Source organism: Rathayibacter rhapontici (genome assembly GCF_001995175.1).
Lineage (GTDB): Bacteria > Actinomycetota > Actinomycetes > Actinomycetales > Microbacteriaceae > Rathayibacter.
On sequence record NZ_MUKN01000017.1, the window covers coordinates 1 to 53524 of the forward strand.

Sequence of the window (53524 nt, forward strand, 5' to 3'; positions counted from 1 at the left end):
CGCCGAGAAAGTGATCGTGATCGGGGCGCCGCCGTCGACGGTGACCGTGAGGGTCTTCGGAGTGGTGGTGCAGTTCCCGAGTCGACGGCCGAGAGTGTTGGCGACGGTGGTGGTGCCGTTCGGACCGACGGTGATGCCGGAGATGTCCCAGCGCCCCCAGAGGTACCCGGCGAGCCCACCGCCACCTCGGCGTGCACGAGTGCCGCCGAGGATCGCTGCCGCCGCGGTGCCGCTCGCGGCAACCGAGGACGTCGCGCCCGTCGAGCTCGAGCGGATGCGCAGTGCACGCCCCCGGCAGGTCGATGAGAAGCCGAGCATGTCGTTGCCGTCGGAGCGGAACACGATCTGCGCGTGGTCGGCGACGAGGTTCTCCGGGTTCGTGCTGATCCACGGAGTGTCGGAGTAGTTGACGTGCAGCGCGTTGGTCTCGGTGCCGTTCATGTTGACGGTCGAGGACTGCCCTGATCCGAGCGACTGGATCTCGATCTTCCCCGTCGGGAGGACCGAGAGGATGCGGCAGTTGATGAAGTCGTGGCGGATGGGGGCTGCGAAGTCAGCGTTGTCGTGCACGTAGAAGGCCTCGAAGTTCGAGAGCATGGTCGTGCTCTCGTACCGCTGGTACATGCCGGACGAGGCGCCGTAGCCCCACGCCCGGTCAGCCGTCCAGACGTTGGCGACGCTGAGGCCGGAGCCAGGGTTAGCCGCCCGCCAGGTGCGCATCCCGTCGTTGCCGAGGTGCTGGATGTGGCAGTTGACGGGGTCGTGGCGCGCGTTGGGCGACTGTCCGGAGTTCTCCGAATGCACGGCGTAGCGGCCATTGCGCATCAGGATCGTCAGGTTGGTCAGCTCCGCGCCGTCCTTGAGCCAAAGCGTCGACGTGTTCTGGTGCCCGTCACCGACAGAGTCCGGCTGCGACCCGTCAAGGATACAGAAGCCCACCTCGGTCCCGAGGAGTTCGACGTTTCCGGGGACGACCCAGTCCGTCTCCGTGTAGACGCCCGGGTGGACGACGACCACGTAGGGGCGGGTCTTCGCTGCCAGACCGAGAGCGTTGATCGCATCAACGGCCAGTTTCGGCGAGGCGTGCTCTCCCGCGCCGGGGATGGGGCGTACTTGCATCACCTTGACGGGCACTCCCGGGAACCGGGCCGCCCACCGCTCGAGGACCCACGCGGGCACGTTGCCGCTGTGGTCGAGCGCGAGCTCTCCCATGCGGCCGTTCTTCCCGCGGATCGCGAACGCCCCAGCGTGCCAGGCCTGGACCTTCGCTCGGCCGCCGAAGCTGATGCCCTTGAGGACGTCAAAGTAGTTGTCTGCGGTCCATCCGGCGATGAGCTGCTTGGCCCGGTTCCAGTACCCGACCCGGTACTTCTGCAGGAGGTAGTTGAAGCTGGGGGCGCCAACGTCAGTCTCGAGGACGATGGCAGTGTTGGACATGATCAGTTCGGCCGCGGCCTCGCTGGCAATCTCGAGAACCTGCGGCGAGTTCGCGACGGTCGCAACCGTGACGGGCTCGATTCGTTCGTCGATGGCCTGCTGCGTCTCGGAGCCGGGCTGCCGGATGTTGGCTGCCATGGTGCCGTCAGCGACGGGCTGCAGTAGCCCGATCTCTACCATGTTGGTCATGTGGTGGCTGCCTTTCCGAGGAGGTAGAGGCGAGCTTGCTCGCCTGCGATGTCGAAGTAGACGAGGTAGTCGCGTTCAGGTGGCCCGAATCCCCAAGAGGTGACTCCGGGGGGTGCGGGTTGCACGAGTAGGTCACCGATTGCTCCGCCGCCTCGTGGGACGCGGAGTTTCGCGGGGATGCGCTGGTAGGCGGGCGCTTGTCCTGCGACGAGCCACACGGCGGTCACGTCGTACCAGGTGGCGGGCGCGAGGAACGTGGTTTCCCACAGGTCGACGCGGAATCCGCCGTACTGGTTGGGGGTGATCTCGACGGGTTCGGTGACGAGGAGGCGCTCGTTTTCGGTTGCGGGTCCGGAGAGCGTGAACCGGAGCCGCAACTGTCGGCCTGCGAGGGGTCGAAGTCCGCAGTCGGTGATGGTGCCGTGTACGGGCGCGAGTGCCATGACGTCCTCCGGTGGGGTGGTTGCGGTTCGCGGGTCGGAGGTCGCTGATCGGAGACCGGCGCTGTCGAGTGCGGCGACGCGGATGGTGACGGTGGTGTCGTTGTCGAGTCCGGCCGCTGTCCATTCCGGGGCGGTGACGGTGATCGTCGCTTTGCCGGTTTGGTAGATCTCGTAGTGACTGATGGGGTTGTCGCCGCGGAGGGCCTTCCACGTGAACGTGATCGACTCGCCTCGGATGACGGGCGCGCCGATCACGGGTGTCCCGGGCGCTCCGGGGAGTGTCGGCACTTCCGGTGCGGCGTCGGTCGTTGCGATGGAGAGCGCGGACTTGGCCGACCTTCGTTCGTCCGTGTCGACGGCAACGACCTGGACGCTCACGGACGACGACGGGGGCACATTGAACGCGGCGTACGTCGGAGCGAGAGACGTGACCGGTTCGGTCGCGCCGTCCACGTGCACGTCGTAGTAGGCGATCGGTGAGCTGCCCGCGGTCGATGTCCACGTGAAGAGGACCGTGCTGCCGTCGACGTTCGGCGGCCCGATGATCGGCTTCGTGGGAAGCGTCGGATCGACCGGCACCTCGGGCTCTTCAGGTGCGCCGATGTACTGCGTGGGCGTGTGCGCGAGGAGGCCTTCGAGTGCGGCGCTGAAGATCCGGTCGTGGCCTGCATGGTTGGGGTGGAGCATGTCCTGCAGGCGCAGGCCGTACACGTTCGGCGGATACCAGCGGTCGATGACCGTCGACTTGATGCCGCCGAAGGTGCCGTCGCGGCCGAACTCGTCGAACACCTCCTCTTGCAGGTCCCGGAATACGTCGAACGCGGACATCTCGGGCCGCGGGGACGGGTACAGCAGGAGCCCGCCGGTGGTGGCCTTCGCGGGTGGCAGCATGAGCGTGAACGGCATCTGCTGGACGGTGTCCTGCCATACGTGCAGCGAGTCCACGATGAGCGGGTCGCCGGCCGCTCCGGTGTGGGTGATGACGACGGTGTGCGTGCCGGGGGTGAGGCCCATGAAGTGGATCGGCTGGACCGAGTTGACGGTCTTGTCGGTTCCGGTGAGCCCCTGCGACTTCGTGGACCGCGCGACAGGCGCGCTGCCGTCGATCGACCACGTGTAGGGCGAACCGTTGAGGTCGCCGCCGTCGTGGTCGGTGTAGCCGAGCATCGCCAGTGTCGCGCCGACGCCGGTGAAGGTGATCGTCTGCGTCGAGCCGGGGACGATCGACTTCCGCGTGGAGCCGGAGTACTGCTTCTCCGACTGGGTCCACGTGCCGGTCTCGCCCGCACCCCCCGGGAGCACTTTGGACTTGGATCGGGTGATGCCGAGGATCATCGACGTGGCGTTCTTGAAGCCCCGCTTGCCGACCTCGGTGTTCCAGAAGTGGCCGACGTCGTTGCCGCCGGCTGCCTGAATGCACAGCTTGTGGACGTTGGGCTTGAACGCGGACGTGCCCGCGGTGAGCATCGCGAGTGCGACGTCGATGCGGGTGCGTCCACCGTTGTGGTGGTTGACGGACGTGGTGTTGAGACGGCGTGCGAGCTGGTTCGTCCACAGGTCGTAGGAGGTGTAGTCGGGCGTGTTGATCGCGTCGTCCGCGACAACGATGCCCTCGGAGGAGCCCTCGTTGAGGATCTCCGTGTCCCCGATGGCGGTCTTCCACCGCAGCTCGGCATCCGCGGGCGTCTCTGGGACGCCGGGGATCTCAGGCTCGCCGGGCTCCTCAGGCTCTTCCGGGATCTCCGGCTCTTCGGGCTCTTCCGGCTCCTCGATGGGCGGCGTCTCACCGGACGCGGGAGTCGTGAACGAGACAGGCTCGGAGAACGTCTCGACGCCATCGACCCGGTTGGCGGACACGGCCACCGTGTACGCGGTCTCCGGGGTGAGCTCGAGCAGTTCCGCGCCCGGCTCCTCCACGGCAGTCGCGATGCCTTCGCCGTTCAGACGCACCCGGTAGCCGAGCGGCGTCGGACCATCCCACGTGAAGACGGCGCCGGTCGACCAAAACTCGGACACCGCCACCGAGACGGGCGCGAGTGGTGGGGTGGGAGGCGGGACTACTTCCCCGCCGAAGGGGCCTTCCCCGAACGGCCCGTCACCGAACCCCATGCGATCAGCTCCACTTCGACGTCGGCAGGCTGGCCGTCAGTACTGTCCCTGAGGTCTTCTTGTAGGTCGGGATCGGGTCGGCGCCGTTGAGGTTCACGACCTGCGCGCCCGCAGCGGACGCGAGGGTCACGTGCCCGCCGACGACGTTGACCATCGCCGCGGGCATGGTTCCCGTGCCCGCCTTCTGCATGACCGCCGCGTCCGCAGCGATCGCGAGACGGGTGACTCCGGACGTGGCGTGTCCCTTGACGCGGATCAGGTCCGTGGTCGTCGAGGTGTTCCGCGAGAAGTCCGCGAAGATGTCGCCGACGAACGCGATCGTGTGCTTCACGGGGCTCGTCGGGGTGGGGCCGTAGTAGCTGCCCGGCTCGATGTTGAACATCGCGAGCTTGTTGCGGCCCGGGCGCGGATCGATGATGTAGGTGTTCACGCCGGTCAGGTCCCAGCCGACCGTGTCGTAGGCGGTCTGCCCGCCGTCGTCCGCGGAGCAGCCGACGTACATGACCGAGTGGTGGATCGACTCGGCGGCGAGCCCCTGCCTGAACCCGGACTGCTCGTAGCCGTTGGCGCTGCAGTTCACGTAGAGGGTGCGCGAGTGCTCGGGTGTGAGTGACCAGGTGGTGCCGTTCGGGTTCGGGTTGCCGGACGGGACGGTGGTGCCGGCGGTGGGGTCGTTGAAGCCGTTGGTCGCGCCGAAGACGTGGCAGTCGATGTAGGTGGTGCTCGAGGATCGGGTTCCCATGCCGGTCTTCCCGGAGTCCTTCTGCCCACCCGCGACGACGCCGTTGACGGTGCAGCCGATGAAGAACACGTCGGCGGCGCCGTGGTGGGTGTCGAAGCCCTGCGCGTACGTGTCGAACGAGTGGCAGTCCTTGATGAAGAGGAACTCTTGGATGCCGTGGCGGAGCGTGTCGGAGATGTCGGTGAGGAACTGGCTGTTGCCGGAGGGGTTGGTCGTGACGCCGTGGCGCAGGTTCGAGAAGTGGCAGCCGTCGAGGAGGCAGTTCTTCGCGGTGCCCTCGTACTCGACGCCGTACCCGTACGCGCCCTCGGACTGGATCGCGTCGTTGGGAAGCGCCAGTACCTGGACGTTCGAGATCTTGCCGCCGTAGGGCGACGCGAGCCGGAACGCGTTGCGGTAGCCGCCCTTGACGACGAGGTTGCTGTACCGGTGGTTCACGGCACCCGACACGGAGACCGCGGCGCCTCGGACCATGCCCGTGCCGTTGGGGTCGCTGATGGTCGAGAGGGTGACGCCGTCGATGCGGGAGTCGACGTTGGAGAAGTAGTCGCCGACGGGGAACTTGCCGCTAGCGGCGGTAGGCGTGTAGCCGTTGACGGACCCGCCGAGCTTGCGGAGGACGCGGGTGGCGGTGACCTTGTCCCAGTCGTAGCGGGTCGCGGTCTTGAACACGACGACACCGTTGGCGGCGATCTTCCCGACGGTCGTCGTTCCGCGGAGGAGGTTCTCGCCGTTCTGGAACGTGCCGAACACCTGGTGGGTGAGGATGCGCTTGTTCGCCGAGCCGTTGTAGTCCGGCTGGGCCGATTCGATCTTCATCGTCGCGCCGGACGTCGCACCCTTGAGGAGGTTGTCCTCCGCGAGGGTCGACGATGCGCCGCTGACGAGGAAGGACACGCCGAGCACTTCGAGCGCATCGGCCATGACGACCTTGCCGCCCGACGGGTCGCCGTTGGGGTACGCGTCGGTCTTCTTCGACAGCAGGTCGTGAACGATCGTCCCCGGGAGACTCCACGTGTAGAAGCCCGACGAGTAGTCCGAAGTTGAGGAGCTGCCCGGCTTGGCGACGATCTGCCACACCATGTCGCCCTTGAACTTCGCGAGCTGGTTCATCGCGACGGCCGCGTACGAGACGGTGTGCTTCTCGTCGGACCCGCCGATGACCATCCGCTTGAACGAGGTCAGCGAGACCTCCGGCGACGGGGAGACCTCCTGCCGGACGATCGTCGACCCCTGGCCGATGAGCTCCCCGCACCCGGAGATGTTCAGGTGCTTGTCGTTCCAGTTCGACTTCGTGCTCGAGTCGCCCACGAGGTAGCGGTGGTCGATGATGATCCGCTTGCGCTGCGTGTGCGCCGCGTTGATCAGCGCCGTGAAGTCGTTCGTGACCGGCGTCGTGGCCGAGGGGTCGTACGGGGTGAGGCCCCAATTCGTGTCGTCGGCGCGCAGGTAGCCGACGAGCGCCGACGGGACACCCGCGGACTGCAGCTCACGGACCACGGAATCGACGGCGCTCGTGTACGCGAAGATCGCGGCGCTATCGGTGGAGCTTCACGGGCATGGGCGGGATGGTGACCACGGCGGGCTCCTGTCGAGAGGTCGGCGCGCGTCAGGGTCAGCCGCCGGGATGGGTGTGGGGGCATGCAAAAACCCCCGCCTGTTTGGGCGAGGGTTTGAGGGGTACTGGCGGGTTGTGGCGGTGTTACTCGGCGCGATCGACCGGAATCGGCGTGCGCATGACCTCGGACTTGAGGTAGCCGGCGACGCTCGAGATGACGACGACGATGGTCGAGGCGAGCGCCTCGGGGATCGTGATGCCGAAGTAGTTGAGGGCGAAGAGGAGCCCCGACGCGGTGAGTCCGGTCGCGAGGAAGGCGATCAGCTTGTGAGACACGTCGTTCCAGGCGCGGGTGAGCGTTGCCTTGAACGGCGTGATCTGGATGTGGGACATGGTTACTCCTTGCGTGAGTGGCGGCGGAAGAACGCTTTGAGGGCGTCGCGGCGAGGGGATGCTTTCTGGACGCGCAGTAGCTCGAGGAGCGTCTTCCAGAAGAACCAGACGAGAAGGCTCAGTACCGCCGCGTTGAGGAGTGCCCTGTACTCGTACTCGGGTCCGAGGACCCGCAGCAGCAGGGACAGCGAGAGGAGCGCGAGCATCGCGAACTTCTGCCCGAGGACCGTCCGGCCAATGGCCGTCTCCCACCACGGCGAGTAACGCATGTACCTGTAGATGAACCAGGCGATCGGGATGATGCCGATGACGAGCAGGACGATCAGGATGTTGGATTCGAGCTCGGTCACTCTGGCGCCTTCCCCGGCTGGGCATATCCGTACGCTGCGGCGATGCGGATCGCGAAGTGGTTGTTGGTTCGGGTTATGTCCAGCGACCGGGTTACTTCTTCGACGTGCGGGACGATCTTCTTGACTTCTTCAAGCGACTCTTCGGATGACTTGCGAGCTGCAGCAGCCTCGTCGACTCCCGTTTCGGCGGTCGCTAGCGTGCGCTTCCACCACCTCATGTGGCCCCCTCCCCGTTCGACTTGTGCGCCTCGGGGAGTGCGGTCAGGACGCGGTCAGCGGTCTTCGCGTACACGAGGAGCTGTTGAACGGAATCCAGGAGGATTGCGTTCTTCTCCCGCTCGGACTCCCACGCGGCCTTGTAGTCCTCCGCGCGGGTGCGTTCGACGCCGAGCAGCAGGTCGACCGTTGACCGCGGCACTACTTGCCCGCGGATGAAGGCGATGCCGAGGACGGCCGCGAACATGAGGGCCAGGCCGGTCGGTGTCGCCGGGGATCTGAGGATTGTCTCGAGGACGACGTCCACAGGCGTTCCTCCTCTCAGAGGCGAGGAGGGGCTACTGGCTGAGGCGGCGGGACTGCTCGTCGGCGACCGCTCGAGCGATCGACGCGAGCGAGTCGTCCGAGAGGGTCGTCGAGATCTGGATGCCGCCAGCGACCGCGTCCTTCACGGCGGACTCGACTGCGGCCTCTACACGGGCGGGGTCGAGCCCAGCGGATGCGGCCAGAGTTGCGACGGCTGCGGTGAGAGCGTCGAGCTTCGCGTTGCCGAGCTGCGCGGTGACGAGGGTGTCCGCGAGGACGACGTCAGTCGGGGCGTCGATGTTGCGGTGCTTCACCCACTTGATGTCGTTGACGCCGTCGCGGGCTTCCTGGGCAGCGCTGTTCGCGTCGCGGAGGACGATGGACGGGGCGTTCTTGCCGAGCGAGGGCTGGGGCTCGTCCCAAACTTGAGCGGTGGTGGGCAATTCGTCCTCCTGGGGATCGGTGGCCTGGGCGGGGGTGGTGTTTGCGCCGCCGCCGGTGGCGACGAGATAGAGAGCCGGGTCGACCTGGCGGCCGTTCTTCCGGAGCTCCTGGTGGCAGTGGACGTACTTCGTGCCCGTGTTGCCCATGACGCCGACCTCTTCGGCTTGCTCGACCCACTCGCCGACCTCCGCGAGGAACTCGGCGAGGTGAGCGATGAGGGTCTCCCAGTGGTCGCCGTTCTCGTCGCGGCCGTGGTCGATGACGATGCGGTTCCCGTAGGTGCCGAACCAGCCGGCGACGGTGACCGTCCCGGCGGCGGGAGCGACGATGCGGAGGTCGTCCTTCGTCGCGTTGCCGTGGCCCCAGTCGGTTCCGCCGTGCGACTTCACGTTCGCGCCCGGGACGTTCTTCGCGCCGAAGGGGCTGGTCATGCGCCCACGGGCCGCCTTGATGATGCGCATGTGGTCTCCTTGAGTTCAGTCAGGCGCGAGTGATGCGGCCGTCTGACTCGCGGACGACGTTGCCCTGCCCGAGTTCGGCCTTGAATAGGTGCCCATCAGTGGCGATGGCAAGGTTGCCGCGGCCTGCGCTGACCAGAACCAGTCGTCCGTCCGGGTGGACGAACAGGTTCCCCGGGAGCGCCGGGTCGTCGGGGTCCGGGTCGTAGGGGTCGCCACCGCCGGGGTCGCCTGCGCCTGGGTCGCCGCCAAGCGCCTCGCGGATGTACGGACGAGGGTCGACGACCGCGGCGAAGGCCGGCGAGAGATCGCCACTCCATGAGGCCGTGACGTGGTCGTGCGTGCCGCGGCTGAACGAGCCCGTATCGCCAATCGGGCCAACGACATCACCCGCTTCGAGGAACGCCCCGACGGGACGGCCCTTCGCATCGAGGTGGGAGTGCCCCATGCGGAGGCCGTCGGCGCGCTGCACGACGACCTGCCAGCCGAGTCCGCCGCCCCATGCGGAGAAGACGACCGTCCCTGCGAAGAGGTTCGGGATTCCCGTGCCGGTCGCCAGCCGTTGATGTCCTGCCCGCGGTGAGCGTTCGGGCGGCCAGCGGTCGCGCCGTAGGCGTCTCCCCAGTGATCCGGCTCTTCGTAGAACTCGCCGATCGTGGGCATCAGCTGGTCGGCAGGTTGTAGATGAAGTAGTTGCCGTCCTTGTACTCGGTCCAGACAGCACTGTCACCATCGGGGCCGATGATCTGAGTCGAGTCCTCTGACATCGTGATGATGCCTCCGCCGCCCTGAATTGACAGACCGTTCTCATTGAGGCTGACGATGCTGTCCCACGCTCGCATCTGCATCGGAATGCCGTAGCTGACTACGTAGCCGATCCCGCCCTCATAGAAGAGCTGCATCGAATGGGAAGTATCACCGGCCTCCGAAGAGATGACACGGCCGCTCCCCTTCAGGTGCAGGCGCCCCAAAAGGTCGATCTTGCCGAGCACGTTGAGGAGGCCGAAGACCTTCGCGGACCCGCCACCCTCAGCGCCGGTCGCTTCATCGCCGACGACCAGACCCTCGGGTGAACGGATGGTGAGCGCGCCACGGTCAACGCTGCCGTTGTTCAGCGGGTTCGCGGACGCGAGACGCTTCACGAGCCGCCAGAGCGCGGCAAGGCTGTTGTCTTCCGGGTTGTCGATCGCCACGTCACACCTCCTGTGTTGTGAGCGCGAGCTCTTCCGTGAGGTTCCCGGAGATGCCGATGACGTAGAGCTGCTGCCAGCCGTCCTCGATGAACACGTGCCCGAACCAGCCGAGACGGACGCGACTGCCGATCGTGAATCTTCCGGGCGGAACAGGCAGGAGACCCGCGATGATGCTGAAGCTGCGCTGACTGATCGGCTCCCGATGAGTCTCGAGATCCACGGCAGCCATCGCGTCGAGGACCGGCTTGCTCTCCTCGGACTTCCCGAAAATACTGCGGTCAAGGATCGGCGTCGTGAACCCGTCGAACGTGCCCGCGAAACCGACCTTCATCGACTCGCCCTGCCCGTTACCGAGCGCGAACACGCCCGTGAGCTGCAAGGCCGCGTCGCTCTTCACCCGAATGTCGCGCACGATCGGACTGTGCGACGTCGCCAACGCTTCGACCACTTCGCCGGTCAGGAGCGGGTTGCCTGCGAGGGCGAGATGCTCGAGCCGGTAGCTGTCGTCCCAGCGGGGACGGAAATAGATGTGCGGCCCGGCCTTCTCGAGGCTTTCGAGAGCGTCCTCGATTGTCTCGAAGCCGTCGTTCTCCCACTTCATCGTCAGGTCGCCAGGAGCGTCGATGGGGCGGGCGACGCGGAGACGCCACGGATGATCAGCCGGAGCCGCGTCGTTCGTGGCGCGCTCCACGATTGCCCGCAGCGCGCCATCGGGTGCACGGTCCGCGAACTCGAGCGCCGTCCCGACGTCGTAGCCGCGGTGCCCCCACGTGAAGCGGCGGGAGAAGATCGCACGGAGTTCGACGTGGTTGAGGATCAGCCGTTGAGCGTCCTCGTCCCACTCCCACGAGATGACGATGCCCGCGTAGATCGGGTCCTCGTCATCCCAGGACTGCACCAGCACGCGCGTCCACGAGTGGGCGATGTCCTGCCACTGCGCCTTGCTCAGCCCTGGCAGTACTGGCCCGTGGAGGATGAAACTGTGCGCGCCACCGCCCGGCTGACTCGCGGAGGTATTCCAGTTGCCGTCCGCGGGGATGACCTTGTAGAGCCGGTCACCGGTCTGCAGGTCGCAGATCCACCAGTTCCACATGTGCGCTCCGATCAGCCGGCGAGGTGCGTGTCCGTGACGGTCACCTTGAGGACGGCGAGGTTGGTGGCGGTGTGCTCGAACTGGACGCCCGGCGGGATCGCCCACGTGTCCGCGCGGCCGACGCCACCAGCAACGAACTGCCCGTTGACGCGGAGACGGCCATCGCGCATGTCGATCGACACCTGCTCGTCTGCCGCGATTGGGCGGGTGATTTCGTACTGCTTCCCGTCGGGGCCGTTGATCGTCGTGCCGATGGGCAGCACTCCGTAAACGTCCATGACAGGAAGCGCGGGGAATGATCCGTAGTGGTATGCGGGTTCCTGCTCGAACACGCGTCGTTCCCCGTAGATGCGCGGGTCGGGGCAGCGGAGTTGCAGCTTCCACCGCGCGAGGAGATCGCCGGGCAGAATCTCGAAGCTCGACATGGTCCGCTGGGCGAGCGTGTGCGTGACGTCCGATCCGCGGCGCACGACCACACGACCGGTGCGGCCATGCCACAGGAGAGCGCCGAACGCTCGCGCGTACCGACGCAACTCCTCCGGGCTGTCCGCCTCACACATGCCACCCCACGTCAGGGTGCGCGCCCCCAGGTAGCCGGGACTGTCGAACCCACCGTGCGCGGACGTGAACAGGGTCTCGTCGCGGCGGAAATCCACCGAGTCGTACCAGCCCAGGAACTCGTCCGTGTTGATCGAGAACCCCGTGTGTGCGTCTTCCGAATGCAGCACGAAGTCATCAAGGGTGATCACGTCACCAGCCACAGGAGGGAACATCACAGTCCTCTCAGTCGTGCCGTCTGCCAGTCCGCTGCGGCCTGACCGATCTCTCGCTCCGACTGTCGCGGCTGCGGGTTGATGACCATGGCGAGCGTGGTCGTAGAGGTTGCCGAGCTCGCCCCGCCCCAGCCGCCACCGGTGCCCGGTGAGAAGCTGCGACCCTCGCTCGCGTACGCACCCGCGTAGACCGCCGGGTCGTACGCACTCACGCGGCCCGCGGTGCCACCGTCAGCGAATGCGCCCGAGAGCATGCCGCGCAGGTCATCGATCGAAGCCCCACCGTTGATCGCCTTCAGCGTGGTGCGGTGCTTGTCCGCCTGGCCGTACTTGTTACTGACGACCTCTTCGCCCGTGGAGAGCGCATAGATGCCAGCCGTGTCCGACCATGCCGTGCCGGGCCCCCAGATCGTGCCGCCATCCGCCTTCTTCAGGACGCCACTGCCAGACGACGAGAGGCCAGCTCCGGGCAGCGCGAACGCGCTATCGAACTTCGTTTGCACGCTGGCCGTCATGTAGATCGTGGCGCCGTTGTTGCGGTCGATGAACGAGTCGATCTCGGTCTGCGCTTCCGGGATGCCAGTGAGGCCCACCGCGGTGGAGACGCTGCCGGGAATGAGGCCCAAATCGTCCGCGTACTTCTGGGCGGCGGCACCGGTGATGCCGAACTGCTCCAACGATCGGATCAGCTCATCACGACCACGAGCAACCGCGGCAGACGCATCCTCCTGGCTTCCCGTCTGCTCTAGGATCGCCGCAGCAGCACCCAGAGCCGACTGGGCGATCGCGTCAAGCGCACCCTGGTTCGAACGGCCCTGCTCAGTCGACACGTCCAGCGACACGCCGTTCGCGATGACCGACTCAGTAAGCGCGTCGATCGACGCCTCGAACTCGCGGGTTGCTGAGTTCACGTTCAATTGCGCCGAACCGAAGCCACGGATCGCGTCTGCAAGCGCATCGATGTCGACCTCGGCGGACTGCGCCTTACCTGCCAGTACCTCGAGCTGCTTGGCGTTCTTCTCCGCGGAAGCGGCGCCACCCTCCTGCGCCTCAGAAGCGCCGATGAGCGCGTCCTCGTACTGCGGGAACATCTCCTTGACCTGCTCGATCGAGTACCCCTGAGCCAAAGCGGCCTGGGCCATGCGCTCGAACTGCTCGGCCGCGGTATCGGCAGCGCCACCCTCAACCAGCGCCTTGAGGTTCATGTCGAGCCCAGCGAACTGGTCGCGGGTGGCTTTCACGCCATCCTGGATCGGTCCGCCGAACGCCTGGTTGACGCCCGACACGAACCTGTTGATCTTCGAGTTCATGTCGTCGCCGAGGACTACGTCCAACGCAGACCCGAGGTCCTCGACCTCCGAGGCGCCATCGAGATCTGCGAACAGCGTGTCCAAGCCCTCGAGAGACTTCGCAGCTTTCGCCGTCTCCTCGAGACCAGCCGCACCCTTGAAACCGGCCGTCGCGATTGCAGACAGGACCGTCGCAACGGTCGCCAGTGCAGCAATCGCACCGAGCCCCTTCGCGGCGCCCGTCGCGAACTTCGCAGTCTTCGGCATCTCCGTGTTCAGCGTGATGAGGTTGCGCCTCATGTCACCGACACGGGTTGCCCCAACAAGGAGCAGCCCGCCAAGGAGCGTGAACCCTCCGACAGTCGTTGCGATCGCCATGCCGGTGGAGATGATCGGGGCGGGGAGCGCGCCGAACCAGTCGACGAGATCAGTTGCCCGCTGAGTCATCTCGCGCAGTACCTCGTTGGCGCCCGAGCCTGCCTGGATGAGCGCGGTGTCGATCGACCCCTGCAGGTACTCCATGTCGCCCGCGAGGTTGTCGAGCTTGATCGCCGCCGTGATCGCCGCGTAACCCGCGTCGTTGGTCTTGTCGATCCAAGCCTGGATGCCGTCGGCGCCCTGGTTGTAGAGCACGCTCGCAGCGCGGACAGCGTCGGACCCGAAGATCGTTGCAAGGGTCGAGTCCCGCTCAGCGTCGGTCTTGCCGATGAACGCAGCTTCGAGCTGCCCGGCGATCTCGGACATGCCGAGCATGCTGCCCTGCGCGTCGTAGACGGAGATCCCGTAGTCCTCCATCAGGCCCTTGGCCTTAGCGGAGGGGTTCTGCAGCGCGAGGATCGCGGTCTTCAGCGACGTGCCCGCGTCGGAGCCGAGGAGGCCAGCGGACGCGAATGCCGCCAGCGTTCCCGTGGTCTCCTCGATGGAGAAACCAGCCTGCGACGCGACAAGTCCACCCTGGTTCAGCGCGGCGGCGAGGTCCTCAACGGAGCCCTGCGCTTGCCAGCGCCAGCCGCGAGGAGATCCGCGATGTGCGGGACCTCGGAGCCCTTCTTGTTGAACTGCGTCATCGCCGTGGCAGCGATCTCGGCCGCGTCGGCGACGCCGAGGCCACCGGCGGCGGCGAGGTCGAGGGACCCGGCGAGCGCGCCGCCCGTGATGTCCGCCGTTGAGATGCCCGCCTTCGCGAGCTCATCGATCGCGTTGGCCGCTTCGGTCGCAGAGAACGCGGTCTTCGCGCCCGCGTCGAGGGCGGCATCGCGCAGGAGCGCCATGTTGTCGGCGCTCTCGTGCGTGGACGCCTGAACCTCAGACATCGCCTTGTCGAACTCCGCGAACTTCGCGACCGCGACACCGACGCCAGCGAGGATCAGCCCGCCCATGACCGTTGCCTGGGCGCCCACCTCGGACATCGCCTCGTGCTGCTTCCTCAGCGCCGCCTCAGACTCCGCCGTGGAGTCCTGCGTGGCACGCGAAGCCTTCTTCATATCCGCGATGTAGCTGCCGACCTTAGCGAGGAGACTGATCTGTGTGACGCGTTCCGGCATGCGGTCAGCTCCTCGCTCTGTTCAGTTACTTGTCTCGGAGCTTCACCGAGTAAATGGCCCCGCGGCGCAGGTCGTTCTCGCCGTACTTGGCGCGGTCCGTTTCCTTCTGCCGATCAATCGCCTCTTGCGCGAAGTCGGTGTCTTGATGCACGACGAATCGCCCCTCATATGCCGGGTCCGTCGCGACACTCATCGGGAAGCCGTGCGGTCCCCGGTCCCTGTCTTCTTCGCTCGAGGCGAGGAGCGCGGCGACCTGTTCGCCGTCCCACTCGGGCTCGCGGGAGGCGACGAGGCGGGAGATGCGTCCTTGCTCGTCCCGCTCGATTTCGATGACCTCACGGGGCTCCCACCCGCCGAGCCTGCGGGGTGAGACTCCAAGCTCTCGGGCGAGTCGGCGGACTGCTCGAGCGTGCGGAGTCGCGCTTTTTTTGCTGCGATGGTCCGCATCTGAGGCATGCCCTGGTTGAGGATGAAAACCGCATTGAAGATGTCGACCCTGGTCGGGCCGGACAGGATCGGCCACAGCTCCGCCCATGTCGTAGCAGGGATGAACTCTTCCGGCCTGTCCTCGTCCACGAGGTAACCGGAAACCTGCGCGACATCCTTCGCCACTTCACGCACGTTGTACTTGAACGTCTGATCCTTCTCCACGCCCGGCTGAGGCGTCGACTCGTACGTCCGGCGAGCCCACTCCTCCGGATCGATCGCGCGAAACCGGAGGGAAACCAGGTGCTCGCCGACGAGGGCGGCGACGTCCACGTGCATGTTCGGGTCGCGATCGGGGCGGGGTGTCTTGCTCGTCGTGTCGATGAGCTGGCTGAGGCCGGCTAGTCCGGTCATGATGTTCCTCCCACGGAAACGCCCTCGGATGGTGGGCCTGCCGGGCGCTCCGTGGGCGCGGTTGTACGCCCGGCAGGGGTAGGTGGGGGTTACGCCCCAGCGACGACCTCGACATCGGTCGCCACACGGCGGCGGACGTTGAGGCGCTGGATGCGCTTGAGCTCCGTGTTGCGGGTGGGCATGACCTTGCGCTGACGACCCGCGCGAACAGGGATCACGTCCACGACCTGATCCGCGGCGAACGCGAGCTCACGATCCACGGCGAAACGCTCCACGATGTAGCCGGTCGCCCGGTACGGGAGCGCGAGACGCAGCTCGTCATCGGCCGTATTCGTGTACACGTACGAGATCTCGAGCGTGTGCTCGTCGGTCCCGTCGTACTGCACCGGCTGAGCCACCCCGACACGGTTCGCCGTGATCGGCGCGTCGTTGACCGTGTGGTTGTACTCACCCTCACCGACCCACAGGGACAGCGGGATCACCGTGGCACCGTTCAGTTCAGCGGCGGTCGGCGCGTTGATGTCCGCAATCGCGGGCACCCACACGGCCAGGAAGTTGTCATCCGCGAGAATGCCCTCGGGAATTTCGACGTCAAATGCCATCAGGCTTCTCCTTCGTAGATTCGCCCACGGAATTGGAACCGGACCGCTTACGTGCAGGCCGGATGACGTGCTTCGACGGCCGCGGTTCGGAAACCGGCGACTTGTCGAGCACCTTGTAGCGGTCGGGGAACGCAGCGACCAGCGCCACGGGGGCGTCGAACTCGTGCAAAGCACCATCGACGGATCTCACTCGAACGAAACTCACGAGACGTCCTTCCGGGAGATGAACATGAACGTGACATCGCAGTAGTACAGGGGCGGCGACACGTTGGTATCGGGGAGGACGCGGTCGACGGTGTCGAGCTCAAGCGAGGACACCTTCCGGCCAGCGACCACAGGGGTGGCGCCGACCAAGCGGGTGAGAAGCCGGTCGACGAGGTCCGCGCAACCCAGCGCAGACACCGACACGGCACGCACCTCGTAGTGGTACGTCGCCTTCGAGTCCACGCGAGCCTTCACCGCAGTGCGCTCATCGTTCAGCTCATCCGGCGGCGTCGGGTAGACGATCACGTACGTAGACCGCTGCAACTTCCCATCCGGAGACACCAGAGCCGACGCATGCACCTTGCCGGCGAGGTCCGCGTCAGCCGTCAGCAGAGCCGCGACTGCCTCGTAATGCTCACGGATCATCACAGCCCCCGCTTCCGCAACGACTGATCCACCGCGAGCTGCATGCGATCCACGAACTCACGCTCAGCGAACACCTGCGCACGATCGATCGAACCGCGCGCATTCCCGCGGACGCCCTTGTTGGCTTCCTCGAGAATGCCCAGCGACGGGATCAGACCGCCTCGACCCGTCTTGCCGCCATAACGCTTCAGGTTCGGGCCGACATCCACGCGATAGGTGTTGTCCGACGCGGCGAGCATCCGCAGATCCGAGTAGTCGATGGTCGGCGCATACCGGCGAGCGATCGACCTGCCGAACGAACGGCGTGCGTCATCCGCCCAAAACTTCTTTGTCCGGATCGCCGACTGTTGCATCGACTTCCGCACCTCAACCTTCGCCACCACGGCAAGGTCAGCGCTCAACGTCCGCAGCTCGCTGAAGTCATAGGACACGCCGCTCACGAGGATTCCTCCTCGACCGGGAACCGCAACGCCGTCACCTGACCCGACTCCGGCTGACCAGCGACACGAAACCGCCGACCCACAAGACCCGGATCAACCGACGACGCCGACACGATCGCGTACATGCCCTCATGCACCCCTGACGTGCCCACAGGCAGCTTCAAAACCACCGACTGCACCGAAGCCGACTGACCAGCAGCCGACGCGTCAGAAACCGTCGTAGAAGACCACTTCAGGCGAGCGGGACCCGAGTAGACCGGGGAGCCGATTGACTCGACCGTCTCGAAGTTCGGCCCCGGCTCGGAGGTGAGGGTGCCGATTGCGACCGTCTCCGTCATCAGGCGTCGATGAATCGGCGGCCCTGCCCGAGCACGCCGTGAACGCTCACCACCCGGACTCCGCATCCCACGAGCGAGAACGCGCGTAGCCTGCCGGGCGTATGGTGAACGCTCCCGAAGAAGCCACGCCAGACGGCGTCAGCATCGCGAACTCCGCGTCTGACAGGTACAACGCTCCGGTCGACACGGCCGCATCGAGCCGGTAGCGGTAGTCATCGCCCTGCTCCTCGAGCTTGCCCTCAGGATTGCGAAGGACACGCAGCACCATCGAGCACTGCACCTGAGTCGCCAGCGACGTAAATACAGGGTCAGCCAGTCGAGTCTCGGCCCCCGGAACTCGCGAGACGATGATCGCCCACGCGTCCCCGAGAAGCTTCGACCCGACCGTCTGCTCCTGCTCGGTGAGGGTGCGCAACGACTATCCGCTAGATCCTGCGACGTAGCCGGTCCAGCCATCGCGCACCCCTCCGTTACTTCTCGTCCGGCTTCGAAGCCCGCGCGGGCTTGAAGACCGACTTGTTCTGGATCGCCTTCACGGCCCAGGCGGGCACCTCGTCGCCCGGAGCGAACGTGTGCGACACGCCATCCTCGTCATGGACGGTGACGTACGAGATCAGCTCGCTCATGCGGCCACGACCGCCTGGAAGGTGAGGTCGGGGTTGGCGAGCACGGGGAGCGCGATGCCCGCCGCCTTCGTCCACACCGCGACCGGGTCCTTCGTCGAGTAGGAGCCGGCGACGATTCCGGGCTCGTCTCCTGCAAGGCCAAACTCGGACTCGAGCGACTCGGCCGTGGTTCCCCAGAACGTGCCACCGAGCTGCGACGCGCCGGGCGCGGGCAGGAGGATGACGTTGTTCGCGGGGATGACCCGGGTGGCGACACCGCCGACGTTGATCTGCGCCTCGTTGACGACGATCGGGGGCAGGCCGTAGGCCTGCAGGATCGTGTTCAGGATGAGGGGCGAGACGATCGACGGGGCGACACCAGAAGTGGCGGCGAACGCCCGGACCTCAGCGGTGCGGAGGATCGCGGACAGCACCGCCTGCGAAGTGAGGATCGCGCCGGGGTTCTGACCACCGTTGTTCGTGCGGTAGGCGTCGACCAGGCGATGAGGTCAGCGATCGGAGTCGCCGAAGCGGAAACCGTCCACAGGGTGCCGGGCGCCTGGTTGGTGTGACCGGCGCGGCGACCGAAGTCGACGTCAGCGATCACGCCGTCCTCGTTGATGCTGACCTTGCCAGTGGCAAGAGCGGCACCCCGAGCGAGCTCGATGCGCGCAGCGACCGACTGGACCATGCGGTCGGTGTCGTTGAACACCGCGTTCACAATCTGGTCGGGGAGCTGGCGCTGACGGAGACGGTCGTACTCGGAGAGCTTGATCTTCCGCGAGATCGGGGGGAGCTCGCCGGTGACGCGGGTGACACCGGGGCGCGAAGCGATCGCGGACTCAGCGTCGAACGCGCGGAAAGTGGCCGCCTCGGCGAGTCCCTGCCCGCCACGGGAGAAGCGGTAGTTCAGGTCGTCGACGTTCTCCGAAGGGAGGAACTGCGACAGGGTGAACTGGTTGGCCTCGAGGTCGGCGAGCGCGGCGCGCGCGTACCCGGTCAGCTCGGTGGGCGTGATGTAGTCGGTAGTGATCAGCATTTCTCAGCCCTCCTTAGATGTACTGGATACGGCCCGCGACGTCGGCCTTACCGGCGGCGTCAATGGCGAACGGAAGCTTGGACTCGTTGACGCGACCGTGCACGAGGATCGGCACGACGATGTCGCCACTGCCGACCTTCTGGCCGGTCAGCAGGTGTCCGACGAGCGTCTGGCGCCCATCGGTGGCAGCGTCGTCGTAGAGGCCGTACTTGCCCGACGCGGTGATCCTGCCGAGCTTCGTGCCCGAAGGCAGGTGCCCAGACGGGTAGTGGGTGCCGGCGGTGAGGCCGGACGAGGTGAGGGTGACAGTGCCGCTGATCGCGGCGTCCTGTCCGTGTGCCGAGTCGAGCCAGGACTGGTCGTCCGACCCGAACGACTCGACGCGAGGCGCGAGGTCCATGGGGTCTCCTTTGGAGAGTTGAGGGGGTTACTTCTTGGGCGGGTGCTTCTCGCGATACCGGGCCGCTCCCGCATCGACCGAGCCGCCGGACGGCGTGCTCTTGGGTCCCTGCGAGGGGTCGGGGCGAGGGTTGGTCGACTGCGCCTGCGGGATCACCGAGAGGAGCGTGTCGGCGTCAGCCGCCATCTCTTCGCGGGTCGAGCCGATGAGTCGCGCGGCGAGGCTCGCGGGGAGCCCCTTCTCGAGAGCGACCGCGTTGCGCAGAGCGTCGCGCTCCGACTTCGCGTTCTGCTCAGTGAGAGTCGCGTTCTCCTTCTTCAGCCGCTCGACTTCCGTGAGCTCGGCATCAGCACGCTTCTGCGCCTCCGCCTCAAGCTCAGCGACACGTCGCTCAGCGGCCGAACGGGCTGCCCGCTCCGCCTTCAACGCCTTCTCCCCGCCATCACCGAGAGGCTTATCCCCATCCGGCTTCGGCGGATCTACGGGCGCCCCAGGAGTTGCCTCGTCATCCGGAGCGGTGAGGAAGCGAATTCCTCGCATCTCCATGACCGACGGTGCAGGGCGAGTCCAGATCGGCTTGCAGGTGTCTTCCATGTGGTTCCTCCATCGCGGAAAGACCCGGCCGCACATCGCATGCGTCGGGAGAATGTGTGCGGGCTAGTTGCCCAACGTGAAGTTGCCGTAGCGGATGGTCGCTCGGTTCACGAGGACGCGATCCTGTCTGCGCTGCTCGGCGATGGCCGCGAGGTCGTAGCCGCCGTTGGGCTTGTACTCGAGGTAGCCGGCGTCTCGTAGGAATGCCTGCCGTAGCGCCTGGTCGTCGCCCGCGATCTCGAGGATTGATTCGGGCATCAGTCGGACGCGTCGAGCTGACGTGTAGCGGTCGCCAGCGAGACGCACCCGGTTCTCCTCGCGCCGACCGAAACCGCCGCGGGACGTGGTGCCCTCTGACGTTGCGTAGACCCGCACCGGAGTGCCGTCTGGGCGCCGCCCGATCGTCGTTTTGGTCATGCGCGAGTAGTCCGCGTAGGACTTCGGTCGGCCCATGCCTCGACGGGCGTTGACGACCTGTCCGAGGTCGGCGCCGTCACGGATGGCCTGCGCCCCCGCCTTGCCGAACCGCCGATCCTGCTCGGCTGGTGATAGCTCTTCGAACAGGTCGTTGGGACCCTTGTAGTTCCGCTCACGCGCTTCCTCGAGCGGAACCGGGCGAGTAGTGCAACGGCATGCCGGGTGCCGTTGGAACTGCTTCGAGAACCGGTCACTGCCCGCCAGCGCCATGCATCGCGAGCACGCGCCCGGTTCCACCATGCGGACGTACTGCACGTACCCACGGCCAACCGACGCGACCATGTCGGAACTACGCGCCTGATCAGCCAACGCCGTCTTCAGCATCGTCGCCAGGTAGGTGGCCCCAGAAAGCATCGCCTCCCGAGCACCAAGTCCGGCACGCACCGCCTCTTTCGTGGCCGTCACAGCCCCGTACAGGCCCGTCTCGATGCCCCTACCGGAGCCGTCGACACCGGCGAACGCCTGCGGGACAAGCGAAGTCGGCTCCTCGTCGAAGTCGTACTCCGTCGAGAGTCGCGAAACGTACCGATCCGAGCCAGCAGCAGCCTGAACCTGCGCCGCGTTGAGCGACATGGCCAAGGCTGGTGCGACTACTGCCCAAGACGCGTCAAGAGCGGCAAAATCGACCTGACTCCAAGCCCGCCGACCACGAGTCGCCAGCTTCTCGCTGAGCCCGATCAGTGACGCCTGCCTGGCATCAGCGATCGACTCAACGGAAGGCACGGCTACTCCTCAGCGGCGAAACTCCCGGACGCGGCCGTGTCGCCGAAATTGACGCCCAGGTTCGCGTCAGCGTCGCGCCGCTGCTTCATCTTGCGGATCGCCTCAGGCGTCTCACCCAGCCGCTCCTGCGCCGTCTCCCAGTCGGTAAGACCTGCCTGGTAGCGCTTCACGATCGCGTCGGTGACCATGCCGATCGTCGGGGTTCCGGCGTCCTGCCAGATCGTTTCCATCCGGCGGGCATCCGGGTCCCACTCGCCGTCACGGAACCTCATCACGAGGCGTTGCATCGACTCGTAGCTGTGACCGAACGGCGTCTGCTTCCGCTCCGTGCGCTTGATCAGCCGGGTGTCACCCGCGCGCTGACCCTCAGCGGACGGAGGGTTGTTCGTGTTCACGCCGAAGTGATCGATGGGAAGACCAGTCAGACCCGATGCCTGCCGGGCGTACATCGTCACGGCCTTGTCCCAGTTCCCGAGATCCGCCGCATCGAACTGGAACGTCTTCGCTTCCTTGTTCGCAAGCGCCCACACCCCGCCGTAGTACGTCTCCCACGCGGGAAGCACGTTGCCGGCCTCGTCGATGAAGTCCGACTTGGTCGCACCGAGCACGCCACGAGTCGGAGCCGCAATCGACTCCTGCGCGAGCTGCAGGTTAGTTACCGCACGCGAGGCGCTCTCCGCAACGGGGATGACGCGAGCCATCTCCGACACGCCCTCGAGCACCGCGCGACGCCGACGAGTGGCGCGTGAACGGTTCACCATCGGCACGACCGGGACTGTCCCCAAGTTGTGCACGTCGGGGTCGTACTCGTCTACCCACTTCGACTTGTCGAGACGCAGCCAATAGGTCACGTTCGGCAGGTACAAAGTCGCTCGACGCGCCCCGTCGTCACCCACGTACTGACGCACAGCGCCAGTCACGTGATGCGTCCGAGGATCGCGAATCGCGGTCATCTCCTGCGGGGACTCGACCGTGATCAGCGGGTAGTCGCTGTCTTCCTCGTTCGTTCCCACGCAGAGGTAGGAGCGTCCGAGAGCGAGCGCGTCGATGTGAGCGAACGACTGGCGCTCGTCCATGTTGTTGTACGTCCACACGCCCCACAGGGACTCGTCAGCAGTCATCCCCGGCATCCGGAAGCCCGTGACGTTCAGGCGCTCCTCGATGGAATCCACGGCCGTAGCGGGCCAAGCGAGCCACACCGCGAAGTGCTCGAGCTCGGGAGGAATCGACAGCCCAAGCTGCTTCAGCTTCTCCTGGCCCTCGTACACGTCGTTGTAGTAGCCGATCTCACGCTGCGCACGCGAGTGGAGCGACTGCAGCTTCTTGAACAGGTTCGATTCGTCGTCGTTCAGGGGCATCCAGAACCTCCCCTAACGTCGGAACACAAGAACCGTGTTGTTCGCCTCAGCCCAACCGGACTTGATGGAATCCATTGCCGCCTCATGGGCGAGAACGCTGGACATGGTGTAGTCGATTTTGCGGTGGTCCTCGCCGACAGGCTTTCCAAGGATGTACCGGCGAACCTTCGTCAGCGGGTCCATCTCCTTGGAGCGCATCACCGCGTTACTCATGTGATCCGCTACCTTCGCGTCGCCATCGTGAGTGAAACGCGAGTCCGTGTTCGTAATGTCCGTCCGGAACCGCTCGAGAGCACCATGCATCGGTGCAATCCGGTACGTCGGCCACTTGATGAACACGCCCTCACCGAACTCCGAAGCCAGGTCATCAATCTCTGTCTCCCACATCGGCGGGTCGAAGTAGGCCCGGACGATCTGGAACTGAGTAGCGACATCGCGGATAGCCCGCATCACGTCACCGCGAGGGACTCGACCACCATGCTCAGTCGGATTCCACAGCGTCGGCTCCTGATTCACACCCCACCGAGGTGTGAACTGATGCAGCGTGTCGAGCGTCTCGGCGCGCAACCCGGTGTGGTCGTTGTTGTCCGAGCCGTCGAAGCCCAGCGCAACCGCCGTACGAGGAGAGACCGTGATCGTCTCGTCCTTCTTCGACTCCCACTCGCCATCCTCAAGCCACTTGCCAGCACCGCGCAGCAGCAGATTCCCGAAGAACCGCCCGGCCTGCGTGTAATCGCGAGCCATGATCGACTTCGCCGTGGCCTCGATCGAGTCGAGATTCACCCACCACGAGCCCTCATAGGCGTATTCGTGAATGCGGCGACGGTCAGCGGCCTTCCGATAGTCGAGCAGCTTCCCATCCGGCGTCCGCAACACGTCGTTCGGGTTGCGGTAGAAGACAAACACGTCGTCCTCATGCGCCTCGAAAGTCTGCTGAGCGTACGAATTCTCCGTCGGGTCCCAGGCGTTCGTCGTCAGATGGACGCGACCGCCCATACCCGCCGCGCCACGGGATTGCGTGTCCGCGACGTCGACCATCTTGTTGGCCGTCGTGTACAGGCCCGCCTCGTCCTGCTCGGCATCCGAGATCGGATTGCCCAGGCGCGACCGAGCCGAAGCCGTGACCACGTCGATGCGGTCCAGATCTTCCTGGTCGGACAGCCCGAGCACCCGGATGAAGCCCTCACGGACCGCCAGGAGCTCGCGCAACGGACCGAGGTTGATCATCGCCCGCAACGGACGGTAGATGTTGTCCGCCTGCTCCTGCGAGTTCGCAGTGATCTGAATCAGTGGCGACGGGTGACGCATCCCCATCGGCTCGCCGGCTTCGTACCGGTACGCCTCAGGCGACTCTTCCCAGCCACAAGGGCAGCCGTTGTCAGCGCACGAGTAGACCTCGCCGCCGACAGCCCAACCGGCGAAAACAGACGGCCCACACGCCTCGAAAGACACCTGAGCAGCCGAATACGGACCTTTGCCCGTCTTCTGTGGCGCCACGATCAGCGTCTTCCTGTAGTGAAACGCCTGATTCAGGGTCGGCGGATTGTCAGGACCGACCAGCTCACGAGGCACGAACTTCGCCTCAGGACGCACCCGATAGCGGTTCGCGTGGCACCAGAACTGCCAATCAGCCATCTGGAACGCCTTGCCGCGAGTGAAACCATCAGGAACCCGGCAATGACGCGTGATCCACGCGTCACCCAGGTCACCCAGGGTCGGGAAGTCGACGACGAACTCAGCCATCAACCGCCCTCAATCGCCTCGAAGGAGCCGCAGTCACCGCCTTCGGAGCGTCACGCTTCTCCGCAACCTCATCGACAGCAATCGCCCACCCGTTCTCCCGCAGACCAGCCGGCGTAAAGCCGATCTGGTCACGGAACCGGTGAAGCTGACCGACCAGAGCGGCCGAAGCATCAGGATCGAGCTCCACCGCCGTCTTGATGCGGCAATACTCAGCGACCGTCTGCCAACGCCACGACTGCATCGACCACGCACACGCCTGCGGGGTACTCCACGCATCCGCCCACACCGCCAGCTCACGCTCACGGAACGACTCAGTCGCCGACTCGTCAGCCACCTTCGTTCGCTCCACCTGCGCGTAACGCGTCACAAGCGGCAGAGGGAACGCGGGCGGCTCCTCGCCGTACCCCTCAGAGGGCAGCGCTGTCAACTTGAAACCGCGACGATCCGACCTACCCGACTTCGGATCAGGCTGCGGACCCGACCGGTTACGTGCACCACCTCGAGCCATCAGCAATCACCTCATCCGTGTGGGTTTCGGAAGTTCTGAACCCTCCGCACCATCGAGCCCCCACCCCGGCGGTCCGATCGAGAGGCGACCTAAGGGGAGGGGGCAGGGGGGTGTGGGCGATCGCCGAAGCTCGAGCGACAACGAGGGCGAGTCAAAGTCGCAATCATCGATGCGAGGCTCGTCCACCAGCTGCTCTATTGCATCGGCCAGCGTGCTCAGGGCCGCGTGTGATGGTGCGGTCCAGGTCGTCGTGACCTAGGTCCCATGCTTCGGCGGCGCCGATGAGCTCAGTGCAGCGCCAGCATCGGATGGTGCCGGTCTTGACGAGCGCCGACCAGTCGCGCCTCAGCGCGTCGTGTGCGGCGTTGTAGCCTCGGGCTTGCCTGCTACCTCGTGCGCTCTCACTGTGTCGTCTGTGTACATCGCAGCGACCAGAAGCGGATATGAGTGTGGGACAGCCCACCTCGGTGCACACCTTCACGCATCATCGCTATCGATGCGTGCGAGCAGTTGCCGTCGCACCTCGCCATCGATTCGTGCGCCTAGCTGATGAGGTAGTAATGGCGCACCAAAACCGTCATACGCGACAGCACGAGTCAGCTCTGTCCTGCCATCCTGAGTGCCGTCTGCCATCTCTCTCCCTTGACGATTGAGCGGATGTAACGCGCGGACACTGGGTAGTCGGCGGCCATCGAATACGAGGACTCGCCCTGTCGAGAACGTGCGAGCATCTCGACGACCTGGTCGATGGTGAGCTTTGCGTGTGGGCTCTTCTCGCCGTGGGTGCTTCGACCCTTGGCTGCCATGTCTTGCATGTTGGCCTTGCATGTGCCTGCCGTCAGATGATCGGGGTTGACGCACTGCGGGTTGTCGCACGAGTGGGCAACATGGTCTGAGGGCCGAGGCATGCGCCCGGTACTGAGCCACACGGCAAACCGATGAGCTCCGACAGCAGCGTGAGGCGCGATCGTGAAGACTCCGTAGCCCGCGGCGATTCGTGTTCCTCGCCAGTGCCAGCATCCATCGTCTGCGATGTCCCATCCGATTTGCGCGAAACGGTCCTCGGGGTGGATGCGGAAGTCGGCGCGTTCGCTCGTCGGGTAGCGGCTGATCTCGCCGTCGAGTCTTGCGCGCTGGTAGTGCCTGCTACAGAGCCCCCGGCGTTCGGCTTGGCGCTCGCATTCTCGCAACGAACACTCGATGGCTTCTTTGGCCTTGCGATGCGACGGCCCAAGGGGTGCCAGCTCTTTGCCCAGCCGGTACTGCTCAACGTGACCGGAGCACCATGCTCGAGACGGGCGCTTTGGCCGGCCGCACGACCCTTCGCGTCCCGGCCCTTCGCAAAGTCCTGACGTATGCTTGTTCATAGCAACTCCTTCGATGAGTTGTTCACGCCCCCGGCTGTTAGCGCAGCGCGGGGGTTCTCTGTTGAGTTAGTGGGGTGCGTCTAGCTGTGGGCGCGCGCGTTGGTCACGCGCTGGTACACGAGGCAGGATGCGCAGGTACCGACGGGATGCCCGAGGTCTTCGTGCGTGCAGACGAGTAGTCCGTCCCCGTAAGCAACCATGTCCCCGCCGCAAGCACATGACTTCATCGTCAGACCGCGTCGTAGGTGGCGACGAAGATGTCGGGCTTGCACGGGTAGAACTCGCCCTGAACGCCGCGGATGATGTAGTCGCCGAGCTTGGCGGTCATCATCCCTTCGAGCGTGGGGATGAACAGTGAGCCGTCGTAGGTGATCGGCGAGTACTTGCTGGCCGGTCCCTCAGCGGGGCGCTCAAGGCCACCGGACCATTCCGCGATCTCGGCGCTGTTCTCAGCAGTGAGCGGTCCGAGCGCTTCGATCTCGACGGGCTTCTTGCGGTACGTGGCCATGCTGCTCTCCTCAATGGGTGTTGCCTCGTGCTCGCGTCGCTTGCGTGTGCGCTTAGCTGCTGTGTCGACGGCCGAGGCAAGTGGTGTTCGCAGTTCTCGTCCGCTGTCCCAGGCCATGCCGATCGACTCTGGGGTGAGCGGGGGTGCTGCGAAGAATGTGTACGCGATGGCCGAATCGAATTGATCCGTACACTTTCGCGTCGAGCACTGGGAAGCGGGGTCTCATGGCATCTGCCGGAGCGACCGGGTGCGCCTTGCACAGGCGCTGACATGAGACCCCGCTTCGAGCGAGGGCAACCATGGGCGTTCCCTTAGTGAGCCCGGGGTATCCGATTCGGGCTCTATCCGGTCGGTAGTGGGAACGCGTGTGAGGCGGACCATGCCGATCCGGAACGTGTGCACTCGGAAGCGGGACCTAGACCGAGGCCAGTCATCCCTGGGACGACTTATCGGCCCCACTCCGAGGCAAGATGGCAGTTTTGATCACGAACTCACGCGCCGGACCACCATGTGAAACCGGTCTAGCCGACCTACTGCGAGCGCGGGACGTATCGGCAAAGTCATCCGCGCAAGATCCGCGCCTACGAGCCAGAGGCTAGGGGCGCGGAGGGGTAAAGCCGAGGACGGCCACTGCGGCCCTCGACTCCGTCCACGGTCAGGCCTGTAAGCGCCTGACCGTGGGACTTGGCGCATCGTGTGCGCCGTGCAACGCAAAAAGGCGGCCCCCCCGAAGGATGACCGCCTCTCTGTGAAGGTGTCGAACTGGACGGGGACATAGTCCCGCGAATTCGTGTCTATTAGACCATGGATGTCGGGGGTTGCGCAACTAGCTGGCGGCTTGTTCGGCGGCTTTCTGTTCGAGGGCGTATGCGAGTTCGCGTACTCCGAATGCGGTGTCGCATGCCCTGCAGAGTCCTCGTCCGCCGTCTGGGAAGATTTCGCCTTCTCGGAAGGTGATGACGAGTGGCCGCGCGTACTCTTCTCGCGTCTTCGGATTCCACCAGGTGCGAGCGTCGCAGACAGGGCACGGGTCGGGCAGGTCCATGATGCGCGGCGGTTCGATCTTCCCTTCGATTTCAGCGGCCCATGACCAAAGGTGCTTGAGGTAGAACTTGTCTTCCTCGTAGTCGCGGTTCTTCTGCCGGTAGACGACGAACCATGCGGCGAGCGTCTTGCCAGAGTCGGGCTTAGTGATGGTTGACCCGGCGAGTCGTGCCCAGTCGTTGACGCTGTTGTTGATGCGGATGAATCGCCAGAGCGCGTCGGTGTCGAGGATGTTCTGCTGCGACTTGAGGGTGCCGCCTGCTGATCCGCCCATGGTCTCGCGGATCATGGTGTCGAGCGTTTCGAGCAGTGGCGGCAGGTTGACGGGTGAGATGCATTCGATGCCATTCTTCGACTGCACCACTTTCGAAGTTCTCGGTTTGGTGAGCGCTTCTACTGCGAGGAGGAGCGCGTCGTCGTCAGTCATCGGCGTCCGTTCTCGTCAAGGGTGGACAGGAAGTCGTTGTATGCCTTCGCCCTGTCGCGGAACCGGTCGCGTTGGCGCTTGGCCCATTCGCGGTGCGGCATGGCTTCGAGGGGTGACCAGGGGCAGACGGTGTCGTCGTCAAGGCGAACCATCATTGTCGCCTCGTTCTCCTTGGGCAGGCGTTCGACCGTCCCGTACTCGGCGATCAGGTCGACGTAGTTTCGGCGCTCGTACCCTGCGCGGACGACACGTTGGTCTTCCCAGAATGTGAAGATTCGGTCCTTGTCCACGAAGTGATTCTTGCCAGGTCGGAAGCGGAACGTTTTGCGCTTGTCGGTCATCGGGTCTCCTTGAATGTGAACGCGCGCCGGTGTCTGCCACTAGCACTGACTTCGATCTGGTAGCCGGTGGCCATCTCAATCAGGTATCCGGCTCCGTGCTCCCATGACCAGAAGATCTCGGTCACTTCGCCGTTGGGATCGCGGCTCATTCGACCCTCCCGAAGACTGCCGATACTCGGGTGATGATTCGGCAAACCCAGGTTTGGAAGGGCACCATGCCCTCGATGCGCATGCCGCAGTTGCCGCAGCGGTATCGCTTCATCGGTTCACCTCTGAGGGCATGGTGGTGATGCGCCGGACAAGTGCCTCGTGGGCCATGCGATGAGTGCGCACGAGTAGGTCGAGGTCGTCGCGTGCGTAAGAGTGTTCTTCGTTGCCGCATGCGCACCGCCAGTAATAGCCGGACAGCTTGCTCATGTCGTCTCCTGTTCGTGGTGAATCTTCGCGGCTTCCGCCATGCGCGCCATGAGCAGGGCGGGTTTCTCGGCGGTGGTGATTTTGCCGCCGTGGAAGTGAACTTCTGAGCCGATGAGTTGCCCTGGGTGGGCGGCGCGGTCGTAGGTGACGTCGTTCGGGTACCACTTGACGGGGACGATCGCTGTGATCGCGTCGACTTCCACCCAGCCGTCGTCAACTTGCATGAAGGCTCGGTCGGTCATGTCGTCTCCTGTTCGTGTTGTTCGCGTATGTGGTCGCGGCAGAGCGACGGGACCGGGAAGTGTGCGGGACAGTGAGGGCACTTCACAGGTTCGGCCACGCTTCAGTAGTCGAATCGGTGGTGGTGTGCGTCACGGTCGTGGTGCGCTCGCGAATCAGCGCTACAGGCTTGGCGGGCGCGTTCACCCTGGCGGCGCGTCCCATAGCGGCCATCTCAGCGACGTGGAGGAGCATCGCTTCTCGGTGTATCGGCTCCTCGGTAAGCGCCTGCTCTCGGGTGTCGTAGGAGCCGTATCTGGTCCCGTCTGGCAGGACTGTGACCCAACGCACGTACTCGTACCGTGACTCTTCATCGACGGCCATGTGTCTTCCTCCTGGGGTATGCGGAAAGCCCGCCCTCCTTGTGGAGTGACGGGCTTTCCGGCGGGTGGGGGTTACTACTTGTTCCACGGATTCGCGGCATGGAAGTGGGTGAGGATGTCTTCCTCACTGGCGTTGTCGAAATCCCAGTCCTGGTTCTCCATCGCCCGCTTTCGTTGGGCGGCTGCTTCTTCGAGTGCGTCTGCCCTTGCCTGCTTGAGCTGTCCGGCCAGCCACGAGGACGACAGGATCGCGTCGGCAAGGGCGTCGTGGAATGGAACGCCGATGCTGTGGTGCTCGAGCAGCACCGCCAGTTCGTCGCGCCCGTTCTCAGCCACCATGAGCCGCCCCCTCGTTCGTCGTGCCTTTGATGGTCCCGGGCCGAATGACCACGTACTCCACCCCGGCCTCAGCGGCCATACCGATCGCTTCCCGGATGTCCTCGAATGTCGGGGAGCAGCGGACCGAGTGCTCACCCGTCCGCCAGTTCCAGTACTCCTCGAGCATCAGTAGCCCTCCTTCTGCCTCTGGTCGAGCAACTGTTGCGTGTGCTGAGCGAGTGCCCGGTCCGTCGTCGTGTCGATGAGGTGCTGCACGTACTCGACGTCGATGTCCATCAGGTGCCTCTCGTGTCGTGCCTGATCCCGATATCTCCGCCGGCTATGTGGGCGGCGATGAGGAGGACGGCGAACGTGAAGAGGATGCGGGCGAGGAGGCTCATGCGTCCTCCGCCTCGAGTACTCGTTCGATTTGTCGGACTCCTTGCGGGGTGATCTCGCCCGCGTCGAGCAGGAGACGAAGGAGAGCGCGGAGGCGGGGATGCGTGGCGGTCATGCGTCGTCGTCCATCTCGGACTGCGCGATTGCTTTCGCTTCATCGGCCAGGATCGATCGCACCTCGGCGCCCGAATAGGTCCGTCCGGGCTCGAACAGAGAGCGGGAGAGCATCACCGAGTTGGCAACGGACGGTCGTAGCGCCCTCCAAATCAGTGGGCGCAACCACCTCGCGCGCTTGTCCCACCGGGCGGTCATGCGTGTACCGGCTTCTGTTCCGGTGCAGGCCATCCGACTGCGTAGTACCCGGGTGGCGGTGAGGGCCGGAGTTTTCCGCGTCGAAGCTTGCGGCCAATCGCGCGCGGTTTTCCTTTGGGGCGCCAGTACCGGACCCGAATGTGCTGACGACGAGCGGCTGCGAGAAGCTCCGGGGCCATGAGGTATTGCCGCTGAATACCAGTGTTCGCGTCGGTTGCGAGGATCACACCTCCCGGAAGCGCCTCAAATCCGCCGCCGGGCCACATCACGTAGACGGTGCCCCGACGCTCATGGACAGTCGCCCAGTCTGCAATCGTGAAGTGTGGCTCATGCTCCACCTCGAACCAGATTGCTGCGGTTGCTGGGGCTTCAGTCACGGTCGGTCTCCTCAGAACGGCATGTCAGCGGGAACGGTGGATGTGGGTGCGAACGCGTCGGGCTCCCAGTCGTTGACGGGACGCGACACCGGAGCTGCAGGCTGCTGCTGCTGTCGTCCGGTCTGCGCGAGCTCGACACTGGTGGCCTTCACGACGAGGTCGTAGTACTTCTTCCCGTCGTGCTCTCGGGACTCGGTGACCTCAGTGCCGACGATGTTGACCCGGTCGCCCTTCCGGAACTGCGTAAGGTCCAGGTCGACGCCGTACGCGACCTTCACGGTGCGGAACGTGCGGCCATTGTCGACCCACTCGTCGCCGTCCTTCTTGCGGTGCGTCTCAGCCGTCTTCATGCCCCATGCCGGGTGCTGCTCGGCGTTCTTCGTCCAGCTTTCGACGAAGGCAGTGAAGGTGATGGATGCCATTGTTTGTCCTCAGTTCGTTCTTGCAAGAAGGTGGCGCCAGATCCGGCCAGCCACGATGTTGCTGATGGTGGGTGCAGAGACGCCGAACTCGTCGGCGAGGTCTTTCAACATGCGGCCAGCAGTGACTGCTGCGCGGATGCTTAGAACGTCTGCGTCGGTGAGTTTTGCGCGTCCGTGCGTGGCGCCTTTCGCCTTTCGGCCACGATCAATCGCGTCCTGCACGTTCTGCTGTTCCGTGCCCCAGTAGAGATGCGCTGGATTGACGCATGGCGGGTTGTCGCAGGTGTGGCAAGCGCGCTCCATCGAAGAGGACGGCTCTCCGGCTGCGCGCACGAGGGCGAAGCGGGAGGCGATCATTCGGTGCTGCTGGTCGAGGCGGAAGCGTCCGTAGCCGTCGATAGTCCGACCCGCGGTCCACTCCCAGCACTCATCGGGCGCTCCGTGCGCGTACTTGGCGTCGAAACGCTGGTCGACGGTCAGTGTGCGGGTACCATTCATGGCAACCCCTCCATTCGGTCAAGCGATTTGGTCGGGCGAGGCCCCGGGTTGAGTGTTGACGCACTCCCTGGGGCCGCTTCAATTCTAGGGCCTATTGACTGATATGACCTGCCTTTCGGCGTTCTTCTTTGATGCGTATTCGACTATGCGTTCTTCGGTCGCTCTTCGCCGATTGAGCCAGCCCGCGACTTCATTTACGCCGACTTCATCGAAACCCGACGGCGCCGGAAGAAGGTAGCGCCGCATCCGGTACTCCATGACGCGATCCTTGTGGCGTTCCCGAGAGTCTCGGTCAAGTCGCCCGCCCGGCCTTTCCGCTCGCACTGAATCGACGTCTAGGTCTGCGACGAAGCTCTCCCAGATCTGTTCGTGGTCAATCACCTTCTTGTTCCTCTCGTTGGCAGCGGGCGCAGATGGGCTCTAGGCGCGTCAGGATGTAGCCGGGGTGACGGGAACACGTCGGGGCGCTTTCGATCGCTCTGGACGCAGCACGTAGCCGCTGGGCGCCACGTATGACGTGCGCCGGCATCAGGTACTCCGTTGATTCGCGTCGATGCTGAATGATCGCCTGCCTTGCGAGGGTCACGTCGAGATGACCGAGCACCTCCATCCACGCCTGCACGGTCTCCGGTGCGACCGTGCGGTTGTCGATGATCGACGCGTACGTCAGGAGCTCGGAACACTCACGCGGGGTCATCGGGTATCGGCTCCCACGGCCCAGCAACACGTCGCCTGACAATCACGTAGCGGTACGGCACCGTCTTGCGCTTTTCCACGGCGTTCTCGCGCTCCATCTCCTCGACTGCCTCCTCATGCGTCTTCCAAGGCCCGCCGCTTCCGGGCAACCCCGACCCGCGCTCTGCCACACGGAGCGAGTACTCCCACTCGGCATCACCGCGCTCGGAGGAAATGGCCCACTCGAGAGCGTCCGCGAGCTGATCTAGGAACGATCGGCCTAGGCGCGGATTGCGCTCGAGCCGTGCCGAACGTGACCGGGTCTCTCGCACCAATGCCCTTACCGTGTCGTCGTTCATCCTTCGATCTCCTTCATCCTCTGTTCTTCTTCTTCGAGCCGCCGGAAGTAGTCGACGGTCGGCATGTTCTTCTGCGCCGCGGTCGGGCGAGGTTGGGTCGCGTTCGTCTGGTACTTCTTCGCGTTCCCCAGCCATGTCCTGAACGCGGCATCCCAGTCCCGCTGTCTTCGATCGTTCGCGGCCGCATGGTTCCGGAACTGCGACTCCTCATGGCGGATGTCGATGCCATGCAGGTCGCAGTACTCGTAGGCGGAGTTCGCGGGACCCCAGCCGTCAGGGAGAGGAGACTCGGGCTTGCGACGAGTGGACTTCGACTCGGGCGCGCTCACACCTTCGTTAGAAGGTGTTGTCTCTGTCTCTGTCTCTGTCTCTGTCTCTGGGTTCAGTTTCGTTCGCGTTATGTTCCCGCTCTGTTCGGCCCTGTTCGCGGTCTGTTCGATTGTGTTCGTCGTCTGTTCGTCGCTGTTCGACGCCTGTTCCGCTTTCTGGCGTCTGACCTGGCCAGACTTGCGACCCGCGTCAGCCTTCGCCTTGCTCACCGCGGCCCGCTTCTCCTCGATCTCCGCGCGCAGAGGGTGGTGCTTTTCGAAGTCGCGGATCTGCCAACCGTTCTCGACAGGCACCCACGAGGGTCTTTCGGGATCGTTGGCGCTCAGTTCGTCGGCCACGTCTTGCCCCCAACGACGCAGCACAATTCGCTTGTCGAGGAAACCGTCGGACATCATGCGGCGGGCGTAGAAGATGCCCTCGAAGAACGCTCGGAACGCTTCGTTGCTGAGGATGATGACTTTCGGGTGCTCGTCCATGCCGATGTCGAACGGGGCGTAGAGGCGGTCGTCCTTCGACATCAGCGCATCACCCACTTGGTGCACTGTGGGCAGTGACGCTCGAGCGTGAAGCTGTCGACGATTGTGTCGGTGTAGGTGCTCGAGAAGGGGCGCTCGCGGGTCACGTTGTAGGCGGGTGAATCCTCGCGGATGCACCGCGCTTCTTCGAAGTGAGCAGATGCCCGATTCTCGTACTGAGCCACTTCAACGCGGACGGCATCGGGCTCCCACGCTGCGTACTCACGCCGGTGCTGCTGCAACCGGCGGAACACGTCAACGCTGAGGCCGACGTACAAGAACCGGCCGTCAGCGTCGAACGCCTTGTAGACGTCGTGGGGGAACTTGGCGAGCCTGCGCTGTGACTTGTTCAGCATCAGGCGACCCCGCCAAAGTCGAGCGGCGCCTCTTGGAAGCGTGCCCTCAGCGACAGGTCGAGGTATTCGCGGCTGATGTCGATGCCGACGTACTTTCGGCCGTGCTGTAGGGCGACCTGACCGGTCGTACCGGAGCCTGAGAACGGGTCGAGCACGGTGTCACCGACGCGCGACCCGGCGAGGATGCATGGGCGGATGAGGTCGGGCGGGTAGGTCGCGAAGTGCGCACCGGGGAACGGTGTCGTGGCGACGTGCCAGACATCGCGCTTGTTTCGCCCCTCGAGGTGCTTGAGTTTGTCGGCGTCAATCGACTTAGTGCCCCGGGCATCGACCGGCGATCCCTCCATCTGCCCCTTCGCGTAGGTCTTGTACCCAGCGGCGTAGCGGGCGGCGGATTCGGGGGCGGCTTCTTCGCGGATGGCTTTAGCGTCGTAGTAGTACTTCGCGTTCTTCGCCAGCAGGAAGATGTGCTCGTGTGCCTTGGTGGGCCGGTCCGTGACCGACTCAGGCATGACGTTCTTCTTCGCCCAAATGATCTCTGAACGCAAGATCCACCCGTCCGCCTGCAGTGCGAACGCGACTCGCCACGGGATGCCGATCAGGTTCTTCGGCGTGATGCCCTCAGTGGCGAGTGACTTCTTGAGCTTCTGCTGGCGGTCGGCGCGTCGGTCAAGTCCGGCGTCTGCCTTCCACTTCGCGCCGTTGATGTCGTGGTTGCCGTAGCCGCCGCCTGCGTACGAATCACCGAGGTTGAGCCACAGCGTTCCGTCGTCCGCGAGCACGTCGCGAAGTGCGGCGAAGACAGCGACGAGCGCAGCGACGTACTCCTCGACGGACTGTTCGGCCCCGATCTGCCCGTCCTCGCCATAGTCGCGCAGACCGAAGTACGGCGGCGACGTGACGATGGTCTGCACCGATCGCGGCGGGAGGGTCTTCGCCACGTCTGCGGCGTGTCCGTGGTGTAGCTCTAGGAGGCTGTCTCGGTAGTAGGGTTCGGGTCTCTGGGTGCTCGGTGCGGTACGCTCCATAGCAGCCCTCCAATCGGTTCGATCGATTTGATGGGTCAGGCTCCGCGGATGTTCCACCATCCGTTGGAGCCGTTTCCATTCTACGATATAAGTGTGGGATAAGCGCGGGATTAGGCCTATCGATAACGGCTATCAATATCGATAAGCGGATGCGCGATAAGTCGCTCGCTCGAATGCGCATTTGAATGCGGTCTCCCAGCGCGAATGACTGCACACAATGGCCGGAACACTGTCGCGCCACACGTACCATCTGCCAGATTCGCTTTTGCCAACCCAATGCTTGCTACTAGGCATCAGATCATCCGTCTCTCTACCCGCAGCAGCACGTGGCATCGGTCCGTGTGCAGAGAGCCGTAGATGAGATCACCGGACGGGAGCTGCCAAAGAATGTCGCCCTCATCCCAATCGGGGAGATCGATTGTCATGCGGGGCTCCTTTCCATGAGTCCGTCGAACAGGGGTTGCAACGCCGTCTCCTGCCACCAGTCGGCCGGACGTGCAGCGAAGGCCTTGCAGTCGCAGTAACCGCACATGCCGGCACCGATACGTGACCGGGCCGGCTGCTTCTCGAGATCCCAGCCGTGACCGTGCGACACGTTCGCGTGACCACACGTGCACGGGGCGGCGTCCCGGGTGCAGCGGCAGGGACCGGACCAGGGGCAGGTGGGGTGGGTCATGGTCGGTCCCCGGCCACGAGTGCCACGAGGTCATCGACAGTCATCAGCACGAACTGCTCGCCGGCCATACGCGTCCCCTTCCGCTTGATGGCGACGACACCGCCGATTGCGTCATCGTTCGCCGCTTCGACAGCCGCCTCACCCACCCACGTCGCGGGGAGCATGCGGCCTCCGTAGTCCTTCGCCTCAATCACCCAGCGATTGCCGAGTACTCGTAACCCGCCGATGTCGCCTCGGTCGTTGGCGCCGTGCTTGACGCGCCGTTCGATGCGGTCGTCGATGTGGGCCGCGAGGTAGTTGGCGATGAGGAGCTCGAACGCTGTGCCGGCTGCCTTCGCGGACGAACGGTTGCGCGTCACTGCCCCGCCTCCTGTGCCTTCTTGCCGGCGACACTGATCGCGGACAGTACGGCGTCTCCTGCGTGGGCGCGTGTGGCTTCGTCTCGGAGTGTGATTAGGGCCTGCACGTTGCCTTCCGCGGCCTTGATCGCGGCGGGCCAGTCGCGGGCGGGACTGGACTTGGCCACCTCGAGCCGCTTGATGGAGTAGCTGGCGTGCTTGGTCTTCGAGACAGGCAGGCTGATCGCGAACGCCTTGTCGATGTGCGAGAGGGCGGACACTCTGATGCCGCCTACCTCTTCGCCAGCCCAGCGGACGGACGGGTCACGGAAGATGGTCATGGAGTGGCCGACCCAGTTGGCGGTCTCGAGGCCCCACGCCTTTGCCAGCAGGCGCAGGACGGTCTTGGAGGGCTTGAATGGGCGTCCGGGTCCGAAGATGTCCGTGATGATGTTGACGGGCTGCTCCGCGCTTCCCTGCGACACTTCGAGGATCGTCACGGTCTGCTCGGAGCCCACGAGGTCTACGGCGTTGAGCTGCGAGCTCTTCGCGATGAGTGCTGCTGATACGTCCATCAGAAAATGAGGTCCTCTACTTCGAGTCTGCGTTCGGTGGCGGGCAGTCCTTCGACTGCGCGGGTGTAGCGGTCGATGACGTCCGCGATGTTGGTCTCGAAGGCCTGCGCGGCGGCTTCGATGGCTGCGAACCATGCGGCGTCCGGGTAGACGCGCACGGTCCACAGCGGGAGGCCTGCGGAGAAAGATGCATAGTCGATCCACTTGCGTCCGGTGACCATGAGCCCGGTCATCAGTTGGGCCATGTTCTCGGCGGGTGGCTTGCCGGAGAGGATCGTCTTGATGTGCTCTTTCGGCTTCCTCGACTTGATCTCCAGTAGCCCGTCCGAGCCGATCAGCCCATCAGGCGAGTACCCGAGTCGGTAGTCCTTCCCGGTACGGAGGATGAACCCGACCTCATCGACGGCCCCGTAACTCTCGGCATAAACGGCTCGAGCAATGGGCTCCTCCTCAGTGCCCCTCTGCATGTCGAACGAGGGGTAGACGTACTCGACTTCACCCGTAATGCGTTCGGCCGCGAGAGTGTGCGTGAGGCCCCGTGACGTGTCGTTGTCGGCGACCTTGAGCGTGGGCGTGACGAGCTTCCACATGTTGGATGCAGTGAGGAGCCCGCATCTCGTGGCCAACCATTCCGGGGTGCCCTGCTCGAGGGTCTCGAAGATCTGGACGTTCACGCGATCACCCATTTCGCGAACCAGTCGTGATTGCCGCGCCCTTCGTCGATGGCGTCCACGGTGATCCATGCGCGTCCGTTGCGGCAGGTTCCGTGTTGGCCCGCGTGGAGTGCGAGGTGTGCGGGTGGGCAGCAGGAAGGGGTGGGGGTGAGGATGCGGACGGTCATGCGCGTCCCGCCAGGTGCTGATGGCGCGTCTCCCAAGCGGCAACCGTCGCTCGCCCTAAGCCCTTGTTGGGGGCAGTGATCTTCTCGCCGCAAATGACACACTCTCGGAAGATCACCGCCCGTCGGAGCTGTTCGTTCTCGTCACTGTCGGGCATGTGCTCGTTCCAATCTGATCCAGTAAGCGCACCCCGTAATGAAGAACGCGAGGTAGTGGCTCCCGTTGATGGGGATGCCGGTGAAAGACGAGACGGCCACCCAGAAGAGGGAAGCCGTCAGGAGGATTGCGGGTGCGTGTCTCATTGCGTGTCTTCGCTTTCGAGGATCACGTTGTGTCCGCGGTCGATGTCGTGCCCGATCGCGTGCACATACTCGGTGGTCGTGTAGGTGCAGTGGGTGCAGACGAAATAGTCGGTCACTTTCCCCACCCGTTCACGAAATGCAGCGCCTCATCGAAGCTACGGAAGAAAAACGTCACTTGGCCTGAATGCACAGTCCACGGACGTTGTGGGTAGAAGTCATCCGACGTCGCGGGTTCGCGTGTCTTGCGGATGACCACAGCAGCGCTCATCGGTCGGCCACCATCACGAGATGCCCGGTCTTGTCTTCATGCTCGTTACCGATCTCCGCGACAACAGTCACGAATGGGCAGGTGTCGCACTCATACCAGGTCACGTCCACATCTCCGCAGCTATCACCCAGCACGCGACCCCGATACCGGCGATCACGAACGCTGAACCGAACACGCCCACGAGGAGACCGGCGATGATCGTGCGGTCGGATAGGTCGCGGGTCACCAGAGCACCTTGATTACGAGGTGCTGGTGGGCAACAACTTGCTCGAAGTCGTCAGTGCCGAAGTCGCATTCCGTGCACTCATAGTCGTAGCGATACTCGCTCATGACACGACCTCCCACACGACGGCGGGTCTGCCGTATCCGGTGGGCGCTCTCCTACCCGTGTCACGAATCAGACCCGCCTTGTGCAGCTCCGACATGCGCTTAGCGATGGAGTCGCGCTTAGCGTGCGGCCAGTAACGGTCTGCCGCGAAGTAGGAGTTGGTGACGTGATAGGCGGTCATCGGCTCCATGGCCAGCAACTCGAGGATCGCCCGCTTCATCGCTGCGACTTGCTTGCCGTCAAGTCGTGCTGCCGCTTCATGCGACGTGTCCGGGTCGTGAGTGTGCGCGAGGGCGGTCATCGGGTCACCCCCTCAGCAATCCGCTCCCAGAGCTGGCCGGGAAGGTTTCCGTAGACGGTCTTCGAGTCCGTAATGCCACGCGCGTGCATTGGAATGGATGCAAACTCTTCTCCGTCGGCGGGTACGCCGCGGAAATAGCGGATGTGTCGTGATTCTTGGTAGATGATGGGTGCGGTCATGCTGCTTTCTCCTCTTCGGGTCGCAGGTCAGCGGTCAACGCCGGGTCAGGGATCAGGCCGAGAATCACGGCGATATCCGTCATCCCGCCTCTCGACAAATGCGCCGTCAACGACGACGCATCCACATCACGCACACCCTCCAACGGCTTCCACACATACGACGAACGAGCACGCGCCTCATCCGCCTCCTTCAACTGACGCCGAATATCCGCGATCGTGTGAGCCGAACAACCCATCCGCTCCGCGATCTCCTTCGTCGTCTTACCCTCCGCCAACAGAACACGCACAGCCACACGACTGACCATCGGACGAGCCATCACTTACTCCTTCGAGAAACGGGTACAAGAAAAGGGGACCGGGTGGTCTTCGCCAGAACTCGGATTGAGTGGGAAACCGGCCCCCATATGCCAGTCAGGTGACTGGCTAGCGCGACGCCGGGATTTGAACCCGGAAAAGGCCTGAACCCTCGCCGCTTAGTGGTGCTACTTGCGTGGCCACTCGGAGTAAAGGCGGTCGAGCTCGCGGTTGCTCCTGCCCCTTCGCCTGTGAGCACGCATCTGCTTCTCGGTCAAGGAAAGCGCGTCGTATTCTTCGCGGCGCGCCTCAGCTTCGGCGCGTTTGAGGTCCGATGTTTTCATGGCATTAGCTCCCTTCGGCTATTTGTAACTGCGGTTGCTTATCCAGCGCTCCTCGTAATCGCTGTACCCCTCCCGCGGGTCAAATGTGTACCCGCCCGACGGAGACGCGTTTGCCCAGGGATCGGCGACCCTGACGCCATCGGCGTTTCGCCAAGGCGCGGGGTCTTTGATGAGAGCTTCCTTCTCGTCCATGTTCATTCCTTTCGTCTGCGCAGTGCCCAAGGCCCGACTCGAACGGGCTGCCCACCTAAAGGGGCAAGGGCTACAAGTCAGTGGGACCTACCACGCTTGCGATGCAAACCGGTTCGTGGTCAAGGGGGCTTCCCGCTACCTGCCCTAAAGCACCTAACAGTCGGACTGTTATGTGCTTTAGGTCCTACCCGCCACCCCCAGTGCATCGGGGGCGTTCTCGTAGGTCACGAACCGTATGGAATTGTGTTGACTGCCCTATTTCGGGCGCGCTGAAGACCGCCGTGCGATGGGCGGGCTACAGCGAGAAGGTGGGGCGCTAGAGAACTAGGCGCCGTGGTAGTGGTAGGTGCGCTTTCCACCAGCCGCGAGGATGCGGCAAGCGACGCACGGGGCGTCGGCGGGTCGAGCGGCTGCTGCCGCCGTGACCTTGGCGAGGAACGCTTCTAGCACCGCATCCGTCCGAGCTGCTGTCTCCGGAGAGACGACACCCTGAACGACGACGGGCCGGCGAGCCTCCGCCGCTCGCCTCGAGTTCTCGGAGCGGGTGACGACCTCCATGTGATCGACGTTCACGCACCGCTTGACGCGGCACAGGTGGTCGATCGTGAGGCCTTCGGGGAGCTCGCGGCCGGACTGGACCCAGACGTGGCGGTGGACCAGGGTGGTCTTCCCGTTCACGCCGAGGATGCCGTAGCCCTTGTTGTTGCGGGCGCCTTCCCAGATCAGGCAGTCACCCTCCTGGTTCACGCGCTTGGCAATGCGGTCTTCCATGTGCTCACCTCCCGACTCGTTTCCGTCCGAGGGACCGCGCGGACTGCTTCCACGGGTCCCTCGGACGAGTGACGTACTCCCGGACCGCGGACGGCCAGAAGCGGTGTTCATTGCCTTCGCGGAAGGACGGGAACAGCGGATCTTTCCCGTGTTCCCGTGCCTTCCACACTGAGATGCCGAGCATCTGAGAGAGGCCGACCGCATCGATCGCGCGCTCCCCCTCGTAGGGCGTCACGCCGCGTCTCTCAGGTGAGCTGCGATCACGCCCGTCACTTTCGCCACGTACGCGTTGGTGGGGAGGAACTTGCCGTTCTCCACCTTCGACAGATACGCGGACGACGTGTCGGCCGCCTTCGCAACAGCGCTGAGAGACATGCCGGCTAGCTGGCGGAGAGTTCTGATGGACTCCCCCGGGCTACCTCGTTGTCCTGGCATGTCAAGGAATGTACGCGGTCTTTGACACGGCCGCAAGGGGGAGTGTCGAAGAAACGGCGTAGGTGTTGCGCTCCATGTCAAACTCCGTGTAGCTTCATCGACGTGGTTACAGGGATCGGAGGGCAGACGGATGGCAAGAAATCTGTTTGACAACCTCACAGAGGCAGAGCGCGACCAGTGGGCCGCCCAAGTCAAGGAGCTGCGTCATAAGGCGGGGCTCACGCAGGCCGAGTTGGCGGCGGAGGCGAAGACCTCTCGAGCGACGATCAACAACCTCGAGAAGGGCGTGACGCCCCAGTCGGCGACGCTCAAGCGCGTACTCGAGGCCCTCGGCATCGACATGGAGAGCGTGGAGTTCCAGCAGCAGACGCAGCGCTGGCTCACGACCATGGGCACCCTGATCGAGGCGATCCCCGAGAAGCGACGTTCGCACCACGTGGATTTGGCCATCGGCACCCTCGCCGCCGGCATCAAGGAGACCAACGTGACACCCTTTCCGACAAATGTCGGTGGCACCCCTGACTATGAGGCCGACGAGTACCAAGCCGTCGCTTCCGACATGGAAGGGGGGCCCGAGGAGGATGAGTAACGCATGGCGAACTACGACCCGGAGGAGCACCTCTTCCGCCTCGGCGTCCCCGTCCTCTCGTACCCGCTTCGCTCGGCGAATGGGCTGTACGTGGACGACATCCGAACCGTACTTGTACGTCCCCGGCTCAAGAAGATCCACCTTCGTTGCGTCCTCGCACACGAAGCGGCGCACGCCGAGGCCCGTCACCGGGATGTCGGACTGCTACTCCCCCGCCTTGAGCTCTACGCCGATCGCACGGCTGCAAGAAGATTGATCGATCCTGACCGCCTCGACGACTTGCGCCGCTGGCGCAACGACCCGGGCGAGTGGTGCATCGAGCTCGGTGTTACCCCACATCTACTCAGCGTCTACCTCGACGCGATCCCTGTAGGCACGCCTACATCCTGACCCCAAATGTCAAAGAAGCGACTAAGGTCTTTGACATGCCCGTTCGTACGACTCCCGCGGATTTCCGGGGTAGTGCGGCCTTGACCGACACGAGAGTGTCTGGTTCGAGCCCCGTTACTCACCCCAGGAGGGCCCGGAGTCGTCGCGACTCCGGGCCTTTTCCCATATCGGAGGCGACGATGCTCGAACTGGACGAGGCCGAGTTCGAACGGCTCGTGGTCGCCGAGCTCGACGAGCTCCCCGACGACATGGTCGACGGGCTCGACAACGTGGTGTTCGTGGTCGAGGACCGCCCCGAGGACGGCTCGCTGGATCTGCTCGGGGTGTACGACGGCGTGGCGCTCACCGAGCGCGAGCGCTACGGCTTCGGCGAGATGCCCGACCGCATCGTCCTGTTCCGCGAGCCCCACCTCGCCGCCTGCGAGACGCTCGACGAGCTGCGCGACGAGATCCACGTGACCCTCGTGCACGAGATCGCCCACTTCTACGGGATCGACGACGATCGGCTGCACGAGCTCGGCTGGGCCTGAGCCGCGATCAGCAGCCCGTGTCGAGAACGACGTCGGCGCCGTCTCGGGGCTGCTCGCGCAGCCGGTAGCGCCGGAACTGCTCGTCCCACTCGTCCCAGTGCGACTCGAAGAGCTCGCCGTCCCTGGCGAGTGCGCGGCGGCGCCTCTCGATGTCACCCGTCTCGATCCAGATCGTGAGGTCGGCCACCGCCCGGTTCGCGGCGGTGGCGGCACCGCAGCCCTCCACGACGAGCAGCGAACGGCGCACCACGACGCGCCCCGCCGACGTCCCGCTCGCCCAGTTCCAGGGCCGCCAGCTGCCCGTCCCGTGGAGCGCGTGCGGGCGCACGAGGTCGCGGGAGACCTCGCCGGCAGCGCGATCCAGGCCCGACCAGCCCGGGTACAGGTCGTCCATCCGCACGAGGGCGGCCTCGGGTGCGGAGGCGGTCGCGCGGATGCGGGCGAGCAGGTCGACCGCGAAGGTCGACTTGCCCGATCCGCTCGGACCGTCGACGAGCACGGTCCGAGCGCGTCGCTCGACGATCCGGCGGGCCAGCGCGCGGGCGACCCGGGGGGTCAGCAGCGTCTCACCCACGCAGCACGAAGCTCCACGTGTTGGCGAGGACGGCCGCAGTGACCGCGATGCCCGCGATCGCGGCTCCGCCGAGCACGAGCAGGGCGTCGCCTCCGCCGAAGCGGGACGTCCTCGCCCAGGTCCGCGGCGTCTCCGCTCCGAAGCCCTTCGCCTCCATCGCGGTCGCGAGCCGGCTCCCCCGCCGGATCGCGAGCACCAGGAGCGAGAACGTGCGACCCGCGAGGCTGCGGAGAGCCTGGACCGGACCGCGGCCGTCGGCGACTCCGCGGGCGCGTCTCGCCATCGACAGCGTCCGCCAGTCCTCGACGAGCAGGCCCACGAGCCGCATGCCGGCGAGGCCGCCCAGCACGAACCGCGACGGCAGGCGCAGGATCTGCGCGAGTCCGTCGGCGAGGTCCGTCGGGTCGGTCGTCGCGATCAGCACGACGCTCGGGAGCCCGATGGCCAGCACGCGGAGGGTGATCGCACCACCCAGCGCGACGGAGCCGTCGGTGACGCTGACGAAGAGGAACTCGGCGAGCACCGCCCCGCTGTCGCGTCCGTAGAGCACGGTCGTCATCCCTGCCAGGGGCGCCGCGATCAGCACGGGGGCCGTGCGGCGGAGCAGGTCGCCGAGGCGCAGCCCAGCGAACGGCAGCACGAGAAGCTCCAGGGCGAGCGCCGTCGCCGCCGAGACCGCGTCGAGGGTGAGGACCAGGACGATCGCGATCAGGAGGCTCGCGAGGAGCTTCGCCACGGGGTTCGCCCGGGCGATCCTCCCGCGGGCGGGCAGGGCGTCGAGGAGGGTCACCGGCGCACCTCCTGCGGAGCGCCGAGCGGCAGGACCGCATCGGCGAGCGCGTCGACGAGGTGCTCGTCGTGCGTGACGGTGAGGATCGCGCGGCCGTCCGCGCGCAGCTCGGCCAGCAGGTCGACGACCACGTCCCAGGTGCGACGGTCCTGGCCGAAGGTCGGCTCGTCGAGCACCACGACCCGCGGCCGGCGAACCAGAGCGGAGGCGACGGCGAGCCGCCGCTTCTCCCCGCCGGACAACGTGAACGGATTGGCGTCGGCGAGGGCGGACAGCCCGAGCCGCTCGAGCATCGCGTCGGCGCGGGAGCGCTCCGCCTCGTCGCGGGCGCCGAGGTGCAGCTCCTGCCGCACGCGCGCCGTCAGGAACTGGTGCTCCGGTTCCTGGAAGACCATCGCGATGCGGTCCGCGAGCTCCCTCGAGCGCCAGCGGTGCGGATGCGGCGACGCGCCGGCCCGGACCTCGCCCGAGGCGACGACCTCGCCCGCCGCCGGTTCGAGGAGCCCTGCGAGCGTCAGCGCGAGGGTCGACTTGCCCGCTCCGTTGGGCCCGAGGACGGCGGTGACCCGGCCCTGCCCGATCTCGACGTTCAGTCCCTTGGCGACGCGGGGCGGACGGCGGACCCCGAAGAGCGGTCGCGCGATGGACAGATCCACGGTGCGCAGCGCCGGAGGAGCTGCACCGTCCGGGCCCGGGCGGCGCGCGGGGCGCTCCCCGGGCAGCCACACTCCGGCGGCCTCCAGGACCGCGCGGGCCTCCACGAGTACGGCCGACGGCGCGCCGTCGGCGATCACCTCGCCGTCCGAGCCGAGCACGACGATCCGATCGACGAGATCGACCCAGACGTCGACCCGGTGCTCGACGACGACGAGGGTCGCCCCGGTGCGCGCCGTGCTGCGCTGGACCGCATCGCGCACCTCGCGGACCCCCTCGGGGTCGAGATTCGCGGTCGGCTCGTCCAGCAGCAGGAGTCGGGGTCGCATCGCCAGGACACCGGCGAGGGCGAGCCTCTGCTTCTGGCCGCCCGAGAGCGCCGAGGTGGAGCGGTCCAGCGCGACGTCCAGCCCGACGTCGTCGAGCGCCTGCCGCACCCGCTCCGGGATCGCGCTCGCCGGGACACCGAGGTTCTCGCAGGCGAAGCCCACGTCGTCACCCACGCGGGCGAGCACCGCCTGCGTATCCGGGTCCTGGAGCACGAGGCCCGCGACTCCGCGTCGACGGATCGGCGCCTCCCCGTCCAGGGTCAGCTCACCGGTCGACGCGCCGTCCTCCTCGCCGCCGAGGACGCCGGCGAGAGCGTGCAGCAGGGTGCTCTTCCCCGCTCCGGAGGGTCCGAGCAGGAGGACCCGCTCACCGGCACCGATCTCGAGATCGAGACCGGTCACGGCGGAGCGGGAGCGCCCGGCGTGCCGCCAGCTCCATCCGCGGGCCGAGACCGCCGCGCCGCTCATCGGGCGCCCGCGGGCGCTCCGTCGATCACCCGGCCCTCGCGTCCCGAGGCGAACCGGTCGAGCGCACCGGAGGCGGCCAGCGCCCGGACCGCGAGCCACGGGAGGAGTCCCGCGAGAACGACGCCGGACACGATCGAGGACACGACGTAGACGGTGGCGAAGAGCCCGTCGACCCCGACGTACCAGAGGAGGAGGTCGTTGATCGCGAGCGCGAGCCCGGCCCCCGCGCCGGCCAGGAGCGCGACGATCGGCCGGCCGCTCCGGTAGAGGAACAGGGCGAGGATCAGCTCGGCGCCCAGACCCTGCACGAGTCCGGAGAGCAGGACCAGATAGCCCCACTGCGTGCCGATGAGCGCGGAGACGACCGCGGCGAGCAGCTCGGTGTAGAGCGCCGCACCGGGCTTGCGGATGATGAGACCGCCCAGGACGCCGGCGAAGAGCCAGCCGCCGCCGAGGATCCCGCCGAGCCCGGGGAGGAACTCGAACGCGACGCCGAGGACGTTCGTCGCCAGGCCCCAGGCCCAGAAGACGATGCCGCTCGCGACGGCGACGACGCTCGCCACGACGATGTCGACGACACGCCAGCGGAGGTCGCGGCGCGGCGCGGTGCGGGCGGAGGGGGTGATGGTGTTCTGCACTGACGTGCCCTTTCGTGGATGCGAATGGAGGGCACGGGTATTAAGAGGAGATCGAAACGTTCCTTCGCTGGCATGACCCAGATCAGGTTCGACGGTCGAAGGCTGCGTGCCTTCCTCTCAGTCCGGTGCACCGGACTCCCGTGTTCGTCAGCAATCATAGACAGCATGCTGTGGTCGGTGGTCGTCGTTCTCGCCGTTCTGCTGCTCCTGCTGCTGCAGGTGCTCGTCCATCAGCGCCGACGGCGCCTCCGCCGGGAGCTGCTGGCACGGGGCAGACGAGTCCCCGGGCGCGTGCTCGCGGACGACGCGGACTCCCGGGCCGGGCGTCTGCTGGTCGCCTACCGCCTCGAGAACGGCGAGGAGCGGCGCGCACTGAAGACGCCGCAGCGCCGGGGCGACGCGTGGATGGCGGGCGAACCCGTCGTCGTCGTGTACGACCCGCGACGCCCGGCCGACGCGGAGCGACTCGTCGTCGGATTCGGCCGCACGAAGACGACCTGGTTCACGGCGCGCCCGGTCCGGACGCGCTGACCGCCCCTACTTCTTCAGAGCGCGCACGATGCGCGCGAGCGCCTTGCCGGTCACCCACACGAACGGGATGCCGACGGCCAGGACCGACACGATGTTCGGCTGGAAGCGCAGGCCCAGGTCGTCCTTGATGTAGGCGCCGATCGGCACGACCGCGCCGCCGCCGCCGCCACCGCCGCCCTCCTGACCCTCCTCGGATCCGCTGCCTCCGCCGAAGCCGAACCAGCGGAGAGCGACCGGGACCATCGTGGCGCCGTCGACGCTCACGGGCTCCCCGTAGATCGTCGCGGTACCCGCGGAAGTGACTTTGTCGGCCAGGGACACGGCGATGTTGGGCATGTCCGAACGCTACTCCGCGGCTCTCGGCGCCGACAACCGCCGCGCGGGCGCGCACAGCACTCCCCCATCCCGGTCGGCGGAGCCGATGCGATGATCGAGGATGCCTTCCCGCCCCCGCCGACGCCGTCCGGTCCGCTCGACCGTGGTCGCTCTGGCGAGCGCGGGACTCGCGGCGTTCCTCGCCTTCCACCGCGCGCTTCCGGAGGCGGCGGGCTGGCTCTCGGTCGTCGAGACCGCGATCCCGTGGTCCGGGCTCGCGGTGCTCCTGCTCGTCGCGGCGGCCGTGGCGCTGCGCTCGCGGGGCGCCGGAGCAGCCGCGACGGTGCTCGCGATGGTCTACGGGGTCCTCGTCCTGCCCGTCGCCGTGCCGGCACCGGCGGTGCGCTCCGGCTCGTTCACGGTCGTCAGCCAGAACATCGGGGGCAGCGGCGAGGCGGGCGCCGTCGCGGCGGAGCTCGCCGCTCGCGAGCCCGACGTGATCGCGCTGCAGGAGCTGACCGACGACGCCCGCGACGCGGTCGACGACGAGCTGTCGGAGGCCTATCCGCACTCCTACGTCGTCGGAACGGTGGGGCTCTGGAGCCGCGAGGTGCTCTCGAACGGCGAGCCGCTGGACCTGGGGCTCGGCTGGGACCGCGCGCTCGCGGTCGACATCGGCACGACGGTGGGGACGACCCGGCTCCTCGTCGTGCACCTGGCCTCGTTCCGTCTCGGCGACCACGAGGAGCGCGATGCGACACTCGCCGGTCTGGCCGATGCCCTCGCGGCGGACGAGTCCCCGAGGACTCTCGTCGTGGGCGACTTCAACACGGCGACCGACGACCACCTGCTCGCCCCGGTGCTCGAGCAGGCCGGGCTCGTGCGGACCTCCCGCATCGGGTTCCCCGCGACGTGGCCGTCGCTCCTCCCCCTCGTCGGCCTCGACCACGCCCTCACGGACGGCGTGCCGGCAGCGACGGTGGAGGTCCTGCCGCCGAACGGATCGGACCACCGCCCCGTCAGTCTGACGATCGGCTCCGCGTAGCGAGCGTGTCGCTGATGTCGATGCCCTTCGCCGACTCCGGCGCAGAGCGGGCCAGCAGCGAGGCGGGTCGCACCGCCCCCGAGCCGAAGCGAGCCGCGACTCCGTCGACCGCCAGCTCGGCGTCGCGCCAGTCGTCGGAGTCGTTCCAGAGCGAGAAGGCGACCTCGTCGCCGTCGACGAGCTGCTCGCCGCGCACGCCGATTAGGCGCACCGGACGGCGCAGCGGATTCGCCGCCTCCAGCAGAGCCGACGACGCCTCGTAGAGCACCCGCGCGACGTCCGTCGCCTCGGGCAGCGTCCGGGAGCGGGTGAGGGTGCTGAAGTCGCCGAAGCGCACCTTGACCGCCACCGTGCGGCAGCGCACTCCGCCGCGACGCAGGCGCACCGCCACCTTGTCGCAGAGCCGCAGCAGCTCGCGGCGCACCAGCTCGGGATCGGCGACGTCGTCGGCGAACGTGATCTCGTGGCCGGCGCTCTTCTCGACCACGCGGGTGTCGACGGGACGCGGGTCCACTCCGTTCGACAGTGCGTGCAGCCGGCGGCCCGTCGCCTCGCCGAGGGAGGAGATCAGGACGGTCAAGGGAGTCGCGGCGACGTCCGCGACGGTGGTCAGCCCGCGGCGCAGCAGTGCCTCCTCCGTGCTCGCTCCGACGCCCCAGAGTGCGCTCACGGGCAGCGGATCGAGGAACTCGCGCACGCCGTCGGACGGCACGACGAGCAGGCCGTCGGGTTTGGAGCGGCCGGAGGCGAGCTTGGCGACGAACTTCGTGCTGGCGATGCCGACGGAGCAGGTGAGGCCGAGCTCGGAGTGGACGCGCTCGCGGATCGCGGTGCCGATGGCGAAGGGCGTGCCCGAGAGGCGGCGCGCGCCGGCCACGTCGAGGAACGCCTCGTCGATGCTCAGCCGCTCGACGAGCGGGGTGAAGGAGTCGAAGATCGCCATGACCCGGCGGGACGCCTCGCGGTAGCGGTCCATGTGCGGCTCCAGCACGACGGCCTGCGGGCAGCGGCGGAGTGCGACGGCCATGGGCATCGCCGAGTTGACCCCGTAGCGCCGCGCCTCGTAGGTCGCCGCGGTCACGACGGAGCGGGAGCCGATGTGCCCGACGATCACCGGGCGGCCGCGCAGGTCGGGCCGCTCGAGCAGCTCGACCGAGGCGAAGAACGCGTCCATGTCGATGTGCAGGATGCTGGCGCCCGGATCGTCGACGGGGTCGAGCGTGACCTGCCGACCGCTTCCGTCCTGTTTGCTCACGTGCCGTCCTGCTCGCCCTCTGCCGATGCCGTCTCCGCCATGCTCGCACGCACCACCGACACGGTGCTCGGCGGCGAGCGGGGACGAGGCGCTCGCCCGCCGCGGGAATGGCCCGGCCCCGAACCGGGTTGTCCCGAGCACCGACGACGACGCTCCGGAGAAGACATGACGCACGAGCCCGCCTCCCCCACCGCCACCGAGATGAGCCGCTGGCTCGAGCTGCAGCAGCGCGCGCACACCGCCTTCGAGAGCCGGCTGTCCGCCGTCGTGGACTGGTCGGCCCCCACCCCCGACACCGAGTGGGACACCCGCGCGCTGGTGCTGCACGTCGTCCGCGAGCAGCAGCGCGCGCACACCCTGCTGTCCGGCGGCGACGAGTCCCCGATCCGCCTCGAGCCGGTCGGCAGCGAGTGGAGCCGCGTGACGGCCGACACGCGCAGAGCGGCCTCCGCAGCCCGACCCGAGACCGTCCTCCGGCTCGGCCGCGACTCCGTCACGGCGCTCGAGCTGGTCAGGGAGCAGGTGTCGGACGCACCATCCACGCCTGGGACCTCGCCCGCGCCACCGGGACCGACGAGACGCTGGACGAGGAGCTCGTGGCGGCCGTCTGGGAGCTGTTCGCGCCGCAGGAGGAGACGCTGCGCGCGAGCGGGCTGTTCGCCGCTCCCGTCCCCGTCGGCGACGACGCGCCGCTGCAGACGCGCCTGCTCGCCGTGACCGGGCGGGACGACCGCCTGGCAGCCTGAACGCCGCTCCCATCCGCCGAGTGCAGGATGGGGCGACCGCCGCCGCGGCGGAGGAAGCACCGGGGCTCGAGCCCCGCCGAGGAGAGGAACACGCATGACACGAGTCGCCGTCATCGGAGCCCACGGCAAGGTGGGCCAGCAGATCCTGCACCTGCTGTACGACGCCGGGCACGAGTCCGTCGGAGTGATCAGGAACCCCGAGCACGCCGAGGACATCGTCCGCCTGGGTGGCGAGCCGCTCGTCCACGACCTCGAGAGCTCGAGCGCCGAGGCGTTCGCGGCGCTGCTCGAGGGCGTCGACGCCCTCGTCTTCACGGCCGGCGCCGGCCCCGACTCGGGGATCGAGCGCAAGCGGACCGTCGACCTGGGCGCCTCCGTGCTCAGCCAGGAGGCTGCGGTCGCCGCCGGCATCCGCCGTTTCGTGCAGATCAGCGCGATCGGCGTGGACGAGCCGCTGGCCGAGGACACCGAGGAGGTCTGGCGCGCCTACGTCGAGGCCAAGCGCGACGCCGACACCGCACTGAGGTCCACCGACCTCGACTGGACCATCCTGCGCCCGGGCGTCTCACGACCGACGAGGGCACCGGCCGCGTCGCTCTCGGCGAGAAGGTCGAGCGCGGCAGCATCCCGCGCGAGGACGTCGCGGCCGTGGTCGTCGCGGTGCTCGAGCAGCCCTCGTCCATCGGACGGACGTGGGAGCTCGTCTCGGGCGACGTACCCGTCGAGGACGCGGTCGCCCGCGCCTGACGCCGTCGGCCGGCGCCCGCCCGAGGGGCGGCGCCGGCCCGTGCGCCTAGAGTGGTGCGGGTGAGCAGCCCCGCGCCCCGTCCCTGGATCCGCAGCTACGCACCCGGAGTGCCGACGGAGCTGGAGCCCCCCGAGGGCTCGCTCCTGGACATCGTGACGGAGTCGGCGGCCCAGTACCCCCAGAAGGTCGCGCTCGAGTTCTTCGGCCGTTCGACCAGCTACGCGCAGCTCGCCGACGACGTGGAGCGCGTCGCCGAAGGGCTCCGCCGGCTCGGCGTCCGCGAGGGCGACCCGGTCGCCCTGATCCTCCCCAACTGCCCGCAGCACGTGGTCGCCTTCTACGCGGTGCTGCGCCTGGGAGCGGTGGTCGTCGAGCACAATCCGCTCTACACGCCGCGGGAGCTGCGGCACCAGTTCGAGGACCACGGCGCGCGCGTCGCGATCTCGTGGAACCGCGTCGTCCCTCTCGTGCAGGACCTGCCGGCCGATCTCGGGGTCGAGACCGTCGTGGCCGTCGACCTCACCAGGGCGATGCCCGCGCCGATGCGCGCGGCCCTCCGTCTGCCGATCCGCAAGGCGCGCGAATCCCGGGCGGCCCTCACCGGACCCGTGCGCGGCGCGGTCGAGTGGGACTCGCTGCTGCGTCGCAGGATCGATCCCGCCCACCCCCGTCCGACCGCCGACGACCTCGCGGTGATCCAGTACACGAGCGGGACCACCGGCACGCCCAAGGGCGCGGAGCTCACGCACCGCAATCTGACGGCCAACGCCGCGCAGTCCCGCGCCTGGGTGCCGACGGTGCGTCGCGGCGACTGCGTGGTCTACGCGGTGCTGCCGATGTTCCACGCCTACGGCCTCACTCTCTGCCTCACCTTCGCGATGAGCATGGGAGCACGGCTGGTGCTGTTCCCGAAGTTCGATCCCGACCTCGTGCTGAAGGTCGTGCGCAAGCACCCCGCGACGTTCCTGCCGGCCGTGCCCCCGATCGCCGAGCGGCTCGCCGCGCGGGCCCGCGAGAAGGGCGTGTCACTGCAGGGGATCGAGATCGCCATCTCGGGGGCGATGCCGCTGGACCCCGCGCTCGTGGCCCGCTTCGAGAAGGAGACGGCTGGGACCCTCGTCGAGGGCTACGGCCTGTCCGAGACCTCGCCGGTCCTGATGGCGAACCCCGTCGGACCCGCCCGGCGTGCGGGGACCGTCGGCCTCCCGCTGCCCGGCACCGACGTGCGCATCGTCGATCCGGAGGACCCGTCCGTCGACGTCGCTCCCGGCGAGCAGGGCGAGCTCGTGGTCCGGGGCCCGCAGGTGTTCCGCGGCTACCACCGGAAGCCGCAGGAGACGGCGGACTCGTTCACGGCGGACGGCTGGTTCCGCACCGGCGACATCGCCACGATGGACGAGGACGGCTTCATCAGCCTCGTCGACCGCATCAAGGAGCTCATCATCACCGGCGGCTTCAACGTCGCTCCGTCCGAGGTCGAGGAGGTCCTGCGCCGGCTCCCCTCGGTCCGGGACGCCGCGGTGGTCGGCCTCCCCGACGCCCGCACCGGCGAGCTGGTCGCGGCCGCCGTCGTCCTCGAGCCCGGTGCCGACTTCGACGAGTCGGAGGCGCGCGCGCTGGTCCGCGAGGCGCTCACGCCCTACAAGGTGCCGCGGAGGATCGTCGTGATCGACGAGCTGCCGACCAACATGATCGGCAAGGTGCTGCGCCGCGAGGTGAAGGCGATGCTGCTCGACGAGAGCTGAGCCGAGCACCTCGGACAGCACCGAGCCCCCGGTCCCGCTTCCGCGGGCCGGGGGCTCGGTCGTGGGGTCACATGTCGAAGCCGCCGCCGAAGTCGCCGCCGCCGAAGTCGCCCCCGCCGAAGTCACCGCCTCCGCCGTAGTCTCCTCCGCCGTAGTCGCCTCCCGCGTCGCCTCCCGCGTCGCCACCGGCGTCGCCGCCGTCCGCGCCCGCCTCGCCGTCGCTGCCCTCGCCGCCGGCGTACTCGCCGCCGGCGTCCGGGAGGAACGCACCGGCGATCGCCGAGCCGATCGCGAATCCGGCGATCGTGCCGAGCATGGACGACGCCAGGACGCCGCCGAAGCCCATCCCGCCCGCGCCTCCGCCGGCGAACCGGCGCTCCATGAAGCCGGGCTGGCGCAGCTCGCTGCGGGTCGCGGACTGGGCGAGCGCCTGGGGGTCGTCGCTCCGCGGGGCGTCGCCCACGGGCGCGCCCTCGCTCAGCTCGCGGAAGACCTGCTTGCGCTGCTCCGGGGTCAGCTGCTCGAAGGCCTCGCGGTGCACCTGCTCGAGCGCCTCGGGCGGCGCCGTGCGCAGGAGGTAGCGGTAGCGCTCGATCGCGATCTCGTCCTCGCTGCGGGCGGAGCGCCCGGGCGGAGTGCCGTAGGCGGGCTGCTGCCCGTCCGTGCGTCCCGAGTCGCGTCGCGCGTTCTCGGCGGGCTCTTCGCGTCCCAGCAGTCGGTCCAGGAATCCCATGATCTCCTCCTCGGCGCCGCGGGCGGGCGGTCGCTCAGGATCACGCTACGACTCTCGCACCCGCGACTCCTGAGCGTGCGCTCAGAGTGCGCTCCACAGGGGAGCGCGGAGTCACTTCTGCTTCGGGATGACGATCCACATGATGAGGTAGGCGATGATCTGCGGGCCCGGGAGGAGGCACGAGAGCACGAAGAGCAGCCGGACGAGGAAGGGGCTCCAGCCGAAGCGGTGGGCGAGCGCGGCGCAGACGCCGGCGATGATCGTGCCCCGACGGGGGCGAGTGAGAGTGGCCATGCCTCCACTCTGTCGCAGCGCTGCTGAGAGCGGCATCCGGGGAACCCCCGAGAGTGAGGGCGCAGGACCCGGAGACCCGCGCGCGACTCAGACCGAGCGCACGGCAGCGGCGCTCGAGGCGAAGGCGGCGGCGCGATCGGCGGCGGCCCGGGGCCAGACGACGCGGAAGCGCTCGAACA

Annotated in this window: 73 protein-coding genes and 1 riboswitch (1 of these 74 cut by a window edge); of the genes, 8 read left to right on the plus strand and 65 right to left on the minus strand. The window is 66.5% G+C overall.

The window, feature by feature from the left end; all coding sequences use genetic code 11:
- From B0T42_RS07185 to B0T42_RS07410, 56 genes are all read right to left on the minus strand, one after another.
- Positions 1–1626 (minus strand): hypothetical protein (locus B0T42_RS07185; protein ID WP_139344439.1); only part of this gene is annotated, 1626 nt, incomplete at its 3' end.
- Complete coding sequence (locus B0T42_RS07190) at positions 1623–4178, minus strand: fibronectin type III domain-containing protein (RefSeq protein ID WP_139344440.1); 2556 nt, start codon at positions 4176–4178, stop codon at positions 1623–1625. The genes B0T42_RS07185 and B0T42_RS07190, both read right to left, overlap by 4 nt.
- Before the next feature lie 4 nt (positions 4179–4182).
- Positions 4183–6420 carry a hypothetical protein gene (locus B0T42_RS07195; RefSeq protein ID WP_077222558.1) on the minus strand — a complete coding sequence of 746 codons (2238 nt, stop codon included), beginning with the start codon at positions 6418–6420 and terminating at the stop codon, positions 4183–4185.
- A 202-nt stretch (positions 6421–6622) separates the two neighbouring features.
- On the minus strand, positions 6623–6871 hold the full coding sequence (locus B0T42_RS07200; protein WP_077222559.1) for a hypothetical protein: 249 nt from the start codon (positions 6869–6871) through the stop codon (positions 6623–6625).
- Positions 6872–6873: 2 nt separating this feature from the next.
- Positions 6874–7221: a putative phage holin gene (locus tag B0T42_RS07205; protein WP_077222560.1), complete on the minus strand. Its 348-nt coding sequence runs from the start codon at positions 7219–7221 to the stop codon at positions 6874–6876.
- Entirely contained in the window at positions 7218–7439 is a 222-nt protein-coding gene (locus tag B0T42_RS19440; protein ID WP_139344441.1) for a DUF7620 family protein, read from the minus strand. Before B0T42_RS19440 ends, B0T42_RS07205 begins: the two co-directional genes overlap by 4 nt.
- Positions 7436–7744, minus strand: a complete 309-nt coding sequence (locus B0T42_RS07210) for a hypothetical protein (protein ID WP_077222561.1) — start codon at positions 7742–7744, stop codon at positions 7436–7438. Before B0T42_RS07210 ends, B0T42_RS19440 begins: the two co-directional genes overlap by 4 nt.
- Positions 7745–7775: 31 nt before the next feature.
- Positions 7776–8648: a M23 family metallopeptidase gene (locus B0T42_RS07215; protein ID WP_077222562.1), complete on the minus strand. Its 873-nt coding sequence runs from the start codon at positions 8646–8648 to the stop codon at positions 7776–7778.
- Between the two features lie 19 nt (positions 8649–8667).
- Positions 8668–9378 carry a M23 family metallopeptidase gene (locus B0T42_RS07220; protein ID WP_158078061.1) on the minus strand — a complete coding sequence of 237 codons (711 nt, stop codon included), beginning with the start codon at positions 9376–9378 and terminating at the stop codon, positions 8668–8670.
- Positions 9308–9838, minus strand: coding sequence for a hypothetical protein (locus B0T42_RS19935; protein WP_158078062.1), 531 nt, complete (start codon positions 9836–9838; stop codon positions 9308–9310). The genes B0T42_RS07220 and B0T42_RS19935 overlap by 71 nt, the downstream gene beginning before the upstream one ends.
- A 1-nt stretch (position 9839) precedes the next feature.
- Positions 9840–10931 carry a hypothetical protein gene (locus B0T42_RS07225; protein WP_077222564.1) on the minus strand — a complete coding sequence of 364 codons (1092 nt, stop codon included), beginning with the start codon at positions 10929–10931 and terminating at the stop codon, positions 9840–9842.
- Between the two features lie 11 nt (positions 10932–10942).
- A complete protein-coding gene (locus B0T42_RS07230; protein ID WP_139344442.1) occupies positions 10943–11680 on the minus strand; it encodes a hypothetical protein in 738 nt (245 codons plus the stop codon).
- A 23-nt stretch (positions 11681–11703) separates the two neighbouring features.
- Entirely contained in the window at positions 11704–13956 is a 2253-nt protein-coding gene (locus B0T42_RS07235) for a phage tail tape measure protein (protein WP_077222566.1), read from the minus strand.
- Positions 13953–14537 (minus strand): phage tail tape measure protein, encoded by a 585-nt coding sequence (locus B0T42_RS21930; RefSeq protein ID WP_077222567.1) that lies wholly within the window; start codon positions 14535–14537, stop codon positions 13953–13955. Before B0T42_RS21930 ends, B0T42_RS07235 begins: the two co-directional genes overlap by 4 nt.
- A 25-nt stretch (positions 14538–14562) precedes the next feature.
- Positions 14563–14688 (minus strand): hypothetical protein, encoded by a 126-nt coding sequence (locus tag B0T42_RS21935; RefSeq protein ID WP_269087508.1) that lies wholly within the window; start codon positions 14686–14688, stop codon positions 14563–14565.
- A 38-nt stretch (positions 14689–14726) separates the two neighbouring features.
- On the minus strand, positions 14727–15377 hold the full coding sequence (locus B0T42_RS07245; RefSeq protein WP_077222568.1) for a hypothetical protein: 651 nt from the start codon (positions 15375–15377) through the stop codon (positions 14727–14729).
- Positions 15378–15466: 89 nt separating this feature from the next.
- Positions 15467–15979: a phage tail tube protein gene (locus B0T42_RS07250; RefSeq protein ID WP_077222569.1), complete on the minus strand. Its 513-nt coding sequence runs from the start codon at positions 15977–15979 to the stop codon at positions 15467–15469.
- A 201-nt stretch (positions 15980–16180) separates the two neighbouring features.
- Positions 16181–16612, minus strand: a complete 432-nt coding sequence (locus B0T42_RS07255; RefSeq protein ID WP_077222570.1) for a hypothetical protein — start codon at positions 16610–16612, stop codon at positions 16181–16183.
- Positions 16609–17049: a hypothetical protein gene (locus B0T42_RS07260; protein WP_077222571.1), complete on the minus strand. Its 441-nt coding sequence runs from the start codon at positions 17047–17049 to the stop codon at positions 16609–16611. Before B0T42_RS07260 ends, B0T42_RS07255 begins: the two co-directional genes overlap by 4 nt.
- Positions 17046–17453, minus strand: a complete 408-nt coding sequence (locus B0T42_RS07265) for a DUF6093 family protein (RefSeq protein ID WP_269087509.1) — start codon at positions 17451–17453, stop codon at positions 17046–17048. The genes B0T42_RS07260 and B0T42_RS07265 overlap by 4 nt, the downstream gene beginning before the upstream one ends.
- The gene (locus B0T42_RS07270) at positions 17434–17802 is read right to left on the minus strand and encodes a Gp19/Gp15/Gp42 family protein (RefSeq protein WP_077222573.1); all 369 of its coding nucleotides are present in this window, start codon (positions 17800–17802) and stop codon (positions 17434–17436) included. Before B0T42_RS07270 ends, B0T42_RS07265 begins: the two co-directional genes overlap by 20 nt.
- A 55-nt stretch (positions 17803–17857) precedes the next feature.
- Positions 17858–18013 (minus strand): hypothetical protein, encoded by a 156-nt coding sequence (locus tag B0T42_RS19940; RefSeq protein ID WP_158078063.1) that lies wholly within the window; start codon positions 18011–18013, stop codon positions 17858–17860.
- The gene (locus tag B0T42_RS21940) at positions 18010–18426 is read right to left on the minus strand and encodes a major capsid protein (protein WP_201788502.1); all 417 of its coding nucleotides are present in this window, start codon (positions 18424–18426) and stop codon (positions 18010–18012) included. The genes B0T42_RS19940 and B0T42_RS21940 overlap by 4 nt, the downstream gene beginning before the upstream one ends.
- Positions 18336–19031 carry a major capsid protein gene (locus B0T42_RS07275; RefSeq protein WP_201788503.1) on the minus strand — a complete coding sequence of 232 codons (696 nt, stop codon included), beginning with the start codon at positions 19029–19031 and terminating at the stop codon, positions 18336–18338. Before B0T42_RS07275 ends, B0T42_RS21940 begins: the two co-directional genes overlap by 91 nt.
- Before the next feature lie 13 nt (positions 19032–19044).
- Positions 19045–19431 (minus strand): head decoration protein, encoded by a 387-nt coding sequence (locus tag B0T42_RS07280; protein WP_077222574.1) that lies wholly within the window; start codon positions 19429–19431, stop codon positions 19045–19047.
- 27 nt (positions 19432–19458) lie between these two features.
- Positions 19459–20025, minus strand: a complete 567-nt coding sequence (locus tag B0T42_RS07285) for a capsid assembly scaffolding protein Gp46 family protein (protein WP_139344443.1) — start codon at positions 20023–20025, stop codon at positions 19459–19461.
- Between the two features lie 63 nt (positions 20026–20088).
- Positions 20089–21225 (minus strand): hypothetical protein, encoded by a 1137-nt coding sequence (locus B0T42_RS07290; RefSeq protein WP_077222576.1) that lies wholly within the window; start codon positions 21223–21225, stop codon positions 20089–20091.
- Positions 21226–21227: 2 nt separating this feature from the next.
- Positions 21228–22583: a phage portal protein gene (locus B0T42_RS07295; protein WP_077222577.1), complete on the minus strand. Its 1356-nt coding sequence runs from the start codon at positions 22581–22583 to the stop codon at positions 21228–21230.
- 12 nt (positions 22584–22595) lie between these two features.
- Positions 22596–24326 (minus strand): hypothetical protein, encoded by a 1731-nt coding sequence (locus B0T42_RS07300; protein ID WP_077222578.1) that lies wholly within the window; start codon positions 24324–24326, stop codon positions 22596–22598.
- Positions 24319–24660 (minus strand): hypothetical protein, encoded by a 342-nt coding sequence (locus B0T42_RS07305; RefSeq protein ID WP_201788504.1) that lies wholly within the window; start codon positions 24658–24660, stop codon positions 24319–24321. Before B0T42_RS07305 ends, B0T42_RS07300 begins: the two co-directional genes overlap by 8 nt.
- Before the next feature lie 770 nt (positions 24661–25430).
- Positions 25431–26201 carry an HNH endonuclease gene (locus B0T42_RS19445; RefSeq protein ID WP_077222580.1) on the minus strand — a complete coding sequence of 257 codons (771 nt, stop codon included), beginning with the start codon at positions 26199–26201 and terminating at the stop codon, positions 25431–25433.
- 229 nt (positions 26202–26430) lie between these two features.
- Entirely contained in the window at positions 26431–26709 is a 279-nt protein-coding gene (locus tag B0T42_RS07320; protein ID WP_077222581.1) for a hypothetical protein, read from the minus strand.
- A gap of 826 nt (positions 26710–27535) precedes the next feature.
- Complete coding sequence (locus B0T42_RS07325) at positions 27536–28180, minus strand: hypothetical protein (protein ID WP_077222582.1); 645 nt, start codon at positions 28178–28180, stop codon at positions 27536–27538.
- Positions 28177–28521 carry a hypothetical protein gene (locus tag B0T42_RS07330; protein ID WP_077222583.1) on the minus strand — a complete coding sequence of 115 codons (345 nt, stop codon included), beginning with the start codon at positions 28519–28521 and terminating at the stop codon, positions 28177–28179. The genes B0T42_RS07325 and B0T42_RS07330 overlap by 4 nt, the downstream gene beginning before the upstream one ends.
- Positions 28522–28779: 258 nt before the next feature.
- Positions 28780–28938: a hypothetical protein gene (locus B0T42_RS19945; protein ID WP_158078064.1), complete on the minus strand. Its 159-nt coding sequence runs from the start codon at positions 28936–28938 to the stop codon at positions 28780–28782.
- The gene (locus B0T42_RS07335) at positions 28935–29180 is read right to left on the minus strand and encodes a hypothetical protein (protein ID WP_077222584.1); all 246 of its coding nucleotides are present in this window, start codon (positions 29178–29180) and stop codon (positions 28935–28937) included. The genes B0T42_RS19945 and B0T42_RS07335 overlap by 4 nt, the downstream gene beginning before the upstream one ends.
- Before the next feature lie 82 nt (positions 29181–29262).
- On the minus strand, positions 29263–29541 hold the full coding sequence (locus B0T42_RS07340; protein WP_077222585.1) for a hypothetical protein: 279 nt from the start codon (positions 29539–29541) through the stop codon (positions 29263–29265).
- Between the two features lie 74 nt (positions 29542–29615).
- Positions 29616–29879: a hypothetical protein gene (locus B0T42_RS07345; protein WP_077222586.1), complete on the minus strand. Its 264-nt coding sequence runs from the start codon at positions 29877–29879 to the stop codon at positions 29616–29618.
- On the minus strand, positions 29869–30045 hold the full coding sequence (locus tag B0T42_RS19950; protein WP_158078065.1) for a hypothetical protein: 177 nt from the start codon (positions 30043–30045) through the stop codon (positions 29869–29871). Before B0T42_RS19950 ends, B0T42_RS07345 begins: the two co-directional genes overlap by 11 nt.
- Before the next feature lie 912 nt (positions 30046–30957).
- Positions 30958–31368 (minus strand): hypothetical protein, encoded by a 411-nt coding sequence (locus B0T42_RS07350; RefSeq protein ID WP_077222587.1) that lies wholly within the window; start codon positions 31366–31368, stop codon positions 30958–30960.
- A gap of 9 nt (positions 31369–31377) precedes the next feature.
- Complete coding sequence (locus B0T42_RS19450; RefSeq protein ID WP_139344444.1) at positions 31378–31866, minus strand: helix-turn-helix domain-containing protein; 489 nt, start codon at positions 31864–31866, stop codon at positions 31378–31380.
- 683 nt (positions 31867–32549) lie between these two features.
- Positions 32550–32900 (minus strand): hypothetical protein, encoded by a 351-nt coding sequence (locus tag B0T42_RS07360; protein ID WP_077222589.1) that lies wholly within the window; start codon positions 32898–32900, stop codon positions 32550–32552.
- Entirely contained in the window at positions 32897–33763 is an 867-nt protein-coding gene (locus B0T42_RS07365) for a hypothetical protein (RefSeq protein ID WP_077222590.1), read from the minus strand. Before B0T42_RS07365 ends, B0T42_RS07360 begins: the two co-directional genes overlap by 4 nt.
- A complete protein-coding gene (locus B0T42_RS07370; RefSeq protein ID WP_077222591.1) occupies positions 33748–34101 on the minus strand; it encodes a GIY-YIG nuclease family protein in 354 nt (117 codons plus the stop codon). The genes B0T42_RS07365 and B0T42_RS07370 overlap by 16 nt, the downstream gene beginning before the upstream one ends.
- A complete protein-coding gene (locus B0T42_RS07375; protein WP_201788505.1) occupies positions 34101–35042 on the minus strand; it encodes a DNA-methyltransferase in 942 nt (313 codons plus the stop codon). Before B0T42_RS07375 ends, B0T42_RS07370 begins: the two co-directional genes overlap by 1 nt.
- 380 nt (positions 35043–35422) lie before the next feature.
- Positions 35423–35554 carry a hypothetical protein gene (locus tag B0T42_RS21945; RefSeq protein ID WP_269087510.1) on the minus strand — a complete coding sequence of 44 codons (132 nt, stop codon included), beginning with the start codon at positions 35552–35554 and terminating at the stop codon, positions 35423–35425.
- Positions 35555–35801: 247 nt separating this feature from the next.
- The gene (locus B0T42_RS07380; protein ID WP_077222593.1) at positions 35802–36164 is read right to left on the minus strand and encodes a hypothetical protein; all 363 of its coding nucleotides are present in this window, start codon (positions 36162–36164) and stop codon (positions 35802–35804) included.
- On the minus strand, positions 36161–36718 hold the full coding sequence (locus B0T42_RS07385; protein WP_077222594.1) for a hypothetical protein: 558 nt from the start codon (positions 36716–36718) through the stop codon (positions 36161–36163). Before B0T42_RS07385 ends, B0T42_RS07380 begins: the two co-directional genes overlap by 4 nt.
- Entirely contained in the window at positions 36718–37392 is a 675-nt protein-coding gene (locus B0T42_RS07390; protein WP_201788506.1) for a YqaJ viral recombinase family protein, read from the minus strand. The genes B0T42_RS07385 and B0T42_RS07390 overlap by 1 nt, the downstream gene beginning before the upstream one ends.
- A gap of 835 nt (positions 37393–38227) precedes the next feature.
- Entirely contained in the window at positions 38228–38353 is a 126-nt protein-coding gene (locus B0T42_RS21950) for a hypothetical protein (protein WP_269087511.1), read from the minus strand.
- Between the two features lie 100 nt (positions 38354–38453).
- On the minus strand, positions 38454–38756 hold the full coding sequence (locus B0T42_RS07395; protein WP_139344445.1) for a hypothetical protein: 303 nt from the start codon (positions 38754–38756) through the stop codon (positions 38454–38456).
- The gene (locus B0T42_RS19455; protein WP_139344446.1) at positions 38753–38935 is read right to left on the minus strand and encodes a hypothetical protein; all 183 of its coding nucleotides are present in this window, start codon (positions 38933–38935) and stop codon (positions 38753–38755) included. Before B0T42_RS19455 ends, B0T42_RS07395 begins: the two co-directional genes overlap by 4 nt.
- Positions 38932–39252 (minus strand): helix-turn-helix domain-containing protein, encoded by a 321-nt coding sequence (locus tag B0T42_RS07400; protein ID WP_077222597.1) that lies wholly within the window; start codon positions 39250–39252, stop codon positions 38932–38934. The genes B0T42_RS19455 and B0T42_RS07400 overlap by 4 nt, the downstream gene beginning before the upstream one ends.
- 339 nt (positions 39253–39591) lie before the next feature.
- Entirely contained in the window at positions 39592–39765 is a 174-nt protein-coding gene (locus B0T42_RS19955) for a hypothetical protein (RefSeq protein ID WP_158078066.1), read from the minus strand.
- Between the two features lie 324 nt (positions 39766–40089).
- Positions 40090–40536: an HNH endonuclease signature motif containing protein gene (locus B0T42_RS07405; RefSeq protein WP_094742703.1), complete on the minus strand. Its 447-nt coding sequence runs from the start codon at positions 40534–40536 to the stop codon at positions 40090–40092.
- 231 nt (positions 40537–40767) lie between these two features.
- Positions 40768–40971 (minus strand): helix-turn-helix domain-containing protein, encoded by a 204-nt coding sequence (locus tag B0T42_RS07410; protein WP_077222599.1) that lies wholly within the window; start codon positions 40969–40971, stop codon positions 40768–40770.
- A gap of 130 nt (positions 40972–41101) precedes the next feature.
- On the opposite strand from B0T42_RS07410, the gene B0T42_RS07415 reads away from it, so the two are divergent.
- The 3 genes from B0T42_RS07415 (at position 41102) to B0T42_RS07425 (ending at position 42480) form a co-directional block, all read left to right on the plus strand.
- Positions 41102–41560, plus strand: coding sequence for a helix-turn-helix domain-containing protein (locus B0T42_RS07415; RefSeq protein WP_077222600.1), 459 nt, complete (start codon positions 41102–41104; stop codon positions 41558–41560).
- Between the two features lie 3 nt (positions 41561–41563).
- Positions 41564–41950 carry a hypothetical protein gene (locus tag B0T42_RS07420; RefSeq protein WP_077222601.1) on the plus strand — a complete coding sequence of 129 codons (387 nt, stop codon included), beginning with the start codon at positions 41564–41566 and terminating at the stop codon, positions 41948–41950.
- A gap of 179 nt (positions 41951–42129) precedes the next feature.
- Complete coding sequence (locus B0T42_RS07425) at positions 42130–42480, plus strand: metallopeptidase family protein (protein WP_077222602.1); 351 nt, start codon at positions 42130–42132, stop codon at positions 42478–42480.
- Positions 42481–42487: 7 nt separating this feature from the next.
- On the opposite strand, the gene B0T42_RS19130 is transcribed toward B0T42_RS07425, so the two are convergent.
- Genes B0T42_RS19130 through B0T42_RS07450 form a run of 4 tightly spaced genes read right to left on the minus strand, consistent with a single transcriptional unit; the run spans position 42488 to position 45933 of the window.
- Positions 42488–43054 (minus strand): nucleoside/nucleotide kinase family protein, encoded by a 567-nt coding sequence (locus B0T42_RS19130; protein WP_094742704.1) that lies wholly within the window; start codon positions 43052–43054, stop codon positions 42488–42490.
- A complete protein-coding gene (locus tag B0T42_RS07440; RefSeq protein WP_077222605.1) occupies positions 43047–43844 on the minus strand; it encodes an energy-coupling factor transporter transmembrane component T family protein in 798 nt (265 codons plus the stop codon). Before B0T42_RS07440 ends, B0T42_RS19130 begins: the two co-directional genes overlap by 8 nt.
- A complete protein-coding gene (locus B0T42_RS07445) occupies positions 43841–45295 on the minus strand; it encodes an ABC transporter ATP-binding protein (protein ID WP_077222606.1) in 1455 nt (484 codons plus the stop codon). The genes B0T42_RS07440 and B0T42_RS07445 overlap by 4 nt, the downstream gene beginning before the upstream one ends.
- Positions 45292–45933 carry an ECF transporter S component gene (locus B0T42_RS07450; RefSeq protein ID WP_077222607.1) on the minus strand — a complete coding sequence of 214 codons (642 nt, stop codon included), beginning with the start codon at positions 45931–45933 and terminating at the stop codon, positions 45292–45294. Before B0T42_RS07450 ends, B0T42_RS07445 begins: the two co-directional genes overlap by 4 nt.
- 42 nt (positions 45934–45975) lie before the next feature.
- Positions 45976–46084: riboswitch (TPP riboswitch) on the minus strand.
- Positions 46085–46098: 14 nt separating this feature from the next.
- Between B0T42_RS07450 and B0T42_RS07455 the strand changes: the two genes are divergently transcribed.
- Positions 46099–46464 carry a DUF3592 domain-containing protein gene (locus tag B0T42_RS07455; protein WP_077222608.1) on the plus strand — a complete coding sequence of 122 codons (366 nt, stop codon included), beginning with the start codon at positions 46099–46101 and terminating at the stop codon, positions 46462–46464.
- A gap of 6 nt (positions 46465–46470) precedes the next feature.
- Here the strand turns inward: B0T42_RS07455 and B0T42_RS07460 are convergent, their stop codons facing one another.
- Positions 46471–46800, minus strand: coding sequence for a hypothetical protein (locus B0T42_RS07460; RefSeq protein ID WP_077222609.1), 330 nt, complete (start codon positions 46798–46800; stop codon positions 46471–46473).
- Positions 46801–46900: 100 nt separating this feature from the next.
- Between B0T42_RS07460 and B0T42_RS07465 the strand changes: the two genes are divergently transcribed.
- Positions 46901–47824, plus strand: coding sequence for an endonuclease/exonuclease/phosphatase family protein (locus B0T42_RS07465; protein ID WP_077222610.1), 924 nt, complete (start codon positions 46901–46903; stop codon positions 47822–47824).
- Here B0T42_RS07465 and dinB read toward each other — a convergent pair.
- Positions 47799–49079, minus strand: coding sequence for a DNA polymerase IV (dinB, locus tag B0T42_RS07470; RefSeq protein WP_077222611.1), 1281 nt, complete (start codon positions 49077–49079; stop codon positions 47799–47801). The two genes, B0T42_RS07465 and dinB, sit on opposite strands and share 26 nt — an antisense overlap.
- 165 nt (positions 49080–49244) lie before the next feature.
- Here dinB and B0T42_RS07475 point away from each other — a divergent pair, with 165 nt between their 5' ends.
- From B0T42_RS07475 to B0T42_RS07485, 3 genes are all read left to right on the plus strand, one after another.
- On the plus strand, positions 49245–49796 hold the full coding sequence (locus B0T42_RS07475) for a maleylpyruvate isomerase N-terminal domain-containing protein (protein ID WP_158078068.1): 552 nt from the start codon (positions 49245–49247) through the stop codon (positions 49794–49796).
- A 123-nt stretch (positions 49797–49919) separates the two neighbouring features.
- Complete coding sequence (locus B0T42_RS07480) at positions 49920–50636, plus strand: NAD(P)H-binding protein (RefSeq protein ID WP_236720172.1); 717 nt, start codon at positions 49920–49922, stop codon at positions 50634–50636.
- Positions 50627–52318, plus strand: a complete 1692-nt coding sequence (locus B0T42_RS07485) for a long-chain-fatty-acid--CoA ligase (protein WP_446737361.1) — start codon at positions 50627–50629, stop codon at positions 52316–52318. The genes B0T42_RS07480 and B0T42_RS07485 overlap by 10 nt, the downstream gene beginning before the upstream one ends.
- A 67-nt stretch (positions 52319–52385) precedes the next feature.
- Here the strand turns inward: B0T42_RS07485 and B0T42_RS07490 are convergent, their stop codons facing one another.
- From B0T42_RS07490 to B0T42_RS21165, 3 genes are all read right to left on the minus strand, one after another.
- Positions 52386–53051 (minus strand): hypothetical protein, encoded by a 666-nt coding sequence (locus B0T42_RS07490; RefSeq protein WP_077222612.1) that lies wholly within the window; start codon positions 53049–53051, stop codon positions 52386–52388.
- 111 nt (positions 53052–53162) lie between these two features.
- Positions 53163–53345, minus strand: coding sequence for a PspC domain-containing protein (locus B0T42_RS07495; protein ID WP_077222613.1), 183 nt, complete (start codon positions 53343–53345; stop codon positions 53163–53165).
- Between the two features lie 87 nt (positions 53346–53432).
- Positions 53433–53524, minus strand: partial view of an ASCH domain-containing protein gene (locus B0T42_RS21165; RefSeq protein WP_236720173.1) — the 3' portion only. The gene runs 892 nt beyond the window's last position; 92 of the gene's 984 nt are visible here — the last part of the coding sequence; its start codon lies beyond the right edge, outside the window; its stop codon occupies positions 53433–53435.

Excerpts from the sequence above, each read along its gene's own strand:
- B0T42_RS19440 (WP_139344441.1), bottom strand. The coding sequence starts at position 7,439 with ATGAGGTGGTGGAAGCGCACGCTAGCGACCGCCGAAACGGGAGTCGAC.
- B0T42_RS07385 (WP_077222594.1), bottom strand. The coding sequence starts at position 36,718 with ATGGACGTATCAGCAGCACTCATCGCGAAGAGCTCGCAGCTCAACGCC.
- B0T42_RS19950 (WP_158078065.1), bottom strand. The coding sequence starts at position 30,045 with ATGCTCGAGGAGTACTGGAACTGGCGGACGGGTGAGCACTCGGTCCGC.
- B0T42_RS07250 (WP_077222569.1), bottom strand. The coding sequence starts at position 15,979 with ATGGCATTTGACGTCGAAATTCCCGAGGGCATTCTCGCGGATGACAAC.
- B0T42_RS07280 (WP_077222574.1), bottom strand. The coding sequence starts at position 19,431 with ATGGACCTCGCGCCTCGCGTCGAGTCGTTCGGGTCGGACGACCAGTCC.
- B0T42_RS07320 (WP_077222581.1), bottom strand. The coding sequence starts at position 26,709 with ATGGCCACGTACCGCAAGAAGCCCGTCGAGATCGAAGCGCTCGGACCG.
- B0T42_RS07350 (WP_077222587.1), bottom strand. The coding sequence starts at position 31,368 with ATGGCATCCATCACCTTCACTGCCTTCGTCGAAAGCTGGACGAAGAAC.
- B0T42_RS07420 (WP_077222601.1), top strand. The coding sequence starts at position 41,564 with ATGGCGAACTACGACCCGGAGGAGCACCTCTTCCGCCTCGGCGTCCCC.
- B0T42_RS07495 (WP_077222613.1), bottom strand. The coding sequence starts at position 53,345 with ATGGCCACTCTCACTCGCCCCCGTCGGGGCACGATCATCGCCGGCGTC.
- B0T42_RS07475 (WP_158078068.1), top strand. The coding sequence starts at position 49,245 with ATGACGCACGAGCCCGCCTCCCCCACCGCCACCGAGATGAGCCGCTGG.
- B0T42_RS21945 (WP_269087510.1), bottom strand. The coding sequence starts at position 35,554 with ATGACAATCGATCTCCCCGATTGGGATGAGGGCGACATTCTTTGGCAG.
- B0T42_RS07395 (WP_139344445.1), bottom strand. The coding sequence starts at position 38,756 with ATGACCGCCCTCGCGCACACTCACGACCCGGACACGTCGCATGAAGCG.
- B0T42_RS19445 (WP_077222580.1), bottom strand. The coding sequence starts at position 26,201 with ATGAACAAGCATACGTCAGGACTTTGCGAAGGGCCGGGACGCGAAGGG.
- B0T42_RS21930 (WP_077222567.1), bottom strand. The coding sequence starts at position 14,537 with ATGCCGGAACGCGTCACACAGATCAGTCTCCTCGCTAAGGTCGGCAGC.
- B0T42_RS07295 (WP_077222577.1), bottom strand. The coding sequence starts at position 22,583 with ATGCCCCTGAACGACGACGAATCGAACCTGTTCAAGAAGCTGCAGTCG.
- B0T42_RS07400 (WP_077222597.1), bottom strand. The coding sequence starts at position 39,252 with ATGGCTCGTCCGATGGTCAGTCGTGTGGCTGTGCGTGTTCTGTTGGCG.
- B0T42_RS07415 (WP_077222600.1), top strand. The coding sequence starts at position 41,102 with ATGGCAAGAAATCTGTTTGACAACCTCACAGAGGCAGAGCGCGACCAG.
- B0T42_RS07480 (WP_236720172.1), top strand. The coding sequence starts at position 49,920 with ATGACACGAGTCGCCGTCATCGGAGCCCACGGCAAGGTGGGCCAGCAG.
- B0T42_RS07405 (WP_094742703.1), bottom strand. The coding sequence starts at position 40,536 with ATGGAAGACCGCATTGCCAAGCGCGTGAACCAGGAGGGTGACTGCCTG.
- B0T42_RS07275 (WP_201788503.1), bottom strand. The coding sequence starts at position 19,031 with ATGCTGATCACTACCGACTACATCACGCCCACCGAGCTGACCGGGTAC.
- B0T42_RS07330 (WP_077222583.1), bottom strand. The coding sequence starts at position 28,521 with ATGACCGACAAGCGCAAAACGTTCCGCTTCCGACCTGGCAAGAATCAC.
- B0T42_RS07460 (WP_077222609.1), bottom strand. The coding sequence starts at position 46,800 with ATGCCCAACATCGCCGTGTCCCTGGCCGACAAAGTCACTTCCGCGGGT.
- B0T42_RS19455 (WP_139344446.1), bottom strand. The coding sequence starts at position 38,935 with ATGACCGCACCCATCATCTACCAAGAATCACGACACATCCGCTATTTC.
- B0T42_RS07445 (WP_077222606.1), bottom strand. The coding sequence starts at position 45,295 with ATGAGCGGCGCGGCGGTCTCGGCCCGCGGATGGAGCTGGCGGCACGCC.
- B0T42_RS07285 (WP_139344443.1), bottom strand. The coding sequence starts at position 20,025 with ATGGAAGACACCTGCAAGCCGATCTGGACTCGCCCTGCACCGTCGGTC.
- B0T42_RS07220 (WP_158078061.1), bottom strand. The coding sequence starts at position 9,378 with ATGGTGACAGTGCTGTCTGGACCGAGTACAAGGACGGCAACTACTTCA.
- B0T42_RS07190 (WP_139344440.1), bottom strand. The coding sequence starts at position 4,178 with ATGGGGTTCGGTGACGGGCCGTTCGGGGAAGGCCCCTTCGGCGGGGAA.
- B0T42_RS07340 (WP_077222585.1), bottom strand. The coding sequence starts at position 29,541 with ATGGCCGTCGATGAAGAGTCACGGTACGAGTACGTGCGTTGGGTCACA.
- B0T42_RS07370 (WP_077222591.1), bottom strand. The coding sequence starts at position 34,101 with ATGCTGAACAAGTCACAGCGCAGGCTCGCCAAGTTCCCCCACGACGTC.
- B0T42_RS07265 (WP_269087509.1), bottom strand. The coding sequence starts at position 17,453 with ATGCGGAGTCCGGGTGGTGAGCGTTCACGGCGTGCTCGGGCAGGGCCG.
- B0T42_RS07345 (WP_077222586.1), bottom strand. The coding sequence starts at position 29,879 with ATGGTGGCTGAGAACGGGCGCGACGAACTGGCGGTGCTGCTCGAGCAC.
- B0T42_RS07465 (WP_077222610.1), top strand. The coding sequence starts at position 46,901 with ATGCCTTCCCGCCCCCGCCGACGCCGTCCGGTCCGCTCGACCGTGGTC.
- B0T42_RS19945 (WP_158078064.1), bottom strand. The coding sequence starts at position 28,938 with ATGAGCAAGCTGTCCGGCTATTACTGGCGGTGCGCATGCGGCAACGAA.
- B0T42_RS07490 (WP_077222612.1), bottom strand. The coding sequence starts at position 53,051 with ATGGGATTCCTGGACCGACTGCTGGGACGCGAAGAGCCCGCCGAGAAC.
- B0T42_RS07225 (WP_077222564.1), bottom strand. The coding sequence starts at position 10,931 with ATGTGGAACTGGTGGATCTGCGACCTGCAGACCGGTGACCGGCTCTAC.
- B0T42_RS19940 (WP_158078063.1), bottom strand. The coding sequence starts at position 18,013 with ATGAGCGAGCTGATCTCGTACGTCACCGTCCATGACGAGGATGGCGTG.
- B0T42_RS07200 (WP_077222559.1), bottom strand. The coding sequence starts at position 6,871 with ATGTCCCACATCCAGATCACGCCGTTCAAGGCAACGCTCACCCGCGCC.
- B0T42_RS07335 (WP_077222584.1), bottom strand. The coding sequence starts at position 29,180 with ATGACCGACCGAGCCTTCATGCAAGTTGACGACGGCTGGGTGGAAGTC.
- B0T42_RS07245 (WP_077222568.1), bottom strand. The coding sequence starts at position 15,377 with ATGACCGGACTAGCCGGCCTCAGCCAGCTCATCGACACGACGAGCAAG.
- B0T42_RS07300 (WP_077222578.1), bottom strand. The coding sequence starts at position 24,326 with ATGGCTGAGTTCGTCGTCGACTTCCCGACCCTGGGTGACCTGGGTGAC.
- B0T42_RS19955 (WP_158078066.1), bottom strand. The coding sequence starts at position 39,765 with ATGGACGAGAAGGAAGCTCTCATCAAAGACCCCGCGCCTTGGCGAAAC.
- B0T42_RS07425 (WP_077222602.1), top strand. The coding sequence starts at position 42,130 with ATGCTCGAACTGGACGAGGCCGAGTTCGAACGGCTCGTGGTCGCCGAG.
- B0T42_RS07455 (WP_077222608.1), top strand. The coding sequence starts at position 46,099 with ATGCTGTGGTCGGTGGTCGTCGTTCTCGCCGTTCTGCTGCTCCTGCTG.
- B0T42_RS07325 (WP_077222582.1), bottom strand. The coding sequence starts at position 28,180 with ATGACTGACGACGACGCGCTCCTCCTCGCAGTAGAAGCGCTCACCAAA.
- B0T42_RS07215 (WP_077222562.1), bottom strand. The coding sequence starts at position 8,648 with ATGCGCATCATCAAGGCGGCCCGTGGGCGCATGACCAGCCCCTTCGGC.
- B0T42_RS19450 (WP_139344444.1), bottom strand. The coding sequence starts at position 31,866 with ATGAATGGTACCCGCACACTGACCGTCGACCAGCGTTTCGACGCCAAG.
- B0T42_RS07410 (WP_077222599.1), bottom strand. The coding sequence starts at position 40,971 with ATGCCAGGACAACGAGGTAGCCCGGGGGAGTCCATCAGAACTCTCCGC.
- B0T42_RS07360 (WP_077222589.1), bottom strand. The coding sequence starts at position 32,900 with ATGAACGACGACACGGTAAGGGCATTGGTGCGAGAGACCCGGTCACGT.